The organism is Streptomyces sp. NPDC058459 (genome assembly GCF_042721685.1).
Taxonomy (GTDB): domain Bacteria; phylum Actinomycetota; class Actinomycetes; order Streptomycetales; family Streptomycetaceae; genus Streptomyces.
In genome coordinates this window covers 1-57671 of sequence record NZ_JBHXLV010000010.1, presented here as the reverse complement: position 1 = coordinate 57671, position 57671 = coordinate 1, and the positions used below count along the sequence as shown (strand labels likewise).

At 70.0% G+C, this 57671-nt stretch carries 47 protein-coding genes, 7 tRNA genes, 1 other RNA gene and 1 pseudogene (1 of these 56 running past the window's edge); 28 read left to right on the top strand and 28 right to left on the bottom strand.

Annotated features, from left to right (window positions below):
• A protein-coding gene (locus tag ACFWN1_RS04055; protein ID WP_384357926.1) for a DUF1932 domain-containing protein crosses the window boundary here: on the top strand, positions 1-790 show its 3' portion. Its footprint begins 32 nt before the window's first position; only the last 790 of its 822 coding nucleotides appear in the window; the start codon falls outside the window, past its left edge; the stop codon is at positions 788-790.
• Here the strand turns inward: ACFWN1_RS04055 and ACFWN1_RS04050 are convergent.
• Positions 776-1342, bottom strand: a complete 567-nt coding sequence (locus ACFWN1_RS04050) for a guanylate kinase (RefSeq protein WP_384357924.1) — start codon at positions 1340-1342, stop codon at positions 776-778. The genes ACFWN1_RS04055 and ACFWN1_RS04050 overlap by 15 nt on opposite strands.
• Positions 1343-1485: 143 nt before the next feature.
• On the bottom strand, positions 1486-2370 hold the full coding sequence (locus ACFWN1_RS04045; RefSeq protein WP_384357922.1) for an AAA family ATPase: 885 nt from the start codon (positions 2368-2370) through the stop codon (positions 1486-1488).
• 282 nt (positions 2371-2652) lie between these two features.
• Here ACFWN1_RS04045 and ACFWN1_RS04040 point away from each other — a divergent pair, with 282 nt between their 5' ends.
• Genes ACFWN1_RS04040 through ACFWN1_RS04025 form a run of 4 tightly spaced genes read left to right on the top strand, consistent with a single transcriptional unit; the run spans position 2653 to position 6458 of the window.
• Positions 2653-3621 carry a hypothetical protein gene (locus ACFWN1_RS04040; protein ID WP_384357920.1) on the top strand — a complete coding sequence of 323 codons (969 nt, stop codon included), beginning with the start codon at positions 2653-2655 and terminating at the stop codon, positions 3619-3621.
• The gene (locus ACFWN1_RS04035) at positions 3618-4619 is read left to right on the top strand and encodes a hypothetical protein (protein WP_384357918.1); all 1002 of its coding nucleotides are present in this window, start codon (positions 3618-3620) and stop codon (positions 4617-4619) included. The genes ACFWN1_RS04040 and ACFWN1_RS04035 overlap by 4 nt, the downstream gene beginning before the upstream one ends.
• A complete protein-coding gene (locus ACFWN1_RS04030) occupies positions 4616-5431 on the top strand; it encodes a hypothetical protein (RefSeq protein WP_384357916.1) in 816 nt (271 codons plus the stop codon). The genes ACFWN1_RS04035 and ACFWN1_RS04030 overlap by 4 nt, the downstream gene beginning before the upstream one ends.
• Complete coding sequence (locus ACFWN1_RS04025; RefSeq protein ID WP_384357914.1) at positions 5418-6458, top strand: NAD(P)/FAD-dependent oxidoreductase; 1041 nt, start codon at positions 5418-5420, stop codon at positions 6456-6458. Before ACFWN1_RS04030 ends, ACFWN1_RS04025 begins: the two co-directional genes overlap by 14 nt.
• Before the next feature lie 9 nt (positions 6459-6467).
• Here ACFWN1_RS04025 and ACFWN1_RS04020 read toward each other — a convergent pair whose 3' ends face one another.
• Together ACFWN1_RS04020 and ACFWN1_RS04015 are read right to left on the bottom strand one after the other, a co-directional pair.
• Positions 6468-7487 carry a tryptophan--tRNA ligase gene (locus ACFWN1_RS04020; protein WP_384357912.1) on the bottom strand — a complete coding sequence of 340 codons (1020 nt, stop codon included), beginning with the start codon at positions 7485-7487 and terminating at the stop codon, positions 6468-6470.
• A gap of 181 nt (positions 7488-7668) precedes the next feature.
• Entirely contained in the window at positions 7669-8556 is an 888-nt protein-coding gene (locus tag ACFWN1_RS04015) for a helix-turn-helix domain-containing protein (RefSeq protein ID WP_384357910.1), read from the bottom strand.
• Positions 8557-8666: 110 nt separating this feature from the next.
• Between ACFWN1_RS04015 and ACFWN1_RS04010 the strand changes: the two genes are divergently transcribed.
• Positions 8667-8867: a hypothetical protein gene (locus ACFWN1_RS04010; protein WP_384357908.1), complete on the top strand. Its 201-nt coding sequence runs from the start codon at positions 8667-8669 to the stop codon at positions 8865-8867.
• A gap of 481 nt (positions 8868-9348) precedes the next feature.
• Here ACFWN1_RS04010 and ACFWN1_RS04005 read toward each other — a convergent pair whose 3' ends face one another.
• The 3 genes from ACFWN1_RS04005 to ACFWN1_RS03995 form a co-directional block, all read right to left on the bottom strand.
• A complete protein-coding gene (locus tag ACFWN1_RS04005) occupies positions 9349-11091 on the bottom strand; it encodes a mobilization protein (RefSeq protein WP_384357906.1) in 1743 nt (580 codons plus the stop codon).
• Positions 11088-11582 carry a mobilization protein gene (locus ACFWN1_RS04000; protein ID WP_384357904.1) on the bottom strand — a complete coding sequence of 165 codons (495 nt, stop codon included), beginning with the start codon at positions 11580-11582 and terminating at the stop codon, positions 11088-11090. The genes ACFWN1_RS04005 and ACFWN1_RS04000 overlap by 4 nt, the downstream gene beginning before the upstream one ends.
• 180 nt (positions 11583-11762) lie before the next feature.
• Entirely contained in the window at positions 11763-12113 is a 351-nt protein-coding gene (locus ACFWN1_RS03995; protein WP_384357902.1) for a hypothetical protein, read from the bottom strand.
• 167 nt (positions 12114-12280) lie between these two features.
• Between ACFWN1_RS03995 and ACFWN1_RS03990 the strand changes: the two genes are divergently transcribed.
• Together ACFWN1_RS03990 and ACFWN1_RS03985 are read left to right on the top strand one after the other, a co-directional pair.
• Positions 12281-13792 carry a tyrosine-type recombinase/integrase gene (locus ACFWN1_RS03990; protein WP_384357900.1) on the top strand — a complete coding sequence of 504 codons (1512 nt, stop codon included), beginning with the start codon at positions 12281-12283 and terminating at the stop codon, positions 13790-13792.
• 167 nt (positions 13793-13959) lie between these two features.
• Entirely contained in the window at positions 13960-14670 is a 711-nt protein-coding gene (locus ACFWN1_RS03985) for a PaeR7I family type II restriction endonuclease (protein ID WP_384357898.1), read from the top strand.
• 62 nt (positions 14671-14732) lie between these two features.
• Here ACFWN1_RS03985 and ACFWN1_RS03980 read toward each other — a convergent pair whose 3' ends face one another.
• The 3 genes from ACFWN1_RS03980 to ACFWN1_RS03970 all read right to left on the bottom strand — a co-directional run bounded on the left by ACFWN1_RS03980 (position 14733) and on the right by ACFWN1_RS03970 (position 17523).
• Complete coding sequence (locus tag ACFWN1_RS03980) at positions 14733-15458, bottom strand: PaeR7I family type II restriction endonuclease (protein WP_384357896.1); 726 nt, start codon at positions 15456-15458, stop codon at positions 14733-14735.
• Between the two features lie 11 nt (positions 15459-15469).
• The gene (locus ACFWN1_RS03975; RefSeq protein ID WP_384357894.1) at positions 15470-17146 is read right to left on the bottom strand and encodes an Eco57I restriction-modification methylase domain-containing protein; all 1677 of its coding nucleotides are present in this window, start codon (positions 17144-17146) and stop codon (positions 15470-15472) included.
• Positions 17147-17438: 292 nt separating this feature from the next.
• Positions 17439-17523 (bottom strand) — tRNA-Ser (locus ACFWN1_RS03970).
• A 118-nt stretch (positions 17524-17641) separates the two neighbouring features.
• Between ACFWN1_RS03970 and ffs the strand changes: the two genes are divergently transcribed.
• The 6 genes from ffs (at position 17642) to ACFWN1_RS03940 (ending at position 26545) form a co-directional block, all read left to right on the top strand.
• Positions 17642-17738: signal recognition particle sRNA small type (gene ffs / locus ACFWN1_RS03965), an RNA gene on the top strand.
• A 101-nt stretch (positions 17739-17839) separates the two neighbouring features.
• Positions 17840-20032, top strand: a complete 2193-nt coding sequence (locus ACFWN1_RS03960) for a DNA polymerase III subunit gamma and tau (RefSeq protein WP_384357892.1) — start codon at positions 17840-17842, stop codon at positions 20030-20032.
• A 327-nt stretch (positions 20033-20359) separates the two neighbouring features.
• On the top strand, positions 20360-21628 hold the full coding sequence (purD, locus tag ACFWN1_RS03955) for a phosphoribosylamine--glycine ligase (RefSeq protein WP_384357890.1): 1269 nt from the start codon (positions 20360-20362) through the stop codon (positions 21626-21628).
• Positions 21629-21957: 329 nt separating this feature from the next.
• Positions 21958-23772 carry a hypothetical protein gene (locus ACFWN1_RS03950; RefSeq protein ID WP_384357888.1) on the top strand — a complete coding sequence of 605 codons (1815 nt, stop codon included), beginning with the start codon at positions 21958-21960 and terminating at the stop codon, positions 23770-23772.
• A 294-nt stretch (positions 23773-24066) separates the two neighbouring features.
• A complete protein-coding gene (locus ACFWN1_RS03945) occupies positions 24067-25575 on the top strand; it encodes a N,N-dimethylformamidase beta subunit family domain-containing protein (RefSeq protein ID WP_384357886.1) in 1509 nt (502 codons plus the stop codon).
• A 70-nt stretch (positions 25576-25645) separates the two neighbouring features.
• The gene (locus ACFWN1_RS03940) at positions 25646-26545 is read left to right on the top strand and encodes a phosphoribosylaminoimidazolesuccinocarboxamide synthase (RefSeq protein ID WP_384357884.1); all 900 of its coding nucleotides are present in this window, start codon (positions 25646-25648) and stop codon (positions 26543-26545) included.
• Between the two features lie 40 nt (positions 26546-26585).
• On the opposite strand, the gene ACFWN1_RS03935 is transcribed toward ACFWN1_RS03940, so the two are convergent.
• From ACFWN1_RS03935 to ACFWN1_RS03900, 8 genes are all read right to left on the bottom strand, one after another.
• Positions 26586-26661, bottom strand: a tRNA-Gly gene (locus ACFWN1_RS03935).
• Positions 26662-26684: 23 nt separating this feature from the next.
• Positions 26685-27299, bottom strand: a complete 615-nt coding sequence (locus ACFWN1_RS03930) for a response regulator transcription factor (RefSeq protein ID WP_384357882.1) — start codon at positions 27297-27299, stop codon at positions 26685-26687.
• Positions 27296-28540, bottom strand: a complete 1245-nt coding sequence (locus tag ACFWN1_RS03925; RefSeq protein WP_384357880.1) for a sensor histidine kinase — start codon at positions 28538-28540, stop codon at positions 27296-27298. Before ACFWN1_RS03925 ends, ACFWN1_RS03930 begins: the two co-directional genes overlap by 4 nt.
• A gap of 19 nt (positions 28541-28559) precedes the next feature.
• Positions 28560-29354, bottom strand: a complete 795-nt coding sequence (locus ACFWN1_RS03920) for an ABC transporter permease (protein WP_384357878.1) — start codon at positions 29352-29354, stop codon at positions 28560-28562.
• Entirely contained in the window at positions 29351-30289 is a 939-nt protein-coding gene (locus tag ACFWN1_RS03915) for an ABC transporter ATP-binding protein (protein WP_384357876.1), read from the bottom strand. Before ACFWN1_RS03915 ends, ACFWN1_RS03920 begins: the two co-directional genes overlap by 4 nt.
• A 142-nt stretch (positions 30290-30431) precedes the next feature.
• Positions 30432-30504 (bottom strand) — tRNA-Gly (locus tag ACFWN1_RS03910).
• Positions 30505-30583: 79 nt separating this feature from the next.
• Positions 30584-30655 (bottom strand) — tRNA-Gly (locus ACFWN1_RS03905).
• 158 nt (positions 30656-30813) lie between these two features.
• Positions 30814-31131 (bottom strand): Lsr2 family protein, encoded by a 318-nt coding sequence (locus tag ACFWN1_RS03900; RefSeq protein ID WP_384357874.1) that lies wholly within the window; start codon positions 31129-31131, stop codon positions 30814-30816.
• Positions 31132-31446: 315 nt separating this feature from the next.
• Here ACFWN1_RS03900 and purS point away from each other — a divergent pair, with 315 nt between their 5' ends.
• From purS to purM, 7 genes are all read left to right on the top strand, one after another.
• Positions 31447-31710: a phosphoribosylformylglycinamidine synthase subunit PurS gene (gene purS, locus ACFWN1_RS03895; protein WP_384357872.1), complete on the top strand. Its 264-nt coding sequence runs from the start codon at positions 31447-31449 to the stop codon at positions 31708-31710.
• Positions 31707-32387, top strand: coding sequence for a phosphoribosylformylglycinamidine synthase subunit PurQ (gene purQ, locus ACFWN1_RS03890; RefSeq protein WP_384357870.1), 681 nt, complete (start codon positions 31707-31709; stop codon positions 32385-32387). Before purS ends, purQ begins: the two co-directional genes overlap by 4 nt.
• Positions 32384-34642, top strand: coding sequence for a phosphoribosylformylglycinamidine synthase subunit PurL (gene purL, locus ACFWN1_RS03885; RefSeq protein WP_384357868.1), 2259 nt, complete (start codon positions 32384-32386; stop codon positions 34640-34642). The genes purQ and purL overlap by 4 nt, the downstream gene beginning before the upstream one ends.
• A gap of 159 nt (positions 34643-34801) precedes the next feature.
• Positions 34802-35557, top strand: a complete 756-nt coding sequence (locus tag ACFWN1_RS03880; RefSeq protein ID WP_384357866.1) for a sterol carrier family protein — start codon at positions 34802-34804, stop codon at positions 35555-35557.
• A gap of 37 nt (positions 35558-35594) precedes the next feature.
• Entirely contained in the window at positions 35595-36056 is a 462-nt protein-coding gene (locus tag ACFWN1_RS03875) for an META domain-containing protein (RefSeq protein WP_384357864.1), read from the top strand.
• 213 nt (positions 36057-36269) lie between these two features.
• Positions 36270-37799: an amidophosphoribosyltransferase gene (gene purF / locus ACFWN1_RS03870; protein WP_384357862.1), complete on the top strand. Its 1530-nt coding sequence runs from the start codon at positions 36270-36272 to the stop codon at positions 37797-37799.
• Positions 37800-37851: 52 nt separating this feature from the next.
• Positions 37852-38922: a phosphoribosylformylglycinamidine cyclo-ligase gene (purM, locus tag ACFWN1_RS03865; protein WP_384357860.1), complete on the top strand. Its 1071-nt coding sequence runs from the start codon at positions 37852-37854 to the stop codon at positions 38920-38922.
• Positions 38923-39064: 142 nt separating this feature from the next.
• On the opposite strand, the gene ACFWN1_RS03860 is transcribed toward purM, so the two are convergent.
• Together ACFWN1_RS03860 and ACFWN1_RS03855 are read right to left on the bottom strand one after the other, a co-directional pair.
• Positions 39065-39316: a DUF3073 domain-containing protein gene (locus ACFWN1_RS03860; protein ID WP_030816885.1), complete on the bottom strand. Its 252-nt coding sequence runs from the start codon at positions 39314-39316 to the stop codon at positions 39065-39067.
• Positions 39317-39673: 357 nt separating this feature from the next.
• Positions 39674-40768 (bottom strand): Leu/Phe/Val dehydrogenase, encoded by a 1095-nt coding sequence (locus ACFWN1_RS03855; RefSeq protein WP_384357858.1) that lies wholly within the window; start codon positions 40766-40768, stop codon positions 39674-39676.
• Positions 40769-41016: 248 nt separating this feature from the next.
• Between ACFWN1_RS03855 and ACFWN1_RS03850 the strand changes: the two genes are divergently transcribed.
• A complete protein-coding gene (locus ACFWN1_RS03850; RefSeq protein WP_384357856.1) occupies positions 41017-41859 on the top strand; it encodes a hypothetical protein in 843 nt (280 codons plus the stop codon).
• 532 nt (positions 41860-42391) lie between these two features.
• Positions 42392-42598 (top strand): developmental transcriptional regulator BldC, encoded by a 207-nt coding sequence (gene bldC / locus ACFWN1_RS03845; RefSeq protein ID WP_003949541.1) that lies wholly within the window; start codon positions 42392-42394, stop codon positions 42596-42598.
• Between the two features lie 713 nt (positions 42599-43311).
• Here the strand turns inward: bldC and ACFWN1_RS03840 are convergent.
• The 5 genes from ACFWN1_RS03840 to ACFWN1_RS03820 all read right to left on the bottom strand — a co-directional run bounded on the left by ACFWN1_RS03840 (position 43312) and on the right by ACFWN1_RS03820 (position 48175).
• Positions 43312-43386, bottom strand: a tRNA-Asp gene (locus tag ACFWN1_RS03840).
• A 97-nt stretch (positions 43387-43483) separates the two neighbouring features.
• Complete coding sequence (gene hrpA / locus ACFWN1_RS03835) at positions 43484-47428, bottom strand: ATP-dependent RNA helicase HrpA (protein WP_384357854.1); 3945 nt, start codon at positions 47426-47428, stop codon at positions 43484-43486.
• 78 nt (positions 47429-47506) lie between these two features.
• The gene (locus ACFWN1_RS03830) at positions 47507-47854 is read right to left on the bottom strand and encodes a hypothetical protein (RefSeq protein WP_384357852.1); all 348 of its coding nucleotides are present in this window, start codon (positions 47852-47854) and stop codon (positions 47507-47509) included.
• A gap of 148 nt (positions 47855-48002) precedes the next feature.
• A tRNA-Phe gene (locus tag ACFWN1_RS03825) sits at positions 48003-48076 on the bottom strand.
• A 24-nt stretch (positions 48077-48100) separates the two neighbouring features.
• Positions 48101-48175 (bottom strand) — tRNA-Asp (locus ACFWN1_RS03820).
• Positions 48176-48748: 573 nt separating this feature from the next.
• Between ACFWN1_RS03820 and ACFWN1_RS03815 the strand changes: the two genes are divergently transcribed.
• From ACFWN1_RS03815 to ACFWN1_RS03800, 4 genes are all read left to right on the top strand, one after another.
• Positions 48749-49702, top strand: a complete 954-nt coding sequence (locus tag ACFWN1_RS03815) for a tyrosine-type recombinase/integrase (protein ID WP_384357850.1) — start codon at positions 48749-48751, stop codon at positions 49700-49702.
• A gap of 299 nt (positions 49703-50001) precedes the next feature.
• Entirely contained in the window at positions 50002-51099 is a 1098-nt protein-coding gene (locus ACFWN1_RS03810; RefSeq protein WP_384357848.1) for a hypothetical protein, read from the top strand.
• Positions 51100-51168: 69 nt separating this feature from the next.
• The gene (locus ACFWN1_RS03805; RefSeq protein WP_384357846.1) at positions 51169-51702 is read left to right on the top strand and encodes a hypothetical protein; all 534 of its coding nucleotides are present in this window, start codon (positions 51169-51171) and stop codon (positions 51700-51702) included.
• Between the two features lie 93 nt (positions 51703-51795).
• Positions 51796-52011 (top strand): hypothetical protein, encoded by a 216-nt coding sequence (locus tag ACFWN1_RS03800; RefSeq protein ID WP_384357844.1) that lies wholly within the window; start codon positions 51796-51798, stop codon positions 52009-52011.
• A 287-nt stretch (positions 52012-52298) separates the two neighbouring features.
• On the opposite strand, the gene ACFWN1_RS03795 is transcribed toward ACFWN1_RS03800, so the two are convergent.
• Both ACFWN1_RS03795 and ACFWN1_RS03790 read right to left on the bottom strand, forming a co-directional pair.
• Complete coding sequence (locus ACFWN1_RS03795) at positions 52299-52973, bottom strand: recombinase family protein (protein ID WP_384357842.1); 675 nt, start codon at positions 52971-52973, stop codon at positions 52299-52301.
• 372 nt (positions 52974-53345) lie between these two features.
• Entirely contained in the window at positions 53346-53651 is a 306-nt protein-coding gene (locus ACFWN1_RS03790) for a helix-turn-helix domain-containing protein (protein WP_384357840.1), read from the bottom strand.
• A 65-nt stretch (positions 53652-53716) separates the two neighbouring features.
• Here ACFWN1_RS03790 and map point away from each other — a divergent pair, with 65 nt between their 5' ends.
• On the top strand, positions 53717-54499 hold the full coding sequence (gene map / locus ACFWN1_RS03785) for a type I methionyl aminopeptidase (RefSeq protein ID WP_384357838.1): 783 nt from the start codon (positions 53717-53719) through the stop codon (positions 54497-54499).
• 44 nt (positions 54500-54543) lie between these two features.
• Here the strand turns inward: map and ACFWN1_RS03780 are convergent.
• A pseudogene (locus tag ACFWN1_RS03780) lies at positions 54544-57668 on the bottom strand (Tn3 family transposase).
• Positions 57669-57671: the final 3 nt, after the last annotated feature.

Sequence of the window (57671 nt, the reverse complement as noted above, 5' to 3'; positions counted from 1 at the left end):
CGTCGGGGTGCGGGTGCTGTGGTGCCCTGCTGGGAGGGGCACAGCAACGCGGAAGCGGGCGGCGGACGCCGGCCTGGAGGCGGTGGTGGACCTCGGCGAGCTGGTGGCGCAGTGCTCGGTCCTGCTGTCCATCTGCCCTCCCGCCGCGGCGGAGGACGTGGCGCGGCGGGTCGGCGACTACGGGTTCCGTGGGATCTACGTCGAGGGGAACGCCGTCACGCCCGCGCGTGTACGCCGGATCGCAACCGCTCTCCCCGCGGCCCAGGTGCTCGACGGTTCGGTGATCGGGTCTCCGCCTCGCGGCGGCAAGCGTCCCGCCCTCTTTCTCGCCGGTGCCGCCGAAGCCACGGAGCAGGTCGAGAAACTCTTCGCCGACACCGACGTCCGTATTCGCGTCCTCTGCGACGAACTCGGCCGGGCGAGCGCCCTGAAGCTCGCTTACACCAGCTACCAGAAGGCATCCCGTATCCTCGCGGCCCTGTCGTACGCCGCAGCCGCCGAGCACGGCGTCGAGGACGAGCTCCTGGAGGTCGCGGGCGGCAGGTCCGGCAGCTACCTGACGGAGACTGGCTACTTCGCGAAGACGGCCGCTCGAGCCTGGCGGTGGGCGCCGGAGCTGGAGGAGGCGGCGCAGCTCCTGCGGGACGCCGGTCTGCCAGACGGTCCGGTCAGCGGCGCGGCTGCGGCACTCGAGCGCTGGCTGCCGCTCAAGGACACGGAGGGGGAGCCCGACGACGTCCTTGCCCTGCTCCACGGCGAACCTGAAGGGCCTCCGTCAGCGCAGGGCTGAGCCCTCGAGCGCGCCGAGCGCCGCGCGGACCCTCTCGGCGGCCTCCGCCGGCCCATACCGGTCCGTGGGCAGGTGCACGTCCCACAGCTTCGGATCATGACCCTCAAGATCGGCGGCTGTGGCGTCCCATGCCCTGAGCCGTGCCTCTGTATCCCTGTCGCCGCGCGCGACCGACCGAGCGGCCGTGACGTCACGCGGGCAGTCGAGTCGGACGGTCAACCACCGCGCGGGGTATGCGTCGCGGACGGCCAGGACGCCCGCGACCTGCCCCAGGTGGACGACGGGGATGTACCCCTTGTCGAGAACGGCGTCGAGCCCGGGACGGTCGACGAGGTAGACGTTCCCGTAGCGCTCGTTGCGGTACAACACCTCGCCCGCCGCCTCTAGCTCCCGCAGCTCCTCCGCCGTCCCGAGTCGGTATCCCTCCGTCCGGCCGGAGCCGACCTTGAGGCGGCGGAACTGCCGTATGCGCACATCGACCGCGGTGAGCGCGGCGGTGACGGTGTCCTTACCGCTGGCCGGCGGGCCGTAGAGGAGGATGCCGGTCTTCATGAGGTGGGCGCTCCCATGGTGAAGCGGGCATGGTCGGCGAGGGCGACGGCGGTGCCGTAGCGGTTGTCAACGCGGATGTAGGGCCGGCACGGGCGCAGGGAGAGGTCGAGGGTGTCGGCGTAGGCGGACCAGTTGGCGAGTTTTCAGGCGTCGCGAGCGGCGGAGCGGAAGCCGATGTACTCGCGCATGGAGTCCTCGTCGCACGTGATCCAAAGCGGGCAGAGGTCGACCTGGTGGGCCTGGCAGCGGTTGGCGAGGCGCTGCGTCCAGGCCGGGTCGGTGAGCTCCGCGACGGACGGGGCGGTGGCCACGGTGGACAGGCCGTTGTCGATGTTGAGGTAGATCGACTCCATCAGGCACTGGTACTCCAGGGGCCGTACCTCGCGGCGGTAGGTCTCGGAGTGCCGGTCGTTGGGGTCGCAGCCGAGCTCGGTGAGAAGGTGTTCGACGAGGGGGCGGCAGAGGGGGTCCTTGTCGAGGAGCGCCCATCCGGTGAGCTGTGCGAGGAACCGGGCCACCTCCGACTTGCCGCTGCCCGCGAAGCCGCCGACCAGGACGAGCAGGGGACGACCCGAGGTAGGGCCGTGGCCCCGTGTCCGCCAGGCGTCGAGGACGCGCTCCGCGATCGGCGGGAACCCGTCGTCGCGGTTCTCGGGGAGCAGTCTGGAGAGCGTGGCTGCCAGGGTGGCTACCCGGGCTCTGTCGTCGTCCGCGTAGGCAGTCGGGGTGCCGTTCACCTCCCCTGGGAGGGCTCTGCGGAAGCCGAGCTCCGGCTCGGTGGAGCGGTACAGAAGGCAGTAGGCGCGGCGATAGTGCGGGCCGGGGTAGATCTCGCCCTGCTCGTGCTGCCACAGCGTTTGAAAGTTGGCGGCCGGTGCTGTCAGGCCGGCCTTGCGCGCGGTCTGCCGCAACTGCTCGCCCGCGGCCTCAAGCGTGAGGCCGTGCAGTTCCCTTGACTCGCGTAACTTCGCGGGATTCCAACCGGACCGGTTCCTGGCCATCTCCCCCACCAATTGATTGGTCGTCACAACCGGGACCATAGACGCCTGATGGCGGAACCCATGTGTAAGCGGATGTGTAAACCCGCTGAGGGATCCGTGGTGCGAGTGCAGCAGCTCACCGTGATACAGCGATCACGCTAAGCCGGTTGTGATGTCCCTGGCAACGCCAACAGGTGCATCACCTACCGGAGGTAGCCCATGCTCAGCTCACTTCCCCATGCCCACGGGGGCGTCTACGGCTTACCGGCACAACGCGACCCGAACCCCGCGCCCGTAGACCACTTCGTCGAGGCCCTCCGTACGGAGGGCGTGAACGCCGACCGTGCTTGGCGGGCCTGGTCTGACCGGCTGCTCAGCGAGAACCACGTCACCACCGATCTTCTGGCCGGGCTGTGGCGGGAGGTACTGCGCTTCGACGACGTGCTGGCAGGCTTCGCCGAGAACCGGGTGCCCGTGCCGCGGGGGACGGTGATCGTGTCGGGCAGCGGCAAGGAGACGTTCAAGACCTTCAACGTCTCCACCGCGGCCGCGCTCCTCGCGGCTGCGGCAGGCGTGAGCGTCGTAAAGGGCACTTCACCATCGGTCTCGGCGGTCTCCGGGTCGGCCGACGTGCTGTCGGCGCTCGGCGTTCCCGTGCTCACCTCCCCGGCGGACGTCACCGAGGCTGTCGAGCGCATCGGCATTGCCTTCGTCGACTACGGGTCGTTCTGTCCCCGCTATGCGGCCCGGTACGACGGCCGCTTCTCCGAGTTGAGCCCGATGAGCTTCTTCATGCCGGCGGCCTCCTTGCTCGTGGACGCTGAGGCGTTCCTGCACGGCCTGGCCCATTCCGACGTCGGCACGGCCGCTCGGGCCATCCGCGCCGCCCGCCCCGAGCTTGCACGGGGGCAGGTGGTGACGACGGACGTGGGCGAGGGGATGGTGGTCGACGAGATCGCCCCGGTCGGCTACACGAGGACCGCAGAAGCACTCGGGAACGGCGTGACGGTCAGCCGCCGCACCCGCCCTGGCGATCGTGCCGCCTGGCGGCGCTCGGTGGCGCACCGGTCAGATCACGCCTCGAACGCCCTCGTGCTGATGGAGGCGCTGCGTCCGGACGCCGATCCGTCGCTCGCCGACTTCGTCGATCTCAACGCCGCCGCCATCGTGGCCTGTGCCCGACCGACAATCACGGAGGACGCCGCGCTGGCGCTGGTTCGGGAGGCGCGCGCGGCCGGCGGGCCGAACCGACTTCTTCAGTCGCTCCGCCAGGCCGCCGACCAGAGGGGCACCCGTTGACCGCCGAACTGCTCTGCCCGACCGAACGGTGGCTCACCGACGGACTGGGCCCGCTTGCCCGCCGCTTCACCCACCACGACGGCGCAGACCGGGTGCTGGCACCGGCGACGGCGGACGGGCTCACTATCGTCACCGGCTTCGGTCCGACGAATGCTCCCACCGCCGGAACGCTGTCCGTCATGCTCGGCGTGCTGGAGCTCCAGCGGCACCTCCACGTGCCGATGACGGTCGTCGTCTCCGAACTCGGCGCCTGGAACTCCCGGAACGTCCCGTGGCAGACCCTGGTCGGCGTACGGGATCAGATGTTCGCGTTTCTGCGCGCCCTCGGTTACGAGGACGGATCGGCGGGAGCGTCCGTACGACTGCGCTCCCACATCGACCACGACAACCTCGTGCGCTGCGGACGCGTCGCCCGATTCCTCGGCCGGCAGGACTTCCTGGACCACCACGAGGACCTGCTCGACCTCTACCAGGACCACGGGCTCCTGGGCAGCGAGATCGGGATCATGGTCGACGCCCTCTACACCGTCGCCGACATCCTGGAGCCGGCCGAGGGCGGGGCCCGCCGCATCCTGATGCTCTCCGGTCGGGAGGAGGGGTACTTCACGGAGCTTTCGCGCCTCGCACTCCAGCGCCAGCGTACGGCCGGGGAGCTGTCGCTCGACTGGGAGGCAGAGCTGGGCTCGCTGTACTTCCGCGTACTCGAGGGCCTCGGCGGCTACCCGAAGATGTCCAAGAGCATCCCCGCCTCCAGCATCCACCTCGGCATGAGCGACGACGAGATCTCCTCGCAGGTCCTCAGTCGCGATCCGGCGTCCCAACGCCCGCTGCTCTCCGCGATCGAGCTCAGCAGCGGCTGGGACGTCGCGGCGATCGACGCCGCGCGTGGCGCCTTCCACTCACGCCGCGAAGACGCGGCGGCGTGGGAAGAGGTGAAGCGGGACTTCACCGAGAGCTTCGTCCGGTTCGCTCGGCTCTGGCGCGAGGCGGGTCGATGAACCGCCCGACGTACGTAGTCCTCGGGGCATCGGGACGCCTCGGACGGCACCTGCTGCCGCTGCTGCCCGACCCAGAGCGCGTGGTGGCGCTCTCTCGCCGACACCACGACAGCGCCCGCACCACGTGGCTGGTCACCGATCTGTCCGAGGGCCCCTGTTCGGTGTCGCCCCTTGTCGACCGGTTGCGTGACGCGGAGAGTGTGACGCTGGTCGACCTGGTCCTGGATCGCCGCAGCGTAGCGACCATGCGCCGTTCTCTGGCTACCTCGACCAAGTTCACCATCGCTGTCCGCCACTGCCTCCACGCCGCCCGTGTGCCGGCCCGCATCGTGGTCGCAAGCTCCACGGCCGTCCTCGCTCCGATCGGCCTGCGGACGCCGTACGGCATCGCGAAGCGCAGACAGGCGGGCGTGTACGGGCGGGAAGTCGGAGTCGACCTCGTACTGCTCCCGCAACTCGGCGGTCTCACTCCGTACGAGGCAGCCGCGGCGCATCTCGCCGGGGTCATGGCTATGCCTTCGCCAGCCGATCGTCGGCTGTGGTTGGTGCCGACTCCGCCGCCCACCGACGGCCCGCACATCGGGCTCGGCGCCGCGGCCCAGTTGTCCCTTCTCGCCTGGACAACCCGGCGCAGCGATCCCGCCGCCGCCCGGCACGCGAGCCATGTCCGGCTCGACCAGCTGCCACCGCGCCTGCGAGCGCGACTGGATCACCACACCGCTCCACCGTTCCTGCGGCGGCGCTTTGAGAGAGATCTCGGCTTGGCGCCTGCGCGACTGCTCACCTCGGAGGACATCTGTGAAGCGCCTTGACGTCCTGGTCCTGGGGGCCGGATTCGGCGGCCTCACCGCCGCCGTGCGCCTCGCCGAAGAGGGGCACCACGTGACATGCCTGTCGGACGAGCTGCCAGGTGCGTCGTGGCACAACTTCGGGCAGCTGCACTCGGGCGCGGTCTACGCGCCCGTGCTTCCCGAGGTCGCCGCCGCTTGCTGGAAGCACCGGTCACGGTGGTCCACCCTGTTGCAGAACAGCGTGGCCACCCGCACGGGGATCGGGCTCTTTCAGGACGCCGCCAACGCGCCTCGCTACGTCGACATGTGGAAGCGGCTCGGCATCCCCGTACGGCCGCTGACCGCAGGCCAGGTGCGTGACCACGGGCTCCTCGTAACCGAACCGCCGGCCGCGGGATTCCTCCTGCCGGACCTCGTAGTGGACGTAGCTGCCCTCCACACCGCGCTACACCGGAAGGCGCGGAAGGAGGGTGCCGTCATCGAGCACATCGCCTCAGCACGCCTGGTCCGCCGCGGAAGCCAGGCGGCGGTCAGGACCTCGAGTAGTGAGCTGCGCGAGGCAGACACCGTGGTACTGGCCGCAGGACACCGCACCGCGCAGCTGCTCGACCTGCTGGGCATCGAGCACCCGCTCGCAGTAAGCCGCCTGCCCTACGGCGTCCTGCCGGACTGCCGCAGGCACATCCCTCTCACCTACCACCTCGATGGCGACCTGTTGGCCGTCAGCCCACAGAACCACGGACTGCACGTGGCCCTCCCAGGCCGACCGGACGACCGCGCATCGGACGCCGCCCAGCACTACCGCCTCGCCGCCGCCCTCTCCCGCCACTGGCCCCAGCTTCCCGTCGAGAAGCTGGAGCTCCGATGGGGCAAGGTAGCGGAAGTCCAGGGCCAGACGCCGGATCCGTCGGTGGCCGTTGCCGACCTGGGCGGACCCGCCACCGGCTGGGGACGCGTCGGCAACCTGGTCGTCTGCCTACCGGGCAAGTGGACTACCGCCTGGCACGGCGCGGACCTGATCGCCCAGGCCGTAGCCCGCCGCGGTTGAGCGGCGCGCTCAGCCGATGCCGATCGCCCTCCTGACCTGCTCCAGCACGGGCTTAGCCCGCGCCCGCGCCTTCGACGCCCCGACCGCCAGCAACTCGTCCAGCTCACTGCCGGGGGCCATGAGCGCGTCGTAACGCTCCCGCATGGGGGCGAGCCTGTCATCCAGGGTGACCAGCAGCGTGTTCTTCAGGTCGCCCCATCCCATCCCGCCGGCCTCCAGCCGGGACCGGACCGCCGCGGTGTCCTCGGGCGTCGCGAAGTGCTGCAGGATCTGGAAGACGGCGGAGGTGTCCGGATCCTTCGGCTGCTCGACCGGGGTGCTGTCGGTCGGGATCTTCCGCACGACCTTGCGGAGCTCCGCGGTCGGCGCGAACAGCGGGATGGTGTTGCCGTAGGACTTGCTCATCTTGCGTCCGTCGGTCCCCGGAAGGGTGCGACCGCTGTCCTCCTGCGGCACCACCGCCTTCGGCAGCTTCAGGCTGAACGTGTCGCCGTACACCGCGTTGAACGCGCCGGCGATGTCCGCCGCGTACTCGACGTGCTGCAGCTGGTCCTTGCCCACCGGCACCAGGTCGGTGTCCATGATGAGGATGTCGACCGCCATGAGGACGGGGTAGTTGAACAGCCCCATGTTGACCCCGGCGTCCAGGTCCTCGTTCCCGGCCTCGCGGTTCCGGTCGCGCGCCGCCTTGTAGGCGTGGGCGCGGTTCATCAGCCCCTTGGCGCTGAAGCACGACAGGATCCAGTGCAGCTCGAAGATCTCGGGGACGTCCGACTGCCGGTAGAAGATCGTGCGCTCGGGGTCCAGGCCGGCCGCCAGCCAGGTAGCCGCCACGGAACGGGTCCACCGGCGCAGGAGCTCGGGATCACGCACCGAGGTGAGCGCGTGATGGTCCGCGATGAAGTAGATCGACTCCGCACCCGACGCCAACTCCAGCGCGGGCTTGATCGCCCCGATGTAGTTGCCGAGGTGCGGCTCACCGGTCGGCTTGATCCCGGTAAGCGACACCTTCGCTTCAGCAGTCAGCATGCGCGGAGCCTAGCGGGGTCATCCACGTTGAGCCAAAGACAAGTTGATCCGCTAACCATCTCGGTTCCTCGGGAATGACGCGGAGCCAGGGACTCCGCAGAAACTAGATGACAACAAGGTCGCCGCTTAACAATGCCTCGACCAGTCGAGTCGAAGCGCGCGCTGGATCGGATGACCGTATTCAACCTATAGGAGGAGAGTGATGCGGTGTGTACAGCCATGCAGCCCCACCTGCCCAGTCCTTCCATCCGTTGACGTGGATACTTTGAAAGGTGTCATGGTGAGTGATCAGATTGCCCATGTGTCGGGCTCTGTCCGAGAAGATTACAGCGAGGTCACCGGATGCGTCAGCGGCAAGCTTGTCACGGATGATGGGAGCGTCAGCGAATCTGTAGACCTCGCTCACGTCCGGCCCGAACGGCCCTCCAAACGCCTCATGAGCCGCGGCGACATGGAGCGCCCCGCGTACGCGTAGAAGGCCGGAGGATTCCATGTCGTGGTTGTCGTGGTTGAGGAGCTCAGTAATTTGGGGCAACAAACTGACAAACGCGTCTGATACGAGCTCTATGCCTGGCTCCCAGAATAGCCACGAGTCGCCATGATCTGTTCTCTTAATCTCTCGGTGTACACCGGACCTGTGGAGGGCGCCGGCCCATACAGCATCGAACCGCCGACGGAGATGGATCTGATGATGGGGGTTACGTGCCGCGAGGCTAGCGATGCCAAGGACCATCATGGTGTACAGCTCCGAGGGCTCCTTCGTCTCCTTGGGCTGTGTTGACGATCGTTGAACGACAGCGGCCTCCACCTGCCTGCGCCTCTCAAGCCAGACCTTGACATCACCGCCCCACGCCTTCACAACCGCCTCAAGTCTGTCCCGGCTCGGGAGGTTCTCGCCGTTGAGGTAGGAGTAGTACGTCGACCGCCCAATCTCAGCGCGCTGGCAGGTTTCCTTTTCAGAGCCAAGCGCCCCGGCCTTGTCCCGTAGGAGCCGCAACTCGAGTGCGAAGGCGTGCAGTGGCTGGCTGGGATCGAGTGGCTTCGGCCGCCGTCCCACGACGTCCTCCAAGTCCTGCGTAGTCCCGAGATCTCCGACCTAGTCCAGAATCGTAGACCAGGAAGAGCCCCTGAATGACGCTGAGGTCGTCACCGAGTCTCAGTGCGCTAGGGAGGTTTGAGGTGGAGTACGCGTTTGGCGTGAGGGTTTTGTTGGTCGTTACGGCGCTTCTTGCTGCGATCATCGTGGGGATGGCAACCGGGCTGCTGGCCCGTCTAGGCGGCGCCAAGTTGCCCGCTTGCATCTTGTGCAGCGGTGCATCCGTAGGGGCAACCATGACCATGCTCGTGCTGGTTATGTCGGCATTGGGCGTTCTTGAGTGAGCGCGAGGTGCTCAGCACAGCGGCCTATGGCCCATCAGCACGGGGAACATCCTGCGCCAGCTGCAGGTGGTCGAGACACAGGAAGCCAGGGCTTCGCTGGACCAGCGATGCCCTCGGTGGCCCGAAGCTGGGGCTGCGGGGTGGTACGCCTGGACAGAACTGCCCGCGTACGCGCCTTCTGTGGGCCGCGTCGTTTAGCACCCCTACCGCACGATCTCGTTGCCGCGCTCGCGGTATCCGCTCGGCTAACCGTCCCGCTGCCGCGCCGGGTGCTGCCGGAGAGGGCACAGGGCCGGCTCCTGAGTGCCTCTGCCGACTGACCATCGTCCCGCAAAAGCCGGGCCTCCCGTTCGGGTGGCCCGGCTTCACCCTGTTCGGGTAGATGTTGTGGGTGGGCGGGCTCGCGCTCTCCTGTACGCGCGTGTCAGGGCTGGTTGCCGTGGCCGGCTCGCTGTCGCCGCTGAGAGAGCCCTCCCCGGACTCAGCGCCGGTGATTGGAGGGAGTCGTCGGCCGCGAAATCGGTGCTGCGGCGGGTGCCGAGGTAGCGGTACGCCGTTCGGCACGGGCGGGCACGGACCTGGGGATCTCGGCTGCGGCGGGTAGGTGTGCTGCGCGGCGCAGGCGCCAGACGAGGACCTCACTGACGGAGTCGGCGGAGTCGAGCTCGCGATGTCGGGCTGCTTCGGCGAGCAGGGCGGCTGGATCGTGGCCCGCTTGCTGGGCGTCCGTGAGGGTGGCGGCAAGGGCGGGCCAGCTCTGCTCAGCCCGTATTCGCTCGGCAAGCTCCTCCGGGAGCGCCTGTCGAAGAAGATCGGCTTGCAGGTGCCCGATGCGCGGTGCCAGCTGCTGGCCGCGCCGGCGGAGGGCGTCGATGGGCTGAGCCGCTGCGGCCTGGTAGGCGGAGCGCAGATGCGCGGCTGTCTGCCGGGCGGCGGCCGCCTGCTGACTGTGGTGCTTCTTGGCGTGCCAGTTCGCCGCGGCGATGACGAGGAAGACCGCCATGTCGATGACCATCGCGGTGGTGGCGCCGTCCTCGCCACGTCCGAGGGCAGGGCCGCTGCGAACAAGATCGCGGGCGGCCTGACGAAGGGCGTGGGCATGTCCACGGACCGCGCGCACATGGGAGCGGCCGGCCCGCTCGAACGCCATGGCCGCTTGTCGCAGTTCGACGCGGGTGTGGGTAGCGGAGGTCTTGGCGAGCGCGTCCAGAACTTCCCCTGCGGCGGCGATCTGGGCCGCGGCCGCGCCCTCGTCGCCAAGGTCGATGACCAGCAGGGCCTGCCAGGTGGCATCGGTAGCCCGGCGCCGGGCGAAGGCGGGATGGGTGATGGGCGGCAGCAAGGGCTGTGCCGTTTCGGAAGGGCCCGCGGAGATCGCCGCTGCGTCACGGGTCCAGCGCTCTCGGATACGGGGCAGGGACAGGTCGGGGCCGAGGGTGGACCCTGCGTAGAAGACGGGTTCGTTGTCCTTGTTGCGGTCGCCAGGCAATGCGACCTTGTACCCGAGTAGGTCGCCCGACGGGGCGAACCGCTTTCGGACCAGCAGCCCCTCGGCGGCGAGACGCTCGAAGAACTCGTCCGTGGAGGTAACGCCTGCCGCCGCACCCCGCACGGACTCGCGCAGCTGTTCCCGCGCTGTTCGCTGGCGCCCTTGCCGTTCGGCCTTGTGCCGTTCGGCGCTGGTAGGGCGCTTGGCCGCCGTTCCGTCGCCGGGGGCGACGCGATGGAGGTCGTAGTCGGCTTCGATGAGACGGGCTTCGGCCTGGGCGCGCTGCCCGGAGCGGTGATGGTGGGGTCGCCAGCCGTCCTCACGTATGAGGGTGGCGATGACGTGGATGTGGTCGTCGGCGTGCCGGACGGCGGCCCACCGGCAGCCGGCACCGACCGCGCCGTCCGGGTCGATGCCAGTGGCGGCCACGATGCGGCGGGCGATATCGCCCCACTCCTCGTCGCTCAGGATGCGGTCGGTCGCGGCCGCGCGAACGGAGCAGTGCCACACGTGCTGGTCGGGCCGCTGGTCTTCGGAGACCAGGCGCAGTGGCTGGTCGAGAAGACGCTGCAGATCTTGCCTTGTCGCGGACGCGTCGCGCCCCGGGTCGGGCGCCGTACTGTCGAAGGAGGCGACCAGATGGGGGTCGACGTGCTCTTCCCGGGTGCCCTTGCCGAACAGGTAGTTGAGCAGCCCGCGGGTACTGCTGCCTTGCTTGTGGATGCGGGGGATCAAGCGCTCTCGCCCTTCGGGAGGTTGTTGACCTGCTCGACAGCGGTCCGGGTGGCGATGGCCGCGCGCTGGACCTCGGTGAGGGTCTCCTCGATGCGGGCGGGAGCGATGTCGCCGCCCGCGTTGAGGATCTTGGCAATCTGGTTGAGGTTGCTGCCCGCCCAGCCGAGCTTGCGGCCAGTGGCGAACAGCTCGATGAGCACATCGTGTTCGGCCGCGATGGTTGCGGCGGTGCGGTTCTGGTCGCGGGCGGCGGCCAGGCCGGAGTGGGCGAGGAAGCCGGCGACGCTCGTTCCCACGGCGTCGGCGCCGGCCTGGATGATGGAGAGTTCGACGTCGTTGAGCCGAACGCTGTGGGCGCGGCGCTGCTGCTTGTCACGCGGACGAGACTTTCCCCTGGCCCGGCGCTGACGACCGGCCTGATCTGGCTGCGATCCGCCCTCGGTCGCTGCCTTCCCGTCCGGTGCCCCCTGGCGCCGGACGGGCCCCGCCACCCCCGGGGCGGGACCGGGTTCGGACGCTCCCCCCACGGGGGAGTGTCCGAACCTCCAACTTGCTCCCGTCGTAGTGGTGGCAGTCAGCATCATCGGATGCTGCGTGAGCGGGATTTCGGAGTGCTGATCAGGCATGTCGGTACGTCCTCGTATCTGGGTACGGCGTGGGAGCTTGGGGGCTCAGACGATTCGCTGTCGCGCGGAGAGATCGGCGAACTGCTCGGCGGCGAGATCGAGGAGCTTCATCTGGCTACGCGGTGAGCGGCGGGCGGCGGTGGCCAATACCTTGTCGATTCGCGGATCGAGAGTGCTGACGGCATCCAGCCCTGCGGCTCGGGCGACCACCAAGCGCAGCTCTGCGTCGATCCAGGACCAGTCCTCGACGGGGGGCACGGGGGTGCCGTCACCGACCGTGCCCGCGAGTCGGCTCAGGTAGTCGCCGCCGGCGGAGAGGACGTCGGGCAGCGGGATGTGATCACCGGCCATCCACCGGCCCTGGCCCAGCAGAGTGAGGATGGCGCACCGCAACATTCCTCGCTCGTCGTGCTGTGGTGCGGTGCAGATCGGGCAGGAGGTGTCGGCACACTGCAGTGTGGGTGTGGTCGAACGCGTCATGGCTGGAGGGCCCTTCATTTGTGAGAGATGCGGTGCCCCGTGCTGTCTGCACGGGGCGGGGCGGGAAAAGTGGGGAGAGGCGCGTGGCAGAGGTCAGCGCGTGCCCGTGGAGGCTGCGCCGCTACCGCGTGGCCGTCTACCACCACCTCATCCCGAGCCTCGGCGCCCACCGCCTGGCGAAGCTCGAACCAGAGCACCTGGAGCGCCTCTACCGAAAGATGCAGGCGAACGGCAGCTCCGCCGGCACCGCTCACCAGGCACACCGCACGGTCAAGACGGCGCTCAACGAGGCCGTACGCCGCCGCCACCTCACCATCAACCCTGCGTCGATCGCCAAGGCGCCCAAGGTGGACGAGGAGGAAGTCGAGCCGTACACGCTCGAAGAGATCCAGCGCCTGCTCGTCGAGGCCACCAAGGCGCGCAACACCGCGCGCTGGGTCATCGCGCTCGCGCTCGGCCTGCGGCAGGGCGAGGTGCTCGGCCTCAAGTGGGAGGACGTGGACTTCGAGACCGGCGTGATCCTCGTGCGTCGTGGCCGCCTGCGGCCCCGTTACGAGCACGGCTGTGGCGACAAGTGCGGTCGCAAGGCCGGCTACTGCCCGCAGAAGATCAATGTCCGACGCGAGACGAAGGACACCAAGACCCGCGCGGGCAAACGCTCCATCGGCGTGCCCGATCAGCTCCTCGCCCTGCTCCGCCAGCACAAGGCGGAACAGGAACGCGAACGAGTGCTTGCCCGCGACCTCTGGGTGGAGAAGGGGTACGTCTTCACCTCACCCACCGGCGAGGCGCTGAACCCGAACACCGACTTCCACAGGTGGAAGGACCTGCTGAAGTCCGCGAAGGTCCGTGACGGCCGTCTCCACGACGCCCGTCACACAGCAGCGACGGTCCTGCTGATCCTCGGCGTCCCGGAAGCCATCGTCGATCGCATCATGGGCTGGGAGCCCGGCAAGTCCGCCCGGATGCGTCGCCGCTACCAGCACGTGACAGGACAGGTGCTCCAGCAAACCGCCGCGAAGGTCGGCGGCCTGCTGTGGGGCCCCAGCTCGAGTTCGGTCGTGCCGGCCTCTGGGCACGCCGCGCCCAACCCGAGCCGGTCGTCCACCCCAGCGGAGCCGACGGTGTACGTGGCCCTCCTCGGCGATCGCCGCATCCCCTTCCTGCACCACGAGCACGCGGCCGCGGTGGCCTCACAGTGGGGAGCCGACCATCCCGGCGAGCCTGCGAAGGTCGAGGAATGGGACCGGGAGAAGTGGGACCACGAGGGACCGGGCGGCCCGCGGGCCATCCGTGATCAGATGCCTGACCGTCGGGTTGTCCATCACGCCTATGCCGTCTATCTGCCTGGTGGCTACCGGCTTAATGTTGGTCGAGCCGAGCGTTTGTCCGCGCTGGCGTGGGAGTTCGAGCCTGACCTCTTCACGGATCTGCCAGTCCGTTGGCACACCGCGCGGCGCTCAGGCCAGGAGGTCGAAGCTCAAGTCCGCGGTACCGATGAGGACGCTGTCAGTGCCGCGTTCGGCGACGCCTGCACGGAGGCGGTCGATCGAGCGAGGAACCCAGGCAACTACGGGGATCTTGATGCCTGTTAGCTAGGGCGCAGGGCGTGTTGTGTGCCCCGCGCAACCCGCCCTGACGCTGCGTGGAGTGTGCGGGCTCGCCTCTCCACGCCCTCGACTGTCAGTGCTACCCCCCACACTTGGGCCCAGCGGGTTCCCGAACCGGGGTCCCCGTACCCGTTCAGGCGAGGAGATCTGGGATGGAGCACGAGGTCATCCAGCAGGCGGCCAAAGATTTCTGGGACAAGCGCGCGGAGCAGAGGGGAAATCAGGAAGACGACGGAAAAGCCGGAGGAGAGGCCCGCGCTAACGGCCACATCGCGGGTTTCGAGAATGCCGTGAAGGAAATCTTTGTCGCCTGTGGTATCCCGAAGAAGGACATTCGAACCGGGAGGCCCTATCTTCCTGGATATTATCGCGTCCGCAAGTCCTGGGACCTTGTGGTTGTTTACAGGGGGGTTCTTGTTGCTGCCTTTGAGTTCAAATCCCAAGTCGGTAGTGTGGCAAAGAATTTCAACAACCGATTCGAAGAAGCGCTCGGGAGTGCCACTGACTTGTCAGCGGCCAAGGAGATGAACGAGCCCTTCGGTGAGGTGCCGCCTTGGCTCGGCTACGCCTTCGTGCTTGAGGAGACAGACGAGACCGAGAAGCAGAATAGGCAGTCACATGCGCTCTTTGAAACCGACCCGGTATTCAAGGGCATGTCATATACCCAACGCTATCAAGAGATGATCAGTCGATTCGTCGGCAAGAAGGTGTACAACATTGGGTGGTTCGTGACCACGCAGAAGGCAGAGGACGGAACGGTGACGTATAAGGAGCCTCTGCAAACCGCGACCGGATACGCCCTCAAGGTTGCCATCGAAGGTCGCGTTAAGCATGTGAAAGCGATGCTCGGGGAGCGTGAATGACGGCGTATCCGTTTGCTGCTGACATGTAATCAGCGAAGAAGGAGTCAGATAGACCGGTGGTGTCATCCGGGAATGCCGAGGTCCCTCAAGTAGGTGAGCCGCGCATTGATCGCTGCTGAGAAGTGCCGCCAGTCGAGGCTTTCTACGAGCTCGATGGGCGTGGGGTCTTCAGCCGAAGAGGTCACGTAGCACGCGGCGTCATAGAGCTGTTCAGCCATCAGGCGCTCGCAGAAGATGCCAAACCGATCCTGATACGAGGTTTCGGTCCAAATCTTGTCGGCGGGCAGGGCGCCCTTCGCAGTTTTAACCGGCCGTCGGGATCCTTGCCCGTCCTGCATGATGAAGAAGTAGCCGAGCCAGGGCTTCTCTTTCGGGAATAGGTCAGCGAGGGCTGCGCGGCGAAGGTCAACGGCGCTGCCCAAGGCTTCTTCGACGCGATTATTGAAGTTGTTGCCGAACGAAGGACCGCCGAGCGCCTTCAACTCGAAGGCTGCGACAAGTACGCCCTCGTGGACGACTACGAGGTCCCACTGCTTCTGCGGCCGGTAGTAGCCGGGCAACTCCAGCCCTTGGGACTTGCTGACGCGGATGCTCTCGGCCGGGTAGCCGGCTTCCAGGAAGAACTTCGCCAAGAGGGCTGCGATCACGTCGAAGTGCTTGCCGCTGCGTACCGATCCGGCCGTGCCGACCCCGACCGCGGCCTTGATAGCGGACTGTTCGCCCTGCAGCTTCCCAGCGTCCCAGTAGGCCGCTATCGCATCCTCGAAATCCTGGCGGGCGACCGTCAAGATCCGTCCTTCTAGTCAGGCAGTTCGGCAAGTCCGTAGACGCGTAGGGCGGCTTGAGTGGCTGCGCTCACGTCTCGCTTGTCGAAGGCTGCCGCCAGGGCGTCCCGGTCATGCTCGCTGATCGCTTCCGGGTCGGGGACCCGGATCTTGCGGAGGTACTGGGCCTGGAAGCGGAGGGTCCCGCCTCGCATCTTGACCGCGTACGCCTCCACGAATGCTTCCGCGACCTTGGAGAGCAGCAGACCACCCAGCACGCGCATGTCCCAGACGTCCGAGACGATGAAGTACAGGTTGTGGTGAGGGTACAGTCCGCCCTCATCGAGTACCGGATGGATCGTCAGCTTCATATCCGGGAACAGCAGCTTGGGCCGCCGGGTCAGCGCGTGATCGACCTTGTCGATGGTCTTGTACCAGCGGTGGGGCTGCTTGACCGCCACGTAGCGCTTGCGCAACGCGGCTCCGTGCTCGTCGAGATACTTCGCAAGTCGGGGGTACACGGCGAGGTCGACCAAGTCACCACTGGCCGTCCAGGGGTTGACCAGGTAGGTGCCATTCCAGTTGAGCACGCCGCTCGTGGTGTCGCGGACCATGGCCATAGGCAGCAACCGGTCATCCTCGATCGACGTGTCGTCATCGGTGAGGAAGACCTTGTCCGCTCCGGTGGCGATGCCAATGCCGACCCGGGTGCCGGTGCTGCTGTTCTCGAGCAGTTGGAAGCGCTCCGTCAGCTCTTCGAGCACGGCCAGTCGGGCGGGTGAGGCGCTCGGCCATGAGTCCTCGTCCGGGAACCAGTGCGGCATGCGAGCGGCCTGGAAGGCTTCCGTCGCGACCGTTTCAGTCCGATCGCTCGTGTACCAGCGCGCGAAGTTGGTGGCTTCGGAAGCGCCGAAGGCTCGCGTGGTGTCGGCGGCTACGGCGGTGCCCTGTGCCCGCTTGCTGATGAGCGTGATGGCCGGGTAGGCGGAAACCTGGTCGTTGAACGCGTCGACGTCGTGCATGACCAGGGTCAGGTCCATGCTGAAGCTCTTGGTCACCAAATGTCGCAGCCGCCGACCGTACTGGTTGCGCATCCAGCGATCCGCGCAGATGAAGCCCAGCTGTCCTCCTGGCCCGAGGCTTCGGAGAGCGACTTCGAAGAAGCCGACGTAGATGTCTGCGCGACCGCCCATGGTGGGGCACGCGTGACGGTAGACCGCCATCCTGTCTGCGGGAACGTCTTCCAGGCGGATGTATGGCGGGTTGCCGACGACGTAGTCCGCGTACTGGGTTGATTCCGGCTGGAGCAGGTAGTCACCCTGTCCAACCCAGGACTCCGCTACCTGCTGGGCCGTAGCTGGATCCCAGCCATCGTCGACCAACTGCTTCTCGACTACTTCGCCGCTCCTGCGGACGTTGCGCTCCAGCAGGTCAAGTGCACGAACAGCCCCGAGCGCGTCACCGATGGATCGGTTCTGTTCGCGGCAGGACGCACTGATCCGCGATGCCACGGCTCCGAGAAACGCTCCAGACCCGCAGGCCGGCTCCATGAGCTTCAGATCGCAGAGCGGCTTGTCCGACGTGTAGCCCACCAGGTCGAGGATCAGATCAACGACCCAGCGCCGCGTGAACACCTCACCGTGTTCAACGGCCTCCTCAGGGACAGAGGGGAGGGAGTGGAGGGCGGTGTCGAAGAACAGGGGAGTGGCCACGTCTCGACCCTACTAGGGAGGATTTAGGACATCAGAGTTATCCACAGGGACGTTCGTGCTCAACGGAGTGATCCCACTCATCCGCGAAACCGTGAACGCGAGGTCTGAGGAGACGTGCCTCGACATTGGTCGGCGTGCGCCGGCGTGCTCGAGTTGCCGACGTGAAGGGTTGGGCGGAGGTGAGCAGAGGAGGCGCGGCACGGAGCAACCGTAACCAGAACTGCAACCACCCAACGACGAGGGCCCCGACCGGATTCCGGTCGGGGCCCTCGTCTGCCCTGCTGGGCCAGTGCGGAGGATACGAGATTCGAACTCGTGAGGGGTTGCCCCCAACACGCTTTCCAAGCGTGCGCCCTAGGCCACTAGGCGAATCCTCCGCGGCAAACATTACATGACCGCGGGGAGTGCTCGCGAACCTCGTTCCCGGCCTCGGACGGGCGCTCATCACGGGTTCGTGCGAGGTATCTCGCGGCGGTCCGGATCAGGTACTCTTTCCGCAGCCCCCCACGCGGTGCTATCTGACTGAACTCCCCCAGGGCCGGAAGGCAGCAAGGGTAGGTCGGCCCTGGCAGGTGCGTGGGGGGCCCTTGTGTGTGCGGGGCCGGAGGCGGGGTCCCGCCGGTGGCCTGCGGCGGTCCGGGCCCGCTTCCGCCGTGCGGCCGGTTGTCGGTGCTCCCCTATAACCTCGTATGCGTGTCGTCTCTCGCCTTGTACCGCCGCTATCGCCCGGAGACCTTTGCCGAGGTCATCGGGCAGGAGCACGTAACCGACCCGCTGCAGCAGGCGCTGCGGAACAACCGGGTCAATCACGCGTACCTGTTCAGTGGTCCGCGCGGCTGCGGCAAGACGACCAGTGCCCGCATCCTGGCCCGCTGTCTCAACTGTGAGCAGGGTCCCACCCCCACCCCCTGCGGCGAGTGCCAGTCGTGCCAGGACCTCGCACGCAACGGACCCGGCTCGATCGACGTCATCGAGATCGACGCCGCCTCCCACGGTGGTGTGGACGACGCCCGTGAGCTGCGCGAGAAGGCGTTCTTCGGCCCCGCCGGCAGCCGCTACAAGATCTACATCATCGACGAGGCCCACATGGTCACGTCGGCCGGCTTCAACGCGCTGCTGAAGGTCGTCGAGGAGCCCCCGGAGCACCTCAAGTTCATCTTCGCCACGACCGAGCCCGAGAAGGTCATCGGGACCATCCGGTCGCGTACGCACCACTACCCCTTCCGGCTCGTCCCGCCCGGCACCCTCCGGGAGTACCTCGGCGAGGTGTGCCAGAAGGAGGACATCCCGGTCGCGGAGGGTGTGCTCCCGCTGGTCGTGCGCGCGGGCCAGGGGTCCGTGCGTGACTCCATGTCCGTCATGGACCAGCTGCTCGCGGGCGCCGGCGCGGACGGTGTGACGTACCCCATGGCCACCTCCCTCCTCGGCTACACCGACGGGTCCCTGCTGGACTCCGTCGTCGAAGCCTTCGCCACCGGGGACGGAGCCGCCGCCTTCGAGGTTGTGGACCATGTCATCGAGGGCGGCAACGACCCCCGTCGCTTCGTCGCCGACCTGCTGGAGCGGCTGCGCGACCTGGTGATCCTCGCCGCCGTGCCCGACGCCGCCGAGAAGGGCCTCATCGACGCCCCGGCCGACGTCATCGAGCGCATGCAGGCCCAGGCCGAGATCTTCGGCGCCGCCGAGCTGAGCCGCGCCGCCGACCTCGTCAACGAGGGCCTCACCGAGATGCGCGGCGCCAACTCCCCCCGTCTCCAGCTCGAACTCATCTGCGCGCGCGTGATGCTTCCGGCCGCGTACGGCGACGAGCGCTCCGTCATGGCCCGCCTCGACCGCATCGAGCGCGGCGTGAACTTCTCCTCGGGTGCGGGCGCTCCGCCCATGCGGTACGTGCCCGGCCCCGACGCCCACCCCGGCGCGGCAGCCCCGGCCCCGCCCCCGGCCTCGGCCATGGGGGACAGCGCGCCCGTACCGCCCGGTGGCGGTCCTGCCGCCGCCCGTGCGGCCGTACGCAACCCGGTGGGGCCCGGTACGGGTGCGAGCCCGGCCGCTGCCCCTGCCCCGGCGGCGCAGGCCCCCGCGCCGAACCCTCCGCCCGCCCCGGCTCCGGCGCCTGCTCCCGAAGCCACCCCGGCCGCACCAGGCGCCTGGCCCGCCGCCGCTCCCGCAGGGGGCGGCCGCCGCTCCGGTGCGTGGCCCACCGCCACCCCGGCAGGTCAGGGCCCGCCGCAGCAGCAGACCCCGCCCAGTGGGCCGTCGGCCCCGAGCCGGCCCCAGCCCGCGGCCCCCGCACCGGCGGCGCCCGCCGCCCCCGCCGGCGGCCTCGACCCCCGCATGCTCTGGCCGAACATCCTGGAGGCCGTCAAGAACCGCCGCCGCTTCACCTGGATCCTGCTGAGCCAGAACGCCCAGGTGACCGGCTTCGACGGCACCACCCTCCAGCTCGGCTTCGCCAGCGCGGGCGCCCGGGACAACTTCTCCGCCAGTGGCAGCGAGGACGTACTCCGGCAGGCGCTGGCCGAGCAGTTCAACGTGCAGTGGAAGATCGACCCGGTCATCGACCCCTCCGGCGGCGGCTCCGCGCCCCCGCCCCCCGGCGGCAACCCGGGCTTCGGCGGAGGCGGTGCGGCGAACGCGGGCGGCTACGGCACCCCGGCACCGCCCCGCCCCGCAGCCCCCCAGCAGAGCGCCCCCACCCCGACCGGCGGCGCCCAGCCGGCCCCGGCCCCCAGACTCCCGGCCCCCGAACCGCCCCCCGTCTCCCCCGAGGACGACACCCCCGCCGACGACGACCCCGACCTGGACGAATCCGCCCTCTCCGGCCGCGACCTGATCGTCCGCGAACTGGGCGCCACAGTGCTGGACGAGTTCTCCAACGATCAGTAGGGCCGTCTCCGGCGGTTCCCAGGCAGGACACCGGGGCGCCCGGACGGCTGCCGGCGTGCTCCGGGCCCCCAGGTGGGCGCAGCCCAAGTTGCGCACGGTCGCGGGCGAGCGGACCGAGCCGGGCTCCGGCTCCCGCCCGAGCCCCCCGAAGGCTCCGGCTCCCGCCCGAGCCCCCCGAAGGCTCCGGCTCCCGCCCGAGCCCCCCGAAGGCTCCGGCTCCCGCCCGAGCCCTCCAAAGGCTCCGGCCCCCCGCGCGAGCGCCCTCGTAGGTTCCTCCAACTTCCCCGCCCCCCGACCTTCGGCAACCCAGCCGATAGGCTGACCCCCGTGAAGGTCCTCGTCATCGGCGGCGGCGCCCGCGAACACGCCCTGTGCCGCTCCCTGTCCCTCGACCCCGACGTCACCGCGCTGCACTGTGCCCCCGGCAACGCGGGCACCGCCGAGGTGGCCCAGCAGCACCAGGTGGACGCGCTCGACGGCAAGGCCGTCGCCGCGCTCGCCGGGGAGCTGGAGGCCGGCCTCGTCGTCATCGGCCCGGAGGCCCCTCTGGTCGCGGGCGTGGCCGACGCCGTACGGGAGGCGGGCTTCCCGGTGTTCGGACCGTCCCGCGAGGCCGCCGTGCTGGAGGGGTCGAAGGCGTTCGCCAAGGACGTCATGGCCGCGGCCGGGGTGCCCACCGCGCGCTCGTACGTCTGCACCACCGCCGACGAGGTCGCCGAGGCGCTCACCGCCTTCGGGGCCCCCTATGTCGTCAAGGACGACGGGCTGGCCGCGGGCAAGGGCGTCGTCGTCACCTCCGACGCCGAGGAGGCCAAGGCGCACGCGGCCGGGTGCGAGCGGGTGGTGATCGAGGAGTTCCTCGACGGCCCCGAGGTCTCGCTCTTCGCCGTGACCGACGGCGTGACCGTGGTGCCCCTCCAGCCCGCGCAGGACTTCAAGCGCGCGCTGGACGGCGACGAGGGCCCCAACACCGGTGGCATGGGCGCGTACTCCCCGCTGCCCTGGGCCGATCCCGAGCTGGTGGACGACGTGCTGCGCACCGTGCTCCAGCCGACCGTGGACGAGCTGCGCCGGCGCGGCACGCCCTTCTCCGGGCTGCTGTACGCGGGCCTCGCCATCACCTCGCGCGGGGTACGGGTCATCGAGTTCAACGCCCGCTTCGGCGACCCCGAGACCCAGGTCGTGCTGGCCCGCCTGCGGACCCCGCTCGCCTCCCTCCTGCTCGCCTCCGCCAACGGCACCCTCGCCGATCTGGAGCCGCTGCGCTGGAGCGAGGACGCGGCCGTCACCGTGGTCGTCGCCTCGCACAACTACCCCGGCACCCCGCGCACCGGCGATCCGGTCACCGGCCTCGGCGAGGTGGCCGCCGAGGACGCCCCGCACGCCTACGTCCTGCACGCCGGGACCAGGCGGGAGGGGGACGCCGTGGTCAGCGCGGGCGGCCGGGTGCTGTCGGTCACGGCCACCGGCGAGGATCTGGCCGAGGCCCGCGAGCGCGCGTACCGCGCGGTGGCCCGCATCGGACTCGACGGCTCGCACCACCGCACGGACATCGCGGCGAAGGCGGCCGACACGGCTAGGACCAGCGTGGCGTAGGGCCCGCCGAAGCCCCGATCCCACACCGGATCCAGGCCATATCCATCCCAGATCCACTCCAGGCCCCGGACCCCGAAATCCGGGGCCCAACCTTTGCCTTCTGTCACCGTCCGTCCTCCAGCTCTGACCAAGGCCATTCCATCGAGTGAGCGATGCGCCATCCGGCTGACGGGGGCCGGGGGCCCAACTATGGTGCGGCGCATGCGGTCCGGCACTTGGCCCACCGGCATTGCGATGTCAGTGACGGGTGCCACAGTGGGGGAGTGGGCAACCGCCAGGACAGGACGCGATCGGCACGGAGGGGGTGAGCGTCGCGCATGACCGGAACCATGACCGGAACCGGTGGGGAGCTGGGCGCGCGGGCCGCGCGTTCACGCGCGCTGGCCGTGCTGCGGGTGCGCAGCCGGGCGCTGGCCGTGGCGCTGCTGCCCGCGGCGGCGGAGGTGATCCTGCTGACCGGAGGTGCCACCGGCCAGTTCAGCGGCCGGGGCTGGGACACGGCCCGCTGGGTGGTGGGCGGCCTCGCGGTGCTGGTGCTGCTGGCGGCCGCGGGCATCGCCCTGGTGGTGGCCCGCGCGCGCCCCGCAGCGAGCCCCACGGTCCCGGTGTCCGAGCGGTCCGCCCCCGACCTGTACCGGATGGTGCGCGACCTCGCCGACCGGCTGGACGTGCCCGCACCCTCCGCGATAGCGCTCACCCCGGACTGCGACAGCTGGCTGGAGGACCGTACGCACCCGGCCCACGCCCAGCACGTCACGCGTGCGCACGACGAGCCGCTGGTTCCCGGCGCGCGCCCGGAGCGGCGGCTCGCCGTGCCGGCGCCGGTGCTGGTGATCGGGTCACCGTTCCTGTGGTGGATGCGGGTCGCCGAGCTGCGCGCGGTGCTCGCCCCGGTCGTCGCGGGTACGGGCCCGTCCGCGCAGCCCGACATAGCCGCCGCCCGCCGCTTCGTGCGCGGGCTGGACGCCGCGCTGGCCGTCGCCGACGCGCCGGGCCACGGCCCGCTGACCCGGGGTGGGTGCGCGGTCCTCGGCCGGGTGGCCCGGCTGCTGCTGCGCGGCTGCCGGGAGCATGCCGCGCTGATGGAGCGCGGGGTGGCCACGGCCGCCGCCGAGCGCGCCCGGTCGGTGGACTACGGCCCCCGGATCGCCGCCCAGGAGCAGGTCGGGCTGGCGTACGCGGGGTGGGACCGGCTGCTGACCAAGGTGGCGCTGCCCGCCTGGCGGATGGGCCGCTGGCCCTCCCGGCTGGACGTGGGCGTGGCCGCCGCGCTGACCGAGCTGTCCCGGCGCGACCGGCTGGCCGACGGCTTCGCCGCCCGGCTCGGTGAGCGCCCCGCCTGCGATCTGCTGGAGGAGCCCGGCGCGGTGGACGAGGCGGTGTCCCTGCTCACCGCCCGTCTCTTCCACGGCGGGCCCGCCGAGTCCGGTCCCCGCTGGGCGCCGGTGGACTGGCAGGCGTACCCGGAGGAGGTCGTGGACCGCACCTGGCGTGCGGAGGCGGCCCGGCTGCACCAGGTGCTGGACTCGCTCGGCGTCAGCCCCAGCCTGGACCCGGCCACCCCCGACCCCGGCGGCCCCACCCTGGCCCGCGTCCTGGACCACCTCGCCGAGCCCGCCGCCACCCCCACGGTCCCGGCGCCCACCGCACCCCCTGACAACGCGGGCAAAGTAGACAACACGCATAAAGCGGGCCGCATCGGCAACACCGACTGCGCCGAGCCGGACCCCGATGCCGACCCCGACCCCGCCACCGAGCGCAGCGCGCTCCTCGCCGCCGGGCTCAGCGCCGCGCTGGCCCGTGAGGAGAGCGCCGCACCGCAGGGCGCGCGGGCGCAGGGGCCGGACAGCGCGCTGTGGGAGGACGGCGACCTGCCGCTGTTCCCGCTTCAGCCCCCGCGCACCGGCCGGGAGCTGCTCGCCGCGCACATCACCGCGATGATCTGCTGCGCGGCCGTCGAGACCGCCGGAGCCGCCCCCGGCCTGGACTGGCTGGACGGCCCCACCCTGCTGCTGGACGGCGAGCGCGCCGCCGACCTCACCCCGAAGGTGCTCAGTCTGATCGAGGAGGGCGATCCGATCCCGCTGCGCGCCTGGCTGGCCCAGTTCGGGATACGGCCGGAGAAGCCGGTCCGGTTGGTCTGAGCGCCCGGCACAGAAGTCGACACCGGGCACCAGGAGACCCGGACGTCCACGGTCGTAACGGAGCAGGGCCTTCCACTTCAGGCCAATTCACAACGAACAGTGACCGGAGTCGTGCGTTATGTGATGTGCTGGGATCGACACGCACATGGCACGGGCATACGACACACGCCCGCATGGCCGAGTGATCCGGCGCACCGAGCACACCCGAGACAGCAGGCGAAGACACCGGGTTCCGGTCCTGGCACCACAGACAACGCCGTAACGGCAACGGGGGACACGAGGGAGGGGGCGTCCATGACCTCGGATCACATCCGCCGCTGGGAGTCGGGAGCGCTCGCGCACGCCGTCACCGATCCCTTCGGCCAGGGCCCGGTGCCCTGGCTGCGTGGCAGTGAGACCTACTTCGACGACACCGGCAAGGTGGTCCCCTGGTACGTCGACACCACCCAGCCGGCCACCACCCGGCCCGGCCGCCCCGGCGCGCCGCTCGTCCCGGCCCCGCGCTCGGCCGGCCCCGGCCCGCGCTCGGCCGACGACGTGAGCCGCCAGATCAAGGGTTTCGCGTCCACCGGCGGGGTGGCGCCCGGCGAGGCGATCGACTTCCACATCACGGTCGACCCGCCGCAGGAGTTCAGCGTCGACATCTACCGGATCGGCCACTACGCCGGTCACGGCGCCGCCAAGATCACCACCAGCCCCCGGCTCTCCGGCATCGTGCAGACCGCGCCGCTGGCCGCCGACCGCACGGTCTCCTGCCACCACTGGTGGCAGTCCTGGCGCCTCCAGGTACCCGCCGAGTGGCGCGTCGGGGCCTATGTCGCCGTCCTGACCACCGCCGACGGCTACCGCTCCCACGTGCCCTTCACGGTCCGCGACGACGAGCCCGCCGACCTCCTGCTGCTGCTCCCGGACATCACCTGGCAGGCGTACAACCTGTACCCGGAGGACGGCCGCACCGGTGCCAGCCTCTACCACGCGTGGGACGAGGAGGGCTGCCTGCTCGGCGAGGCGGACGCCGCCACCACCGTCTCCTTCGACCGCCCCTACGCCGGCGCCGGGCTGCCGCTGCACGTCGGCCACGCCTACGACTTCATCCGCTGGGCCGAGCGCTACGGCTACGACCTGGCCTATGCCGACGCCCGCGATCTGCACGCCGGCCGCGTCGACCCCACCCGGTACCGGGGTCTGGTCTTCCCCGGCCATGACGAGTACTGGTCGGCGCCGATGCGCCGGGCGGTGGAGGAGGCCCGCGACCAGGGCACCTCGCTGGTCTTCCTGTCGGCCAACACCATGTACTGGCAGGTGGAGTTGTCGCCGTCCGCGTCCGGCGTACCGGACCGGCTGCTGACCTGCCGCAAGCGCAAGGGTCCGGGCAGGCCGGTGCTGTGGCGGGAGATCGACCGCCCCGAGCAGCAGCTGATCGGCATCCAGTACGCGGGCCGGGTGCCCGAGCCGCATCCGCTGATCGTCCGCAACGCCGGGCACTGGCTGTGGGACGCGACCGGTGCCCGCGAGGGCGACGGGATCGCGGGCCTGGTCGCGGGCGAGGCCGACCGGTACTACCCGCGCACCGCCCTGCCCGAGCACGAGGAGCGGGTGCTGCTCGCGCACTCCCCGTACACCGACGGCGAGGGCGCCCGGCGCCACCAGGAGACCTCGCTGTACCGCGCCCCCTCCGGTGCCTGGGTGTTCGCCTCCGGCACCTTCGCCTGGTCCCCGGCGCTGGACCGGCCCGGCCATGTGGACGCCCGTGTCCAGCGGGCCACCGCCAACCTGCTGGACCGTATCTGCAAGCGGGACTGACCCTGCCACCTGCCCGGTCTCCGGCATACGGGAGAATCGACGCAGTTGGACAGAACCACGGGGAGGAACCGTGTCCGGATTCGTAGAAAAGCCCGAGCCGACCGAGGTTCCGGGTCTGGTGCACCTGCACACCGGCAAGGTGCGCGAGCTGTACCGCGACGAGGCGGGCGACCTCGTGATGGTCGCCAGTGACCGCATCTCCGCTTACGACTGGGTGCTGCCCACCGAGATCCCCGACAAGGGCCGGGTGCTGACCCAGTTGTCCCTGTGGTGGTTCGACCGGCTCCGTGACCTGGCCCCGAGCCATGTCATCAGCACCGTGCTGCCCGAGGGCGCCCCGGCCGACTGGGCGGGCCGCACCCTGGTCTGCAAGTCGCTGGACATGGTCCCGGTGGAGTGCGTGGCGCGCGGCTATCTGACCGGCTCGGGCCTCGCGGAGTACCAGGAGTCCCGTACGGTCTGCGGGCTCGCGCTGCCCGAGGGGCTGGTGGACGGCTCGGAGCTGCCCGGCCCGATCTTCACCCCGGCCACCAAGGCCGAGGTCGGCGAGCACGACGAGAACGTGTCGTACGAGGAGGTGGCCCGCCAGGTCGGCGCGGACACCGCCGCCCAGCTCCGTCAGGCCACCCTCGCGGTGTACGCCCGCGCCCGGGACATCGCCCGGGACCGGGGGATCGTGCTGGCGGACACCAAGTTCGAGTTCGGCTTCGACGGCGACACCCTGGTCCTCGCCGACGAGGTGCTCACCCCCGACTCGTCCCGCTTCTGGCCGGCCGAGACCTGGGAGCCCGGCCATGCCCAGCCGTCGTACGACAAGCAGTTCGTGCGGGACTGGCTGACCGGCCCCGAGTCCGGCTGGGACCGCGGGAGCGAGCAGCCCCCGCCGGCGCTGCCGGAGCAGGTGGTGGAGGCCACGCGCGCCAAGTACATCGAGGCGTACGAGCGGCTGACCGGCACCCGCTGGTCCTGACACGCGAGAAGCCCCCGGTGGAGAACCGGGGGCTTCTTCATGGAGCGGACGACGAGGCTCGAACTCGCGACCTCAACCTTGGCAAGGTTGCGCTCTACCAACTGAGCTACGTCCGCGGTGCGCCGTGGCGCGGAGCCAACTATACCCAACCCCGGTCGCGTGCGAGACGTACCGCGGTGTGCCGGTTCTCCGCGCCCAGCTTGGTGACCGCCGAGGAGAGGTAGTTCCGCACCGTCCCCGGGGACAGCGCGGCCCGCTCGGCGATCTCCGTGACCGGTGCCCCGTCGGCCGCCAGTTCCAGCACCTCGGCCTCCCGCGCGGTCAGCGGGGAGTCGCCGGCGGAGATCGCGTCGGCGGCCAACTCGGGGTCGACGTACCGGCTTCCGGCGTGCACGGTACGGATGATCTCGGCGAGCCGTCCGGCGCTGACCGTCTTCGGCACGAACCCCCGCACTCCCGCCGCCAGCGCCCGCTTCAGGTGGCCCGGCCGGCCGTGCCCGGTCACGATCAGCACCTGGCAGCCCGGCAGTTCGGCCCGCAGTGATGTGGCCACGCTCACACCGTCCGCGCCCGGCATCTGGAGATCGAGCACCGCCACGTCGGGGGTGTGGGCCAGCGCCATCGCCAGCGCCTCGGGCCCGCTCGCCGCCTCCGCGACGACGACCAGATCGTCCTCCAGCGAGAGCAGCGCGGCCAGCGCGCCCCGGATCAGGTGCTCGTCGTCGGCGAGCAGCAGCCGCACCGGTCCGCTCACGCGGTCACCCCGTCCCTCGGTACCCGCGCCTGGAGGCGGAACCGGTCCTCGCCCGCCGGGCCCGCCGTCAGCGTGCCCCCGACGGCGGCCAGCCGTTCCCGCAGCCCGGCCAGACCGGAGCCGCCGCTCCCGGCCGCCTCGCCGGCGCCGTCGTTCTCCACCGTCAGCACCACATGGTCCTTCCCCGTCACCAGTTCCACCGCGCAGTGCCGCGCGTCCCCGTGCCGCAGCACATTGGTGGCCGCCTCGCGCACCACCCACGCCAGCGCCGACTGCACCGGCACCGGCAGCAACGCGTCCTCGGCACGCACCGCGCACTCGATCCCGGCGGCACCCAACACCCCCTTCGCGCCCGCCAGTTCGGCCGTGAGGTCGGCCTCCCGGTAGCCGCGTACGACCTCCCGCACCTCGCGCTGCGACTCCCGGGCGATGCGCTGCACCTCCATCATCTGCTCCACCGCCTCCGGCCGGCCACGCCGGGCGAGCTGGACGGCCAGTTCGCTCTTCAGGGAGATCACCGAGAGGTTCCGGCCCAGCACGTCGTGCAGGTCCCGCCCGAACCGCAGCCGTTCCTCCGCCACCGCGAGCCGGGCCTCCACCTCCCGCGCCCGCTCGGCCTCCCACAGCACGGAGAGGGTCCAGGCGCCGGTGCGCCCCATGCCCAGCGCGAGCAGGACGGCGAAGGACACGCTGAACCCGAGGCCCAGCAACCCGGCACCGGCGTCCGGCCGGGCCGGCCCGAGCGCGGCGGTGAGGACCACGGCCAGCCCCACGGCCAGGGCCCCGGCCCGCCGCAGATAGACCGCGATCGGCACCAGCAGCGTGTACGGCTGTCCGAACGCCACCAGCACCGCGCCCACGGCGAGCCGCGCGGTCAGGCCCTCGATGCCGTCCAGCGCGGTCAGTGCCACGATCAGCGCGAGTGCGGAACCGAGCAGCGCCGCCGGGGCCCACAGCGCCCGGCGGGGCAGTCCGGCCCGGCCCAGGTAGTGGTCGAGGGCGGGCCGGGTGAGCCGGTCGGCAGCCACGCACTGCGCCACACCCACGGTGGCCAGCAGCACGCCGAGGACGACCGCCACCGGCCGGTGGCGCACCCCGCCGGCCAGGGGCACCAGCAGCCAGCTCACCGACAGCAGCCACGGCGACACGTGCCACATGCCGAGGGTGCTCAGCTCGACCCGCTCCGCCTTGCTCCGCCGCCGCCAGTGCCGTTCGCGCATCCCCCGTATCCGGGCCGGCATCCGATTCCCCTCTCGCGTCTCAGCGGCGCGGTTCCCAGCGGAACCAGCGCCTCGCGGCGAACACCGCCACGACCGCCCAGGCCAGCGCGGCCGCCGTGGCGCCCAGTGCCTCCTGCGTGTTCAGGTGTCCGGTCCAGCCGCCGCGGACCAGGCGGATCGCCGGGGAGAGCGGGAGGAAGGCGCAGATGCCGGCGAGCCGGGCGGGCAGGGCCTCGGTCGGAATCATCATGCCGGAGCCGAGGATCGAGGCGAACACCACCGGCAGCGCGGTCACCTGTGCGCTCTCCGCGCTCCGGGTGAAGGCTGAGGTCAGCGCGGCCAGGGCGGCGCTGGTGACCAGCCCCGCGAGCAGCCCGAGCAGCGCCAGGTGCGGTGCCTTCGGCGCGCCGAGGTGCAGCAGTGCCGTGCAGCCGGCTGAGAGCAGCAGCGCCTGGGCGAGGCCGAGACCCAGGGCGGGCAGGGCGGTGCCGATGAGGATCTCGGGGTCGGAGAGTTCGCCGGTGCGCAGCCGCTTGAGGACGAGTTCCTCGCGGCGGGCGGCATAGGCGTTGACGAGGGAGGCGTACACGGCGAAGAGGAAGGTGGAGCCGACGGCGCCCGGGAGCATCACCGTGCCGACGCTCAGGCCCAGCTTCTCCAGCTCCACCCGGTCGAGGGCTCCCCGTGCGGTGACGGGGAGCGTGAGCGGCACGATCAGCGCCGTGAACACCACGCCCTTGTTCCGCGCGAGCAGGGTGAGTTCGGCGCGGGTCAGCGCCCGCAGCCGCCGTGCCGCGCCGCCTCCCGTGGCCGTCCGCGGGGTCGTCGCGCTCATGCCGCAGCCTTCCGTTCTCCGGCGATTGTGAGGAACGCCTCCTCCAGTGACGCCGACCGCATGTCCAGGCCGTGCAGTTCGACCCCGGCCCGCTCCGCCCAGGCCAGCACTCCGGCGGCCGACCGCTGGAGTTCCCGGGTGCCGAGCCGGACGGTGCGGCCGCTGAACTCGTGCGAGCAGACGCCGAGTTCGGCCAGCGGGGGCAGGTCGCCCGGGAAGTACCCCGCGGGCAGCCGGAAGGAGATGCTGGCCGGACGGTCGGCGGTCACCTCGGCCGGGGTGCCGGAGGCGGCGATACGGCCCTCGTGCAGGATCGCCAGCCGGTCGGCCAGGCCCTCCGCCTCCTCCAGGTAGTGCGTGGTGAGCAGCACGGTGGTGCCCGAGTCGCGCAGCGAGCGCACCAACTCCCAGGTCTCGCGGCGGCCTTCGGCGTCCAGCCCGGTCGTCGGCTCGTCCAGGAACAGCACTTCCGGGTCGCCCAGCAGCGCCAGCGCCAGGTCGAGCCGCCGCCGTTCGCCACCGGACAGCTGCTTGACGCGCACACCGCTCCGCCCGGTGAGGCCGACCAGGTCCAGCGCCTCCGCCTCGGGCCGGGCGCCGCTGGTGCAGCCCGCCCACATGCGGGCGGTCTCCGCAACGGTCAGGTCGGAGGGGAAGCCGCCCTCCTGGAGCATCACACCGGTGCGCGGGCGTACGGCGGCCCGCTCGGCGTGGGGATCGTGGCCGAGGACCCTGACCCGGCCCCCGGCGGGAGCCGCGAGGCCCTCCAGCAGTTCGACGGTGGAGGTCTTGCCGGCGCCGTTCGTGCCGAGCAGGGCGAAGACCTCGGCGCGGGCCACGGAGAAGGTGATGCCGCGTACGGCCTCGAAGCCGTCGCCGTAGACCCGCCGCAGCTCGGTGACCTCGATCACGGGATCGTGTGGGGTGCTGTCCATGACTCCAGCGTCCCGGCGGCCCGGCCGGTCCGGCAGTGCGCGGTGTCATCGGCCGGCATGACAAATGTCAGCCGTCACGCGGGCGCGCACTTCACGCGGGCATGCGAAAGGCCCCGGTCCGAAGACCGGGGCCTTTTCTCCGAGCGGACGACGAGGCTCGAACTCGCGACCTCAACCTTGGCAAGGTTGCGCTCTACCAACTGAGCTACGTCCGCACTGCTCCCGACCGGCTCCCACCGATCGGTGCGAGCACCAGCCTACCTGATCCCGAAGGACGGTCATGACCGGTGCCAGAGCGGGTGACAGGAATCGCACACTGCGCCTCCCCCCTGGAAGGGGGGTGTTCTACTACTGAACTACACCCGCACGCTCCGTGGGTTTCGGCCTTTCGGCCTCGCCCCTCGGCGTGTCCCAGACATTAGCCGATCAGCGGGGGGGTCGCGCAAGTCGGTTCCCCCGAGCACAGGTGAACGAGTCTCAGGGCCCGCGCTCCGGGGCCCTGAGGGGTCCCGCCCGTACGGGGGTCAGCGGGCCTCGTCGAACGCCTCGTAGACCTTCTTGGGGATGCGGCCGCGCGCGGGCACGTCCATCTTGTTGGCCTGGGCCCAGGCGCGGATGGCGGACGGGTCGGGCGCGACCTCGGTCTGCCGGTACGCCTTGCCGGACCGGGCGCGTTTGCGGCCGGCCTCCACGTAGGGCGCGAGCGCCTTGCGCAGTTTCTTGGCGTTGGTTTCGTTCAGGTCGATCTCGTACGACTTGCCGTCGAGTCCGAAGGCGATCGTTTCCGCCGCTTCCGAGCCGTCGATGTCGTCGGAGAGCGTGACCACGACTTTTTGCGCCACGGATATCGGTCCCTTCGTGCGGCACGCCGGCCCACCGGTGTCCACCGGCAATGACGTGCCGAGTATCGGCTATTGCCAATTCATTTGTACAGTGCCCGGCAATGAAAGGGGAAGCCCTGCTGAATACGTCCGCGTGTCCCGACTCAATAGGCATCGGGAGGGGACCGCAGAACTTTCCCAGAAATTTCCTTCGGGGTCGGTGTTCGACACCCGATCGTGATGCGGGTCATGTAGAAACCTCCAACTCTACTCGCGTAGAAATTTTGTACGGGTAGTCTGAAGGAACCTGCTCAGCACCACACATCGGGAGTGCCAGTGGCACGCGTCGTAGTCGACGTCATGCTCAAGCCGGAGATCCTCGACCCCCAGGGCCAGGCGGTCCAGCGTGCGCTGCCGCGCCTGGGTTTCACGGGGATCTCGGACGTCCGCCAGGGAAAGCGATTCGAGCTGGAAGTGGAGGGCCCGGTCGACGAGGCCGCGCTCACCCGCATCCGTGATCTGGCGGAATCCTTCCTCGCCAACACGGTGATCGAGGACTTCACCGTGAAGGTGGAGGAAGTAGCGGGGGCCGCCGAGTGACCGCTCGTATTGGTGTCGTCACCTTTCCGGGAAGTCTCGACGACCGTGACACCCGGCGCGCGATCACCCTCGCCGGCGCCGAACCCGTAGCCCTCTGGCACAAGGACAAGGACCTCAGGCAGGTCGACGCCGTGGTGCTGCCCGGCGGTTTCTCCTACGGCGACTATCTGCGCGCCGGGGCGATCTCCCGCTTCTCGCCGGTGATGGAGACCGTCATCGAGCAGGCGAAGGACGGCCTCCCGGTCCTCGGTATCTGCAACGGCTTCCAGGTCCTCACCGAGGCGCATCTGCTGCCCGGCGGGATGCTCGGCAACGACCACCTCCACTTCATCTGCCGCGACCAGAGGCTGCGGGTGGAGAACGCGGGGACGGCCTGGACCGGCGACTACCGCCAGGGCCAGGAGATCCACATCCCGCTGAAGAACATGGACGGCCGGTACGTCGCCGACACGTACACGCTGGACAAGCTGGAGGCGGAGGGCCGGGTGGTCTTCCGCTACCTGGACGTCAACCCCAACGGCTCGCTGCGCGACATCGCCGGCATCACCAACGAGGCCGGGAACGTCGTCGGTCTCATGCCGCACCCCGAGCACGCCGTCGAGCCGCTGATCGGAACCGGCCGCACCGACGGCCTCCCGTTCTTCACCTCGATCCTGAAGAAGCTGGTCAACGCATGAGCCGGACTCCTCTGGACACGGTCGACAACGCGGCCGGGACCCCCGACGTCGAGCTGCCCTGGGCCGAACTCGGCCTGAAGAAGGACGAGTACGAGCGCGTGGTCGAGATCCTCGGCCGCCGCCCGACCGGCGCCGAACTCGCCATGTACTCGGTCATGTGGTCCGAGCACTGCTCGTACAAGTCCTCCAAGGTCCACCTGCGCCAGTTCGGGGAGAAGGCGCCCCAGTCGGACGCCCTGCTCGTCGGCATCGGTGAGAACGCCGGTGTGGTGGACGTCGGCCAGGGCTACGCGGTCACCTTCAAGGTCGAGTCGCACAACCACCCCTCCTACGTCGAGCCCTACCAGGGCGCGGCCACGGGCGTCGGCGGCATCGTGCGCGACATCATCGCCATGGGCGCCCGCCCGGTCGCGGTCGTGGACCCGCTGCGCTTCGGCGCCGCCGACCACCCCGACACCAAGCGCGTCCTGCCCGGCGTCGTCGCCGGCATCGGCGGCTACGGCAACTGCCTGGGCCTGCCCAACATCGGCGGCGAGGTCGTCTTCGACGCCTGCTACCAGGGCAACCCGCTGGTCAACGCCGGTGCCATCGGCGTGATGCGGCACGAGGACATCCACCTCGCCAAGGCGTCCGGCGCGGGCAACAAGGTCATCCTCTACGGCGCGCGCACCGGCGGCGACGGCATCGGCGGCGCCTCGATCCTCGCGTCCGAGACCTTCGACGACGCCAAGCCCTCCAAGCGCCCCGCCGTCCAGGTCGGCGACCCCTTCCAGGAGAAGCTGCTCATCGAGTGCACCCTTGAGGCGTTCAAGGAGAAGCTCGTCGTCGGCATCCAGGACCTCGGCGCGGCCGGCCTGTCCTGCGCGACGAGCGAGCTGGCCTCCAACGGCTCCGGCGGCATGCGCGTCACCCTGGACGACGTACCGCTGCGCGACTCCACGCTCTCGCCCGAGGAGATCCTCATGAGCGAGTCGCAGGAACGCATGTGCGCGGTGGTCGAGCCGGCGAAGGTCGACCGCTTCCTGGAGATCTGCGAGAAGTGGGACGTCATCGCCACCGTCATCGGTGAGGTCACCGACGGCGACCGGCTGGAGATCTTCTGGCACGGCGGCAAGATCGTCGACGTCGACCCCCGCACCGTCGCCCACGACGGCCCGGTCTACGAGCGCCCCTACGCCCGCCCCCACTGGCAGGACGCCCTCCAGGCCGACGACGCGAACAAGCTGCCCCGCCCGGCCACGCCCGAGGAACTGCGCGAGCAGGTCCTGAAGCTGGTCGCGTCGCCCAACCAGGCGTCGAAGAAGTGGATCACCTCGCAGTACGACCACTTCGTGCAGGGCAACACCGTCCTCGCCCAGCCGGAGGACTCCGGCATGATCCGCGTGGACGAGGAGACCGGCCTCGGCGTCGCCATCGCCACCGACGGCAACGGCCGCTACGCCAAGCTCGACCCGTACACCGGCGCGCAGCTCGCGCTGGCGGAGGCGTACCGGAACGTGGCGACGACCGGTGCCAAGCCGCTCGCGGTCTCCGACTGCCTGAACTTCGGTTCGCCCGAGGACCCGGCCGTGATGTGGCAGTTCGCGGAGGCCGTGCGCGGTCTGGCCGACGGCTGCCTCCAGCTCGGCACCCCGGTCACCGGCGGCAACGTCTCCCTCTACAACCAGACCGGCGAGGCCGCCATCCACCCGACCCCGGTGGTCGCGGTGCTCGGTGTCATCGACGACGTGGCCCGGCGCACCCCGGTCGCCTTCCAGGAGGAGGGCCAGCTCCTCTACCTGCTCGGTGACACCTCCGAGGAGTTCGGCGGCTCGGCCTGGTCCCAGGTCGTCCACGACCACCTCGGCGGGCTGCCCCCGAAGGTCGACCTGGAGCGGGAGCGGCTGCTCGCCGAGATCCTGATCTCCGCCTCCCGCGACGGCATGATCGACTCCGCGCACGACCTGTCCGACGGCGGTCTGATCCAGGCCGTGGTCGAGTCGGCGCTGCTCGGCGAGAAGGGCGCGCGGCTGATCGTCCCGGACGGTCTGGACGCGTTCACCTTCCTCCTCTCGGAGTCGGCGGGCCGCGCGCTCGTCGCCGTACCGCGCTCGGAGGAGCTGCGCTTCACCGACATGTGCGGCGCGCGGGGCCTGCCGGCCACCCGTATCGGTGTGGTCGACGGTGACTCGGTCGATATCCAGGGCGAGTTCGGTCTCTCCCTGGCCGAGCTGCGCGAGGCGCACGAGAACACGATCCCGGCGCTGCTTGCGTAGGCACCGGACGTGACGGACGAGGCCCCCCGCTTCCCGAGCGGGGGGCCTCGCAGTTCCTGTGCCGGAACCGTGCGTGACCGTGCACCGGGCGGGTCAGCCGCCCGCGGGGTCACGCCGTAGGGAAGTCCGACGGCCGCGGAGCCGCATAGGCTCACCGCCATGCCCCCGGCCAAGAAGCGCCCCCGCAAGTACGACCCCCTCCGGACCCGCGCCGCCGTGCTCGCGCAGCTCGGGGTGGTGCGGGAGGCGGTGGAGGGGCTCGATCCCGGGCAACTCGCGCTGCCCACGCGGCGGGAGGGGATGACCGTGCGGGAGCTGGCCGTGCGGGCCGCCGCGTCCGTCGTCGCCGTGCGGCAGGCGGTGGAGCGGCCGGCCAAGCTCAGGCAGACGCTGACGCTCGCGGAGTGGCCGCTGCGCGGGGACGTCGCCTTCACCCCCGTACCGCTCGACCTCGCGGCCGCCGAGGCGGACCTGCGGGCTCTGCTCGCCGACCACCCCGGCAGTCCGCTGGTGGACACCGGCGCCGGGGTGCTGCCGCTCAACGAGTACCTGGTCACCCGGGCCGCCGAGCTGGTCCTCGTCGCCGACGACCTGTCCGACGCGGTGCCCGGACTGGACGTGCCGCTGGACCGGCACGCGCTGGCCGCCGCGACCCGGCTGCTCGCGGACGCCCTCGCCGTGAAGGCGCCCGGCGGTTCCACCGAGGTGCGGGTGCCGCCGTACGCGGTGGTGCAGTGCGTGGAGGGGCTCAGACACACCCGGGGGACACCGCCCAATGTGGTCGAGACCGGTCCGCTCACCTGGGTCCGCCTCGCCACCGGCCGCCTGACCTGGGCGGACGCACTCGCGCGGGCCGAGGTCAGCGCCAGCGGGGAGCGCGCCGACCTCTCCGGCCTGCTGCCACTCGGCCCATAGCGGGGAACCCCGGCCGCACCGCGGACGTCGAACCGGCATGGACCGGCACACGCAGCGCATCACCCTGACCGTGGCCGCCGCGCTCGTACCGCTCGCGGTGGCCTGTGGGAACGACTCCGCCGACCCCGGCAGCGGCTCGGTCGCCCCGGCCCCCCGCCTCACCGGCACCGCATGGCGGGTGACCGGCGTCACCGAGGGCGGCACCACGCACCGCGCCCCCGCGGCCGCCCGCATCCGCATCGACGACGAGGGCCGCGCGAGCGGCAGCCTCGGCTGCAACGCCTTCTCCGCGCCCACCACCGTCGACGGCGCCCGGATCGACTTCGGCGCCCTGCGCACGACCCGGATGGCGTGCGACGAACCCCGGATGACCTTCGAACGCGCCCTGACCCGCGCGCTCGACTCCGGGACACTCACGGCACGTACCCACGACGGGGCGCTCACCCTCACCACACAGAAGGGCGCGCGCGTCCAGCTCACGCCGAGCGCGTCCCGCTAGGGGGCGGGACGGTGTGCGACACCTCACTCGGGAGCGGGCCCCGCGGCCCCCACGAGCGCACACCGAACCCCGTCCGCTCGCCACCCACCCCCAGCCAGCCCCCTCTGACCTGCGAAGACGCGAAATCAACCAAGGTGATCGCGAGTCCGGGTTCGGCGGGGGCCACATATCCCCAATTCGGCCCAGCGGTTCGCCTCGCCTACACTCGGGGACGTGCCACGTGGTGACGGTCGACTCAATCACGATCTGCTTCCCGGCGAAAAAGGCCCCCAGGACGCTTGCGGCGTCTTCGGTGTCTGGGCGCCTGGCGAAGAGGTCGCAAAGCTCACGTACTTCGGGCTCTACGCCCTCCAGCACCGGGGTCAGGAATCCGCGGGAATCGCGGTAAGCAACGGCTCCCAGATCCTCGTCTTCAAGGACATGGGCCTGGTCTCCCAGGTCTTCGACGAAACCTCGCTCGGTTCGCTCCAGGGTCATATCGCGGTCGGACACGCCCGCTACTCGACCACCGGCGCCTCCGTGTGGGAGAACGCCCAGCCGACGTTCCGCGCCACCGCGCACGGTTCGATCGCGCTCGGCCACAACGGCAACCTGGTCAACACCGCCCAACTGGCGGAGATGGTCGCCGACCTGCCCAAGGACACAAGCGGCCGCTCCACCCGGGTGGCTGCCACCAACGACACCGACCTGCTCACGGCACTCCTCGCCGCGCAGGTCGACGAGGACGGCAAGCCGCTGACCATCGAGGAGGCCGCGCACGCGGTGCTCCCGAAGGTCAAGGGCGCGTTCAGCCTCGTCTTCATGGACGAGCACACCCTGTACGCCGCCCGCGACCCGCAGGGCATCCGCCCGCTGGTCCTCGGCCGGCTGGAGCGCGGCTGGGTGGTCGCCTCCGAGTCCGCCGCGCTCGACATCTGCGGCGCGTCCTACGTCCGGGAGATCGAGCCGGGCGAGTTCATCGCCATCGACGAGAACGGCCTGCGCACCTCCCGATTCGCGGAAGCGAAGCCCAAGGGCTGTGTCTTCGAGTACGTGTACCTGGCCCGCCCGGACACCGACATCGCCGGCCGGAACGTCTACCTGTCCCGCGTCGAGATGGGCCGCCGCCTGGCCAAGGAGGCGCCCGCCGAGGCCGATCTGGTCATAGCGACCCCGGAGTCCGGCACCCCGGCCGCGATCGGGTACGCCGAGGCGTCCGGCATCCCCTTCGGCAACGGCCTGGTGAAGAACGCCTACGTCGGCCGGACCTTCATCCAGCCCTCGCAGACGATCCGCCAGCTCGGCATCCGGCTGAAACTGAACCCGCTCAAGGAAGTCATCAGGGGCAAGCGCCTGGTCGTGGTGGACGACTCCATCGTGCGCGGCAACACCCAGCGGGCCCTGGTCCGCATGCTGCGCGAGGCGGGTGCCGCCGAGGTGCACATCCGGATCTCCTCGCCCCCGGTGAAGTGGCCCTGCTTCTTCGGCATCGACTTCGCCACCCGCGCCGAGCTGATCGCCAACGGCATGACGATCGAGGAGATCGGCACCAGCCTGGGCGCCGATTCGCTCTCGTACATCTCCATCGACGGCATGATCGAGGCGACCGCCATCGCCAAGCCGGACCTGTGCCGCGCCTGCTTCGACGGTGAGTACCCGATGGACCTCCCCGACCCGGAGCTGCTCGGCAAGCAGCTGCTGGAGACCGAGCTGGCGGCCGGGCCCGCCACCACCGCCGCGGCCGACGCCATCCGTCGTCCCTGAGCCGAGCCGTCCGAGCCGTCCGAGCCGTACGACAGGAAAGTTCTCTTCTGCCATGTCCTCTGAGACCACGGGTGCCAGCTACGCGAGCGCGGGCGTCGACATCGAGGCGGGCGACCGCGCCGTCGAGCTGATGAAGGAGTGGGTGAGGAAGACCCGCCGCCCCGAGGTCCTCGGCGGCATCGGCGGCTTCGCCGGCCTCTTCGACGCCTCCGCCCTCAAGCGCTACGAGCGCCCCCTGCTGGCCTCCGCCACGGACGGCGTCGGCACGAAGGTCGACATCGCGCGCCACCTCGGCGTGTACGACACCATCGGGCACGACCTGGTCGCCATGGTCATGGACGACATCGTGGTGTGCGGTGCCGAGCCGCTGTTCATGACCGACTACATCTGCGTCGGCAAGGTGCACCCCGAGCGGGTCGCCGCGATCGTCAAGGGCATCGCGGAGGGCTGTGTGCTCGCCGGGTGCGCCCTGGTGGGCGGCGAGACCGCCGAGCACCCCGGCCTGCTGGGTCCGGACGACTTCGATGTGGCCGGCGCCGGCACCGGTGTGGTGGAGGCCGACCGGCTGCTGGGCCCCGACCGCATACGCTCCGGTGACGTGGTGATCGCCATGGCGTCCTCCGGGCTTCACTCCAACGGGTACTCCCTGGTCCGCCACGTCCTGCTGGAGCGGGCCGGGCTGGCACTGGAGAGCGAGGTGGCGGAGCTGGGCCGGACGCTCGGCGAGGAGCTGTTGGAGCCCACGAAGATCTACTCGCTGGACTGCCTGGCGCTGACCCGCACCACCGAGGTGCACGCCTTCTCGCACATCACCGGCGGCGGCCTCGCGGCCAACCTGGCCCGGGTGATCCCGGACGGGCTGTACGCCACCGTGGACCGCTCCACCTGGACGCCGGACCCGGTCTTCGACCTGGTCGGCCGGACGGGCGGTGTCGAGCGTCTGGAGCTGGAGAAGACGCTGAACATGGGCGTCGGCATGATGGCCGTCGTACCGGCCGAGTCCGCCGAGGCGGCGCTGACCACGCTGGCGGACCGGGGCGTGGCAGCCTGGGTGGCCGGCACGATCACCGAGCGCGGCGAGCAGGAGAGCGCCGCCGGGCTGGTCGGCGACCACGCGCTCTAGGCGGCCTGGGCCGGCTGGGCGGGCCGCGGCCCGCAGCCGGCCCACTGCCGACGCCTACTGGCTCCGGACAGCACAGAAGCCGGTCGGTGGCAGTGCCACCGACCGGTTTTCCGCTGCTCAACGCAGAGTGCTCAGTGCAAGGTCAAGCGCCGCGACGGTGCTGTGAGGGACCGTCGTCCTCGTCCTCGTCGTCGTCCTCATAGAGGTCGGCGTAACGGGAGTAGAGGTCTTCCTCGTCGTCCTCATCGTCTTCGAACGGCTCGCTGTTCGGCGGCTGGTTCGAAGTCGATGCGCCCAGTTCACTGGCCAGACGCGACAGATCTGTCCCACCGCTGTTGTACTTCAGCTGGCGGGCGACCTTCGTCTGCTTGGCCTTGGCCCGGCCGCGCCCCATGGCTCGACCCCCTCGGTGACGGGGCTCAACGGCCCCAGAGTCTGACACGCGTTCATGATCCGAAACGGACTCTCCCGCGGAGAGGCCGGTCCGTAGGGCTTCCACGGTACCTGAGCCCGCGCCCATACGGTACGTCGCCCGCAGCACGCGCGTGTGCACAGGACCCACGAGGTGCCCTGTCCTCGCTGGTCAATGGCGATTTTAACCACTTATCGGGGTACGACCCGCCGACGGAAGTGACAGTTCTCTCCAAGTTGCCCCCGGCGGGTACCGCCGGGGGCCCTCAGACGTCCACCGCTGCCCATCGCGACGCGGGCCCGGCAAGATCGCCCGGTCCGTGTTCCCTCGGCGTGTCGGTCAGCGCGAGGCGCGCGCGTCGGCCATCCGCTGCTCGGCGATCCGGTCGGCCGCCGCGACCGGCGGAACCCCGTCCGCCTTCGCACGTGCGAAGATCGCCAGGGTGGTGTCGAAGATCTTCGCGGCCTTCGCCCGGCACCGCTCGAAGTCGAAGCCGTGCAGCTCGTCGGCGACCTGGATGACCCCGCCCGCGTTCACCACGTAGTCCGGCGCGTAGAGGATGCCCCGGTCCTGGAGGTCCTTCTCCACCCCGGGGTGGGCGAGCTGGTTGTTGGCCGCGCCGCACACCACGGACGCGGTGAGGACCGGCACCGTGTCGTCGTCCAGCGCCCCGCCGAGCGCGCAGGGGGCGTAGATGTCGAGTCCCTCCAGGCGGATCAGCGCCTCGGTGTCCGCGACCCGGCGCACGGCGGGACGGGCCTCGGTGATCTCGTCCACGGCCGCCGCGCGCACGTCGGTGACCACGACCTCGGCGCCCTCCGCGAGCAGATGCCCGACCAGGTGCCGGCCGACCTTGCCCACGCCGGCGACGCCGACCACCCGGTCCCGCAGCGAGGGGTCGCCCCACAGGTGCTGGGCCGAGGCGCGCATGCCCTGGTAGACGCCGAACGCGGTGAGCACCGAGGAGTCGCCCGCGCCGCCCTGCTCCGGCGAGCGGCCGGTGGTCCAGCGGCACGCGCGGGCCACCACGTCCATGTCGGCGACATAGGTGCCGACGTCGCACGCGGTGACGTAGCGGCCGCCGAGCGAGGCGACCATGCGGCCGTAGGCGAGCAGCAGCTCCTCCGTGCGGTCCCGCGCCGGGTCACCGATGATCACGGCCTTGCCGCCGCCGTGGTCGAGCCCGGCCATGGCGTTCTTGTACGACATCCCGCGCGCGAGCTGCAGGGCGTCGGCCACGGCCTCGGCCTCGCTCGGGTACGGGTGGAAGCGGGTGCCGCCGAGCGCGGGGCCCAGCGCGGTGGAGTGGATGGCGATGACGGCCTTCAGGCCGGTGGCGCGGTCCTGGCAGAGCACGACCTGCTCGTGGCCGCCCTGGTCCGAGCGGAACAGGGTGTGCAGGACATCTGCGGTGGCGCCGGTTACCTCGGTCACTGTGGTGACTCCTGTGTAAGAAGCGGCGGACGGGGCCGGAGCCCCTGGGGGTGCCCCCACACTTTTGGTGGCGGGGGAGGGTGGCGGGGTGCTGCCACGCGGCCGTTGGGCCGCAAGGCTGAGGGTAGAGCCTGCGCCCGGCCCAGGACCGGCACCCGGCGGAGATCACCCGCAGGTGCGCCGCGCCGGTGCGGCCGTGGCACGATTCGCAGTGGTTTCGAGGCGACCGGCGTGGGGAGGGAGCAGGCGTGCCCAAGGTGTCCTCCGTGGTCGTCCCCTATGCCGCGTACCTGCGTGTGTACGAGCCGCTGGCCGCCTTCCCGGAGCCGGAGCGCGACCACTGGGCCCGCTACGCCCGCCGCCCGGACCGCCCCACCTACCAGGACGAGCTGCGCCGCTCGCTGGCCGATCTGCTGCCCACCCCGCCGGTGCCGGTCCCGGTGCACGAGAGCGCCGACGCGTTCGTGCTGGAGCGGGACGGCGTGGTGTGCGTCTGCCCCTGGCGGACCCGGCTGCGCGGCTGGCAGGCGCTGGCGGGGCTCGGCGAGGAGCTGCCCACCCCGGTGCTGGAAGCGGTGCTGCCGCCCCTGGTGCGCGATCAGGCAGCCCAGGACTTCGAGCGCTGGCTCGAGCGCAACCCCGGCGCCCGCCCCTGGATCAGGAGCGCGACCTGGCAGATCCCGCTGAACTGGTTCGTGCTGGTCGCCGACGAGGAGCGCCGCTTCGAACCGCGCAGCGGCGCGACCCCGGCGATGCTGCGCTACCGCACGCCGATGGTGCAGGCCCGGCGCCGGGTGGCGCGTGCGCTGCGCACCCTCAGGGACACGGTCGGGGAGAGCCCGCTGATCGACGGCGTGCTGGACGTCGGCCGCTGGCTGGAGGAGTTCCACCCGCGCTCGGTGGTCGAGCTGGACTACGGCGGCCTGGTGCACGCGGTGCCGGCCGGGACGCTGGCGGAGGACCACTCCGCGGCGGACGTGGCCGCCGGCATCGACGCGCTGCGCCGGGGCGACGAGAGCGCCGCGAGCCGGGCCTACGGACGCCTGGCGGCCCGCTGGCGCTCGGTACGGGACCTGCGCTCGGCGAACTGACCCCGGCCGGAGTGACGCACGTCACGGTCGAAATGGCCTCGAACAGCGTACGGTCTACGGAACTTGGGCCGTTTGACAGGGCGTTGGCCTTGAACCGGGCTTTTGCCTCATTGGGTGATGGACGGCACTTACACGGCCCTTGCGTCTCTTGCCACTCCTCATGCCAAAATAGGACAAGGAGTCCGGGGAGGGCTCCTTCTGCCCAACTTTGCTCAACTTTGGGCGGATTCTCCGCATTGCACGCTTTTGGTGGGTCTTGTGGCTCCGGATCGCCATGTGACTGATCGTCACGTCGGCGTGACTGTCCGCTATGGCATGGTCCATCGGCTTCCGTCGTGGATGAACACCTGGGAGGGCAATTCCATCGGTTTGGCCGACGCGGCTGGACAGATGGTGTAGTTGTAGTGCCGAGGACAAGCCGTTCGTCCTATAACCGACTCGACTCGCGTCCGCCATTTCGGGCAACGCGGGTCAAGGTGCAGAATTTAGAGGAAAGAACCGAGAAGGTTCGGTTCTCCCGAGGAGGCCGCTCATGACCGCTCGCACCCCTGATGCCGAGCCGCTGCTGACCCCGGCTGAGGTCGCCACCATGTTCCGTGTCGACCCCAAGACGGTCACGCGGTGGGCGAAGGCCGGCAAGCTCACGTCGATCCGTACGCTCGGCGGGCACCGCCGCTACCGCGAGGCGGAGGTCCGTGCGCTGCTCGCGGGCATCCCGCAGCAGCGCAGCGAGGCCTGAACAACTGAATAACCGGGCATAACGACCGGCCCCCGACCGGCCGAGTCGCCCGAACCCTGGCTCCATATGACGCGGGACCTGCCCCAACAGGCCCCAGGTGCGCGCCGGACGACCTCCGAAGGCGTGTGGCACCAAGTGCGTTGTCGATCGCGCTGGACTCCGCCGGGTCCAGCGCGATCTTTTTTGTGCGCCCCCGAGTCCCGGCCGGCTCCCGCGTGAGCGGCCTTGTCGGAGTCCGGGGAGAGCCGGGGGAGAGCCGGGGGAGGGTCACTGGAGGCCCTGCGTGTCGCCTCGCGCATCACCCCCGCACTTCCCTCCCGGGGCTCACGGGACACCTCCGGAGAGAGTGCAATTGCACATATTAAATTGACCCGTTGTAGGACAGTAGTAAAAACCTGGGTTTCAGAAACTCATGCCGTGACTCCCGTCACACGTCATGACGCTTGTTGTACCGCCCATCCGTGCGCTATTAGCACCCACCTGTCCCACCGTCCCCTGTGCGAACGGGTGTTGGGGACGCACCCGGCAGCCGCGCCGGCGGCGCCTCCACGGGCCGCGCAGGGGGAGCGTGGCCCGTCTACTGGGTACCGGCGGGGCATGAACCCGTCAAGGGCCCTGGCGGGCTCCAGGGAGGCGGAGGGCGGCGAGGGGGGAGGGGCAGCGACCGGAGACGAGGAAAGGGCCCCCGGATTCCGGGGGCCCTTCTCTTACCGCGGTCCTGACGGGATTTGAACCCGCGGCCTCCACCTTGACAGGGTGGCGAGCACTCCAAACTGCTCCACAGGACCATCTGGTGCGGCGCTTCGCATTTCCGCGTTGCGCTGCGAGAAGGACTGTACAGGAGTCCGGGCGCCCGGGTCGAACTCACCCGGTGCGGTCGTACGGTCACGGTGCGGCGGCGTCGATCGCCTTCACGATCCGCTTGTCGGAGACCGGGTACGCCGTGCCCAGGGCGTGGGCGAAATAGCTGACCCGCAACTCCTCCAGCATCCAGCGGATATCCAGCACCTGCCGGGGCACCGGACGCCCCTGGGGCAGCTGCTCCAGCAGCCAGGCGTACTCGTCCCGCATCTCACGCACCTTCTGCATGCGGGTGGTGTCCCGCTGGACGTTCGTCGGCATCTGCTGCAGGCGCCGGTCGGCGGCCACCAGGTAGCGCATCAGGTGCGGCAGCCGCGCTATGCCCGCCCAGGTCACGAAGCCGGGCTTCACCAGCGCGTCCAACTGCTGCCGTACGTCCGTCAGATTGGCCAGCAGCACAGGGCTGGAGACGGCCTTCAGGCGCCGTTCGCACGCCTGCCAGGCGGCCAGCACCTGCTGCGTCTGGCCCACCGCGCGCACGGTGGTGTCCACGATGTCGGCCCGCACCTTGTCGTAGAGCTTCCGGTACGACTCCTCGTCCCACACCGGGCCGCCGAAGTCCGCGATCAGCTTGTCGGCCGCCGCCATGGCGCAGTCGTCGAACAGCGCCCGCACCGAACCGTGCGGGTTGGCGGACAGCGCGAGCTTCTGCGCGTTCGTCAGCTTCTCAGACGCGAACTTCGCCGGGTTCACCGGGATGTTGCGCAGGATCAGACGGCGCACGCCCTTCCACATCGCCTCGGCCTGCTCCTCCTCGGTGTCGAAGAGGCGGACCGAGACGGTGTCTCCGTCGTCCACCAGTGCCGGGTACGCCTTCACCGGCTGGCCGGCCCTGCGGGTCTCGAAGACCCGGCTGAGGGTGCCGATGCTCCAGTCGGTCAGCCCCGAGCGCTCCAGCGAGGGCCCGCCCTGCCGGGACGCGGTGGCGGCGGCCGCCTGCGAGATGGCCTGGCGGGCCTTCGGGCGCAGCTGGAGCTTCAGCGCCTCCAGATCCTTGTCCTCGGCCAGCTTGCGGCGCCGCTCGTCCACGATCCGGAAGGTGACCTTCAGATGGTCGGGGACCCGCGACCAGTCGAAGTCCTCGGCCTCGAAGGGCACGCCCACCATGCGCTTCAGCTCGCGCGCCATGGTCGTCGTCAGCGGCTCCCGGAGCGGGACCGCCCGCTCCAGGAACTTCTTGGCGTAGTCGGGCGCCGGGACGTAGTTGCGGCGGATCGGCTTGGGCAGCGAGCGGATCAGCTCGGTGACGACGTCCTCGCGCAGCCCGGGGATCTGCCACTCGAAGCCCTCGTCGGTGACCTGGTTGAGCACCTGGAGCGGGATGTGCACGGTCACGCCGTCGGCGTCCGCGCCGGGCTCGAACTGGTAGGTCACCCGGAACTTCAGCTCGCCCTGGTGCCAGCTGTCCGGGTAGTCGGCCTTGGTGACCGCCTCCGCCGACTCCCGGATGAGCATCTCCCGCTCGAAGTCCAGGAACTCGGGCTGCTCGTGCCGCTCGCGCTTCCACCAGGAGTCGAAGTGGGCGCCGGAGACGATGTGTTCGGGGACCCGCTGGTCGTAGAAGTCGAACAGCGTCTCGTCGTCCACGACGATGTCCCGGCGCCGCGCCCGGTGCTCCAGCTCCTCGACCTCGCTGAGCAGCCTGCGGTTGTCGGCGAAGAACTTGTGGTGGGTGCGCCAGTCACCCTCGACCAGGGCGTTGCGGATGAACAGCTCGCGGGAGACCTCCGGGTCGATCCGCCCGTAGTTCACCTTGCGCTGGGCGACGATCGGGACGCCGTACAGCGTCACCTTCTCGTACGCCATCACTGCCGCCTGGTCCTTCTCCCAGTGCGGCTCGCTGTACGTGCGCTTCAGCAGATGCTCCGCGAGCGGCTCGACCCACTCCGGCTCGATCTTGGCGTTGACCCGGGCCCAGAGCCGGGAGGTCTCCACCAGCTCGGCCGACATCAGGAACCTGGGCTGCTTCCTGAACAGCGAGGAGCCGGGGAACACCGCGAACTTGGCGTTGCGGGCGCCCAGGTACTCGTTCTTGTTGCCGTCCTTCACGTCCTTCATCCCGACGTGGGAGAGCAGGCCCGCGAGGAGGGAGACATGGACGCGGTCGGCGGGTGCGTCCTCCTCGTTGAGATGGATGTCCAGCTGCTTGGCGACCGTGCGGAGCTGGAGGTAGATGTCCTGCCACTCGCGCACCCGCAGGAAGTTCAGGTACTCCTGCTTGCACATCCGGCGGAACGCGGAGGAGCCGCGCTCCTTCTGCTGCTCGCGCAGATACCGCCAGAGGTTGAGGTAGGCGAGGAAGTCGCTGGTCTCGTCGCGGAAGCGGGCGTGGCTCTGGTCGGCCTGGGTCTGCTTGTCGGCCGGGCGCTCCCGCGGGTCCTGGATGGAGAGGGCGGCGGCGATGACCATGACCTCGCGGACACAGCCGTTCTTGGCGGCCTCCAGCACCATGCGCGCCAGACGCGGGTCCACGGGGAGCTGGGCGAGCTTGCGGCCGGTGTCGGTGAGCCGTCTGCGGGGGTCCTTCTGCGCCGGGTCCAGGGCGTGCAGTTCCTGGAGCAGCTGGACGCCGTCGCGGATGTTGCGGTGGTCCGGCGGGTCGATGAAGGGGAACTTCTCGATGTCGCCGAGGCCGGCCGCGGTCATCTGGAGGATGACGGAGGCGAGGTTGGTGCGCAGGATCTCGGCATCGGTGAACTCCGGCCGGGCGGTGAAGTCGTCCTCGCTGTACAGCCGGACGCAGATGCCGTCGGAGGTACGGCCGCAGCGGCCCTTGCGCTGGTTGGCGCTGGCCTGCGAGACCGGTTCGATGGGGAGCCGCTGGACCTTGGTGCGGTGGCTGTAGCGGCTGATCCGGGCGAAGCCGGGGTCGATCACGTACTTGATGCCGGGCACGGTCAGCGAGGTCTCGGCGACGTTGGTCGCCAGCACGATCCGGCGCCCGGTGTGCTGCTGGAAGACCCGGTGCTGCTCGGCGTGCGAGAGCCGCGCGTACAGCGGCAGCACCTCGGTCGAGCGGTACTTCTTCTTCTCCAGCGCGTCCGCGGTGTCCCGGATCTCCCGCTCGCCGGAGAGGAAGACGAGGACGTCGCCGGGGCCCTCGGCCATCAGTTCCTCGACGGCGTCGGTGATCGCGGTGATCTGGTCCCGGTCGGGGTCGGCGGAGTCCTCCTCCAGCAGCGGCCGGTAGCGCACCTCCACCGGGTAGGTCCGCCCGCTGACCTCGATGATCGGGGCGTCGCCGAAGTGCCGGGAGAAGCGCTCCGGGTCGATGGTCGCCGAGGTGATGACGACCTTCAGGTCCGGGCGCCTGGGCAGCAGCTGGGCGAGGTAGCCCAGCAGGAAGTCGATGTTGAGGGACCGCTCGTGGGCCTCGTCGATGATGATCGTGTCGTAGGCGCGCAGCTCGCGGTCGTTCTGGATCTCAGCGAGCAGGATGCCGTCGGTCATCAGCTTGATGAAGGTGGCGTCCGGGTTCACCTGGTCGGTGAAGCGGACCTTCCAGCCGACGGTCTCGCCGAGCGGGGTGTGCAGCTCGTCGGCGACCCGTTCCGCGACGGTGCGTGCGGCGATCCGGCGGGGCTGGGTGTGCCCGATCATCCCGCGCAGGCCACGGCCCAGCTCGACACAGATCTTGGGGATCTGTGTGGTCTTCCCGGAGCCGGTCTCGCCGGCCACGATGACGACCTGATGGTCGCGGATGGCGGCCGCGATGTCGTCCTTCTTCCGGCTGACGGGAAGCTGCTCGGGATAGCTGACCGAGGGCACCCGGGAGCGCCGTTCGGCCATCCGGGACGCGGCCTTGCCGACCTCGCCCTCCAGCTCGGCCAGGACGGCGGCACGCGCCTCCGGCTTACGGATCTTGCGGGCGCCCTCGAGTCTGCGCCCGAGCCGGTGCGCGTCACGCAGCGACAGCTCGGTCAGACGGGAGGCGAGAGACCCCAAGGCGGGGGCGGGATGCGTAGACATACGCGGTCCAGGATCTCACCTCGGGGAAATACCGCGCGAACGAATTGACGCGGCGGTGCCGGGCCTCTGTCCCGGGCGTCAGCAGGAGTCGCGGCCGAGCCGGAAGCCCGACTTGTAGCCGTTCCTGAATCCCTGCTGGTAGTCGCGGTTCGGGTCCTTCAGCGAGAGGCCCTTGCCGGAGTGATGGTCGTCGTGGTGAGGGTGGTGATGGCAGTGGCGGCCGTCGCGGTAGCCGGACCTGAAGCCGTCGCGGAACCCCTGCTTGTAGTCCCCCGAAGAGGCGGGTGCCGTGGTCGTCGTGCCGGCGTGGGCCTGAGCGGGCGCTGCGGATGCTGCCTGCTGGAAGCCGATCGGACCGAGGACGACACCGGCGGCCAGGAAGACCGAACACAGGGCAGCCGTCCGCTTTCTGTTCGTGGCGGGCATGAAACGCCCCCTTTGGGTTATTTCCCCACGAATGGACGAATTTCACTCTAGTACCGCAGAGGGCACCTGCAACCGCGCTTCACCGGACCCCCGAAACGCAAGAACCCCCTCCAGAACTGGAGGGGGTTCGGCCCTTGAAGGGCGACTGTGGCTGGGGCCGGGGTCGAACCGGCGACCTATCGCTTTTCAGGCGATCGCTCGTACCAACTGAGCTACCCAGCCACGAGGTTTCACGTGAAACCTCAGCGGTCCTGACGGGATTTGAACCCGCGGCCTCCACCTTGACAGGGTGGCGAGCACTCCAAACTGCTCCACAGGACCAGGCGCTGTACGACAGTGTCGCACAAGGTTGCGGGTCCTCCCAACGCGATTCTCACCGGTGGTGAGGTGCGCATCTGTTGGGCTGACGTCGCTGAAGAAGCGTATCAGAGCAGGGGCGGTGGTCCGTACCGAGCTTCTCGCGGGCGGGCGAGGGCGGGACGTGGCCGGACATGGCCGGACGTGGGGAAACACGAAAGCCCGCCCTGGATCAGGGCGGGCTCTCATGACAAGTCCGCTGTGGTGCCCCCAACGGGATTCGAACCCGAAAGCTTTACCTTTCTGACCTGGGACTATGCCGGAGAGCCCAGCGTAGGACCCTGTTTCCATCCTCCCCCTCCCCGCTCGTCCCTCCCTGATCCGGGTCCCGTGCCCACTGGTGGGCACGGGGATGTACCCCGTTGTGACTGCAAATCCTGGATCTGTGAAGAGGGCGCACACCGCCATGATCCCAGGGCTCTGCGCGGGCGACGCAGTGTTCCTAACTGTGACGCCTCGAATGCGGCCCAGCCGTGAAGGCAAAACCCGGGGGGCGCGGGCTTGACTTCTGCACGGGGTGTGCGGAAGTCAAACGCTATGGATCTCACTACTGCCCAAGAGTGCGCCGAGCGCTGGGGCCTCAATCCGGCGACCGTCCGGCGGGTCCTCGCCCAGGTCGACTCGATTGACCGTGATCCGGCGACGGGCGCCATGCGCTATGACCGGGCTGCGGCCGACGCTGCCCGTGCTGAGCGGCCCGGCCGAGGGCACCGTGCTGATCTAGCCGCCGAGGTCGTTGAGCCCGAGGAGATCGTGCGGCTCACCAACGACGACGCGATCCCCGCCGAGCACCGAGCGCTGTGGGCTCTGCTGTGGGAGGGGGACCTGCGGGTCGGTGATGCCCTTGCGCTCGACGTGCGTGACGTCGACCTCGACGAGCACAAGGTCGACGTGGACTACCCCAAGACTGACAGGGATGAGCACGTGATCCCCCTGAGCGACCAGTCCGCCGCTCTCGCCCTCGCCGCGATCGGTGACCGTACCGACGGACCGCTGTTCGTGAACCAGAGGGGCAGGGCGCTCAGCCGAGAGTCGGTAGCGAGGTTCGCCCGTCAAGCCGCTCCGAGCATCCTTGCCTTTTGTCCAGTGCCGCAGAAGTCTGCAGGGGACGGCGGCCGTGGCCGGCGCGATGAAGGTTTCGTCTGCGCGGTCGGCGCAAGGTTGTGCAGATCAACCTTGTGTTTTCGGAGGGCAGGGATGCCCGATTGCTTGTCCCGCCTTGTGGCGGTCCACTTGTCAGTGGCAGTCAATAGTGTGAGGCGACGGGGGCTGGACGGGCGGGAGAGGGGGGACCGTATGCTGCGCTCACTGGGGGAGGGGCAACCAGAGGGGGGCGCCCGTGGCGCAAGCTGTGAGGGGCGGCATAGCAAAGCCTGTCGATCGACGCACGTTTACCACCTGCATGGAGCAGCTCCAGGAGGGCTACATGCAGAGCGTTGCCGCAACCGCGGGCTGTCTTTTCATCAAACAGGGCCGAGACGCGGCGGGTGAACAACCGCACCCCGGAAGGCAAGCCGCTGTGCTCCTACTGCGGGGTGCCGCGCAAACCCTGTGCGGACTGCGGGAAGACCCACCGCCCCAACGGCCGGACGCCGGACGGGAAGCCGTTGTGCCAGACCTGCTGGGCCAAACACCCTGCGGCCCGCCGTCCGTGCACCGCGTGCGGCTCTCTGGAAAGACGCTTCCACTTCGGTCTATGCGCCGCATGCGCCGCCCGCCGGCACCTGACTGAGGCCCTCACCGGCACGGACGGCAAGGTCCGTGCCGAGCTTGCCCCGGTCGTGGAGGCTATGCTGCGGCCGCCGCCGCTGACCGTCCTGCGGTGGGTCCGCAAGACCCCGGCCCGCCGGGCGATCTTCGAGGCCCTGGCAGGCGGAACCGGCCCGGTCACCCACGAGGTTCTCGATCGCTTCACACCGGTCCGCACCGCGGACAATATCCGCGCCGTGCTGGTTGCCGGCGGCGCCCTGCCATCCCGGGACGAACAGCTCGCCAAGCTGGAGAAATGGCTCACCAAGGCCATCGGCCGTGTCGAGGACCCGGATGAGCGATGGCTTCTTCGCACGTACGTGAACTGGCAGCCCCTGCGCCGCTTCCGCCGACTCCCCGCGGGCAAGCAGGTCACCCACGGGCAGGCCAACGGCGTCCGGATCGAAGTCCGCTATGTCGTACGGCTTCTGGAGTGGCTGCGCCGGAACGGAAGCAGCCTCGCTCTGTGCACGCAGGATCACATCGACACCTGGCTCGGTCACGGCCCGGCCCTGCGCTCCTCCGTCCGCGCTTTCCTCTTGTGGACCCGCCGGCGCGGATACACCCGGCAGCTGACAGCCCCGATCAACAACGGCGACTTCACCGTCCATGTCATCGCCCAGGACCAGCGCTGGACCCTGGTCCGGCGCCTGGTCCAGGACGACCAGCTGAGCACCGCCGACCGAGCTGCCGGACTGCTCCTGCTGCTGTTCGCCCAGCCCGCCAGCCGCATCACCCTGCTGACGACCGAGCACGTCGCGGACGACGGGGACAAGGTCACCCTGCGGCTCGGCCAGAAACCCGCCGAACTGTCCGCCCCGCTGGACGACCTGATCCGCCAGCTCGCCCGGCAGCGCCAGGGCCTGGCCGTCACCGTGCCGCTCGACGAGCCCAAGTGGCTGTTCCACGGCGCCTACCCAGGCCAGCCGCTGGCCCCGCATACCCTGTGTCACCGACTCAAGGCGATCGGTATCCGTCCCCGCGTCGCACGCAACACGTCGCTGATGGAGATCGCGTCCGAACTGCCGGCCTACGTCTTCAGCCGCCTGCTCGGCTTCCACCAGAGCACCGCCGACAACTGGGACCGCGAACGCGGAGGCTTCAGCCCTGAGTACGCCGCCGAGATCAACCGCCGCTGAACGACCAGATGCCAACCGCCGGCGATATCCAGTATTCGCAGACCACGTGCGCGTGGAACCCTGTTCCTCATGAGCGAGACGACCCCCTATGACGATGACCGAGCTGCCCACTCCCGCCAAGGGCTGGCCCGTCTTGTGCTCTCCGATCACGCCAAGGACGTGGCCGAAGGCGCCGCCGGGCTTGTGGGGACCCGGCACGACACAGACACCGGAATGGCAGGACGGGTCAGCCAAGCCCAGCAACTCATCGAACTGGCCGAGCAGACCCTGACCTCGGCCGTCATCTACGAAGTTGAACGCGGTAGCTCCTGGGAACAGATCGCGACCTACCTCGGAACCACCGCGGCCGAAGCCCAGGAGCGATACACCCTTGCTCTCCCGAAGTGGATCAACGCTTTTGAGGAGCCCTACTGCCTGGACGAAGCGGGCCGCAAGCGCATACCGCAGCTTCCCACCGCGGCATACGACCCCACTTGGGCGAGCGACCAGCTCGACACCTGGGCCTTCATCCACCACCTCGGGATCAACGACAGACAAGCCGTCAGCGCTGGCCTTGTCATTGCCCACCCCGCAGGCGAGCACCTTGCGCCTGAGGAGGGCTGAACAATGGCACTCACTGGACTCGATCCCGAAAGAGCAGCACGGCTTACGGCTCTGACCACCGAGCTCCGGCCTCTGCTGACAACGGGCACGGAGATGACATCCATCCAGGAGATGCTGAGCGCCCGTGGGATCAGCGTGATGGACTCCATCCTCGTCACTCGCGAACTGCTGGGTGCTGGACCCGAGGCCCTTGGACAGGCAAAGACGCTGGTCCTGACCAGCCCAGCACGGCAGGTCGAGCGAAACCAGCACCAGAGGCTGGTCGAGGACCTTGTCGACGCCCTCGAACAGACCGACACCCAGACCTAACCATCGTCCCGTGGCCATCGCGGAACACTCGTCACCATTCCGCAGGTTCCGATAGCCCGCGTTACCGATAGGCGCGCGTCGAGGTGAGCGGTGGTGGTCAGGACGACGCGCGAGGCGGTGCCGTACGCGGGCTGTCCATGCCGGTTGGGGCACCGGCCGGGGTGGGTGCCGCGTCCGCACTCGCCCTCACATCCACACCGCTAGCCCGCGCGATTCTTGATGGTCTTGGAGATCTCCGGCCAGTCGGCGGGGTACCGGTCGCGGTTCTCGGGTCGGATCGGCACGGGTCACCGTTCCGCGGCGTCGAGCTGGTGGGGGACGGCTCCGGTCGCCCGCAGTTCGCGGAGGTCGGGGATGTGGTTGTAGAGGGTGCCTGGGGAGACACCGAGGAGTTTGGCGATCGAGGTGATGGAGCGTCCGGGGTCGGGCAGTAGGTCGCGGGCGGCCTTGATGACTTCCTCGGTGGCGACGCTGGGACGTCCGCCGACTCGGCCGCGGGCGCGGGCGGCGGCCAGGCCCTCGTTGGTGCCGATGACGATGAGTTCGCGGATGAACTCCGCGAGGGCGGCGAAGACGTGGAAGACGAGCCGGCCGCCGGGGGTGGTGGTGTCGAGGTTCTCGTGCAGCGAGGTGAACCCGATGCCGCGGGTGCGGAGTTCGGCGACCATGTTGATGAGGTTCTGGAGGCTGCGGCCGTAGCGGTCGAGCGAGGGGACCACGAGGGTGTCGCCAGCGTCGAGGAAGGCGTGACACGCCTTCAGCTCCGGGCGGAGCGCGTTCTTGCCGGACTTCTTGTCCGCGAAGATCTTCCGGCACCCTGCGGCGGTGAGTGCGTCGATCTGCCGGTCGAGCTTCTGCCCGCCGCTCGACACCCGGGCGTACCCGATCTTGATCTCGGTGCGGATGAGGGGTTCGGCGACGAGGAGTTCGGGGCGGCCGGACGGCTCCAGAAGGTCACTCATGACCCCGGATCATGTTAGAAAACGGTGGTCCGGGGTTCTTGAATATCCCAGGTTGTTGAAGGGGTTTTTGAAGGCTCCCGGGGGTGTGCGGGTCCCGGCCCGGCGATCTTCAGAAAACGAAGGTTTTTTGACGACCCGGCAGCCGGTGGCACACCGCGCTCATCGCCAGCAGGAGTCAGCGCTCCTGGGGAGGCTGGTTGCTCGCCAGGAGGTCGAGGAGCCCCTTCGAGGGCCTGGGCGCCCGGGGTCACGGTGGCGATCGCACTGGCCGGTCTCGTGCACATCGCCGTTCGCCGGTGGCTCTGCGCCGGTGATCTTGACGAGGCCACGGACAAGCTCACTGGCTCATGCGTACTTGATGTGGGGTGGGTGTTACGAAACCAGCGATGGATGCCGTGTGACAGGCAGGACCGACTGATCCTCGACGGTTCGCTCCGCCTGGCTAATCTCGGCCCAGGCGGCGTCAAGAGACAGGCCGAGGGTGTCGGCGATCGCTGCGATGGTCGGGAAGGCAGGGGTAGCCACACGGCCGGATTCGATCTTCCGCAGAGTTTCCGGCGAGATGTGCGAAGCGAGCGCCACGTCCAGCATCGAGCGGCAGCCCCGGGCTCGGCGGAGCAGGGCGCCAAGGCGCTGTCCGCGTTCTACCTCGGCGGGGGTGAGCGGCAACCTGACCATGACCCCATTCTAATACCGGTACAGTTATACCGGGATAGTTATTGGACGCACATGAGAGGTCCCCCATGATTGAGATCCTGAACTCCGCGCGGCTTGAGCGGGCGAGAGACACCGGCGCCCTGGTCGGAACCATCCTGCACACGCTGAAGCAGCGCAGCACGGTCGGGACGAACTTGCTGGACATCGACCAGTGGGCCAAGGAGATGATCACCGAGGCGGGAGCGCAGTCCTGCTACGTGGACTACGCGCCTTCCTTCGGGCGAGGCCCGTTCGGGCACTACATCTGCACGGCCGTCAACGACGGAGTGCTCCACGGGCGGCCTCACAACTACACGCTGGCAGACGGGGATCTGTTGACTCTCGACCTCGCCGTAGCCAGGGGCGGGGTGGCAGCGGACGCCGCGATCAGCTTTCTGGTGGGCAAGGCCAGGCCGGCGGAGAGCGTTGCGATGATCGAGACGACCGAACGTGCACTCGCCGCCGGCATCGCCGCCGCCAAGCCGGGGGCGCGCATCGGCGACCTCTCCCACGCCATCGGCACGGTCCTCAGCGAAGCGGGCTACCCGATCAACACCGAGTTCGGAGGCCACGGCATCGGCTCGACCATGCACCAGGACCCGCACGTCGCGAACACCGGACGGCCCGGCCGCGGATACAAGCTGCGCCCCGGACTGCTGCTCGCCCTGGAGCCCTGGGTCATGGCCGACACTGCCACACTCGTCACCGACGCCGACGGTTGGACGCTGCGCAGCGCGACAGGCTGCCGGACCGCGCACAGCGAGCACACCATCGCCATCACCGACAACGGAGCCGAAGTTCTCACGCTGCCCACGCAGGCACGACCATAAGAGGGCGCTGTAACGAGTGGCCCAGCGGGCCGGGTGCGCCGCCGTCAATCCTCGTCATCCTCGACAGCCTCCGGGTCCCGGAAGGGGCGCAGGCCCTGACCGGGTCCGCCGGCCTTGATGTTGAACAGATAGCGGCCCAGGAAGTTGATGTGCCGGTCCTTGAGCGGGGAGAGCCGGGCGACGTCCTCGTCCTTGATGTCGTGGCCCTCGGCACGGAGCCGGGCGACGGCAGCGTCCAAGTAGCGGGTGTTCCACAGGACCACGGCGTTGAGCACGAGTCCCAGACTGGCCAACTGGTCCTCCTGGCCCTCGCGGTACGCCTGGCGGATCTGGCCCCGGCCGCCGTGGCAGATCGCGCGGGCGAGGCGGTGGCGGGACTCCTGGACGGTGAGCTGCCGGTTCATCAGCCGCCGGTAGGTGTCGTCGACCGGGTCGACCAGGGCGAGCAGGTGCATGGTCTTGTCGATGCGGCCGTACTCGGCGAACGCGGCACCGAGTGGGGTGGGGTGGCCCTCGCGGCCGAACATCCGCAGCAGGTCGTACGCCCTGACCTGGTTGGTGATCAGGGACCCGGCGACGCGGAGCATGTCTGGCCAGTGCGTCTCGATGCGCTTCAGGTTGACCTTGTTGCGGGCGATGGCCTCCAGCGGCCCGTACCCGGCGGCCGGCGTCTCTCCGTCGGGAAGGTCGGCCCGCCAGAACCGCTGATCGGCAAGGTCGCGGAAGCGGGGGGCGCGAAGCGGAAGCCGAGCATCTTGTACAGGCCGAACGCCATGTCCGAGTACGAGGCGTTGTCGGTCGCCACCATCTCCGGCCTCACCCCGCCGTTGAGGTTGAGAGGGGTGTCCAGCGTGTACAGGCTGTCGCGCGGGGTGCCGCGCACGACCATAGCGCCGATCCCAGCGACCTGGTCATTGACGGCGTTTAGCCAGGTCAGGCCCCGCTTGTACCCGTAATATTTAGGCGAGGGCGCGGTGTTGATGCTCTTGACAGGGACGACGAAGCGCAGGCCGTCGACGGAGGCGAGCAGCCCGCCGCCCCACATCTGGGCCAGCTCGATGCGGGCCTGGGCGGTGATGAGCGCCGCGTTCGCCGCGGCGATGGTGTCCGCGCGCAGGTAGTTCTGGTCGACGTGGGACAGCCGCGAGCGGGCCAGCGCCTTGTTCTCCGGGTCGATGACCGGGGTCAGCCCGATGTTGCAGCTCTCCGAGACCAGCAGCGCGACCAGGGAGACGAGCAGCGCCTCCATGCGGGTGGGCCTCTCGGAGACGTGCTTGAAGGCGTCGAGGAACCCGGTCCAGGAGTGGACCTCGAACAACAGGTCCGGCAGGTCGATCCTGGGGAGCATCGCCTCCGTGGTGGTCCTCAGCCAGGTCAGTGACTCCGGCTCACCCACTGCACCCAGCTTGTCCACCGACAGCTTGGCCCGGCCGCCGCCGTCGGGGACGACGATCTCCACCTTCGCCTCGTCCCCGGCCTCGGCGAGCCGGTCGGCCATCTGCCGCCAGGCCGCATCCAGCCCCCGGGCGAGCTGGGCCAGGTGCTCGCCGACGTCCTCAGACAGGCTCAGGCCCGCGAGTACGTCCGCGCTCATGGCCGCCCACCGCGGCCCGTCCAGCAGCCTCGCGCGCGGGTCCGCCCACCGGTTGGACGGGGCGGCGAACACGTCGCGCCGGTTCAGGGCGCGGTGCAGCTGCTCCAGCACGCACACCACGTACGCGTCGCGGTCGACCGTGCCCTGCGGCAACTTGGCGTTGGAGAACACCGCCCGCTTCCACATCGCCGGCACCAGCTCGGCGTCGACCTCGCGGGGCAGCAGCGGCCGGTCCTTGACCCGGCGGCGCGAGAGCGCGGGCAGACGGCGCACCGCCTTGAGGATGCGCCGCCCGGCCGGGGCCGCGTCCAGCGCGTCCGACTCGCCCAGCAGCGACAGGAACGGGCGCACCGTGTTGCAGCGCAGCGCGAGCTTCTCGCGCATCGCCGCCTCGGCCGACCCGTCCTCCTCCGGCACCAGGGCCTCCACGGTCGCGACCGCCCCGGCCACCGCCGTACGCGGCACGGCCTCCTCCACCGCCCTCCACAGCGCGGCGATGTCCAGGTCGGTGCCCGCCTCAGCGACCAGGTCCAGCTCCTCGGTGAGGATCTTCGACGCCTTCGCCAGGACGCGCGCCGCCTTCTCCAGCTGCGGCAGCATCGCCAACCGGTCCCGGTCCGACGCCCGGCGGGCGGGGCTGATCAGCCGGGTCGCCATCAGCAGCGCGAACAGGTCGAGGGCGTCGTCGACCGCCTGCGCCTCCAGCTGGCGCACCACCGCCGTCAGCAGCGCGGTCCGCCGCGGCTCCGGTGCCCGCTCGATCGTCTGCGCCTTGCTCAGCTGCCCGTACCGGGCCAGCGTGGACAGCCGGTTCACCGGAACCCGGGACAGATTCACGCGCCCCAGGGCGAAGGCGGAGATCTCCTCCACCCGTTCCATGGCCCGCACCATCGCGGTGCCCGTCGTCTTCACGGGCGGCGTGCGCAGCCGCTCCAGCTCCGAGACCCGCCTGCCCTCCGGCACCTCCAGCAGCGCCGCCAACGCGGGCGCGAGCGCGGGATCGGCACGGTCCGCGGCACGGGCCACCGCCTCGTACAGGTGCCGCTCGGCCGCCGTACGGGCCTCCGACACCTGCCGGGCCAGCACCGAGACGCCGGGCAACAGCACCCGGCGCCGGCGCAGCCACGTCACCGCGTGGTTGAACAGCGCCACCGGCCCCGCGGCGTGCGTCCACGCCCGCCCGTACAGGAAACTGCGGAACTCCCGGCCCCACCTGCGGTCGTTGAAGTCCCGGTAGCTGAACCGCTCCTGGATCTCCGCCGCGTGCTCGTACACCGTCGACCGGCGCTCCGGGTACCGCTTCACGCACGAGGCGTCCTCGATGCCGAGCTGCCCGGCCAGGTACTCCACGATCTCCCACGGGACCGCGAGCGGGTCCTCACCCAGGAACCGGCCGACGTAGCGGACCGTGCCGATCTGCACCGCCATCCCCAGGCGGTGCGCGTCCGTACGACGCAGCGCGATCAGGTCGCGGTCGTCATCGTCGAGGAAGAAGAACCGCTCCAGCTCCGGGCGCGTGGGCACCTCGGTGAACGTCCCGTACGCCTCGGCCTGCTCATCAGTCAGAAACTCCACCGG

Coding starts and splice junctions, on each gene's coding strand:
- ACFWN1_RS04050 (WP_384357924.1), bottom strand. CDS start 1,342: ATGAAGACCGGCATCCTCCTCTACGGCCCGCCGGCCAGCGGTAAGGAC.
- ACFWN1_RS04030 (WP_384357916.1), top strand. CDS start 4,616: ATGAACCGCCCGACGTACGTAGTCCTCGGGGCATCGGGACGCCTCGGA.
- ACFWN1_RS04020 (WP_384357912.1), bottom strand. CDS start 7,487: ATGCTGACTGCTGAAGCGAAGGTGTCGCTTACCGGGATCAAGCCGACC.
- ACFWN1_RS03995 (WP_384357902.1), bottom strand. CDS start 12,113: ATGTTGCGGTGCGCCATCCTCACTCTGCTGGGCCAGGGCCGGTGGATG.
- ACFWN1_RS03985 (WP_384357898.1), top strand. CDS start 13,960: ATGGAGCACGAGGTCATCCAGCAGGCGGCCAAAGATTTCTGGGACAAG.
- ACFWN1_RS03950 (WP_384357888.1), top strand. CDS start 21,958: ATGACCGGAACCGGTGGGGAGCTGGGCGCGCGGGCCGCGCGTTCACGC.
- ACFWN1_RS03945 (WP_384357886.1), top strand. CDS start 24,067: ATGACCTCGGATCACATCCGCCGCTGGGAGTCGGGAGCGCTCGCGCAC.
- ACFWN1_RS03925 (WP_384357880.1), bottom strand. CDS start 28,540: ATGCCGGCCCGGATACGGGGGATGCGCGAACGGCACTGGCGGCGGCGG.
- ACFWN1_RS03920 (WP_384357878.1), bottom strand. CDS start 29,354: ATGAGCGCGACGACCCCGCGGACGGCCACGGGAGGCGGCGCGGCACGG.
- ACFWN1_RS03915 (WP_384357876.1), bottom strand. CDS start 30,289: ATGGACAGCACCCCACACGATCCCGTGATCGAGGTCACCGAGCTGCGG.
- purL (WP_384357868.1), top strand. CDS start 32,384: ATGAGCCGGACTCCTCTGGACACGGTCGACAACGCGGCCGGGACCCCC.
- ACFWN1_RS03880 (WP_384357866.1), top strand. CDS start 34,802: ATGCCCCCGGCCAAGAAGCGCCCCCGCAAGTACGACCCCCTCCGGACC.
- ACFWN1_RS03875 (WP_384357864.1), top strand. CDS start 35,595: ATGGACCGGCACACGCAGCGCATCACCCTGACCGTGGCCGCCGCGCTC.
- purM (WP_384357860.1), top strand. CDS start 37,852: ATGTCCTCTGAGACCACGGGTGCCAGCTACGCGAGCGCGGGCGTCGAC.
- ACFWN1_RS03860 (WP_030816885.1), bottom strand. CDS start 39,316: ATGGGGCGCGGCCGGGCCAAGGCCAAGCAGACGAAGGTCGCCCGCCAG.
- bldC (WP_003949541.1), top strand. CDS start 42,392: ATGACCGCTCGCACCCCTGATGCCGAGCCGCTGCTGACCCCGGCTGAG.
- hrpA (WP_384357854.1), bottom strand. CDS start 47,428: ATGTCTACGCATCCCGCCCCCGCCTTGGGGTCTCTCGCCTCCCGTCTG.
- ACFWN1_RS03830 (WP_384357852.1), bottom strand. CDS start 47,854: ATGCCCGCCACGAACAGAAAGCGGACGGCTGCCCTGTGTTCGGTCTTC.
- ACFWN1_RS03815 (WP_384357850.1), top strand. CDS start 48,749: ATGGATCTCACTACTGCCCAAGAGTGCGCCGAGCGCTGGGGCCTCAAT.
- ACFWN1_RS03810 (WP_384357848.1), top strand. CDS start 50,002: ATGCTGCGGCCGCCGCCGCTGACCGTCCTGCGGTGGGTCCGCAAGACC.
- ACFWN1_RS03805 (WP_384357846.1), top strand. CDS start 51,169: ATGAGCGAGACGACCCCCTATGACGATGACCGAGCTGCCCACTCCCGC.
- ACFWN1_RS03800 (WP_384357844.1), top strand. CDS start 51,796: ATGACATCCATCCAGGAGATGCTGAGCGCCCGTGGGATCAGCGTGATG.
- ACFWN1_RS03795 (WP_384357842.1), bottom strand. CDS start 52,973: ATGAGTGACCTTCTGGAGCCGTCCGGCCGCCCCGAACTCCTCGTCGCC.
- ACFWN1_RS03790 (WP_384357840.1), bottom strand. CDS start 53,651: ATGGTCAGGTTGCCGCTCACCCCCGCCGAGGTAGAACGCGGACAGCGC.
- map (WP_384357838.1), top strand. CDS start 53,717: ATGATTGAGATCCTGAACTCCGCGCGGCTTGAGCGGGCGAGAGACACC.